A 57,671-nucleotide genomic window follows, 5' to 3' on the forward strand; every position below is an offset into this window, starting at 1 on the left:
GCGTGTACAGCGCACGTTTCTTGCCTGCCGCGGTGTCGTAATCGATCGCGAACAGACCGTTGGCCTGGGTGCCGATCTTGCCCGCATAGGTCATGGCCAGCTGATACGGGCCCGGTGGCAAGACATGGTCGAACGTGAAAGTGGCGGTTTGAGCCTTGTCATCAACCGATACCTTGGGTGCGCTAAAGGACATGCGGTTTTTCAGCGACGTCAGGCTGACCTTCGAGAAGGTCATGTCGATTGCATTCAGCGTGATGCTCTTGGTCGGCTTCGCGACATCCAGGCTCACCGTGACTTTGCCATCGAAATTCATGGCTGCCGCGTGCGGCGTGATCGACACTTCGTAGTGACTTGGCATTACACCGCGGGGAAGCTGGGTGGTGGCAAGCTCGGTCGTGTTGATCACTACCGGCGCGGTCGCCAGTGCGGTCAGGGAGGCGCCAGCGAGCGCCAGCGCAATTGCGGAAACCAGATATCGACGCATGACCTTCCTTTATTTGCATGTGGGTCTGGCGCGCAACAGGCACGCCATGGGGATCGGACCGAACGGGCGACAGAATGCACCCTCGACACCTCACCCGCCCATGGTGACGCGCGCCGATTCACCCGGACATGGCCGGAAGTCATGCATGTCGATTCTGGACGCGCCGCACCCGTACGTCTGGGTCGGGATGCGCGATCGATATCCCCACATGGAAAAGCCCCGCGAAGCGGGGCCTTTCCTGCAATCACAAACATGTGTTGATCAGGCGAACGGATCGTCCAGGCTGATGGTATCGTCGCGGTCGGCTCCGGTGGCCACGAGGGCCAGTTTGCAGCCAGACAGCTCTTCCACGGCACGCAGGTAGGCGCGGGCGGCGGGCGGCAGCTTGTTCCAGTCGCGGATGCCGGCGGTGGATTCTTCCCAGCCGGGGAATTCCAGGTAGACCGGCTTGCACTCGTCCCAGCCGTCGGCATCCAGCGGTGCCAGTTCGCGGCGCTTGCCGCGGTATTCGTAGGCGATGCAGACCTTGATGGTGGGCAGGCCGTCGAGCACGTCGAGCTTGGTGATGGCCAGGCCGTTGATGCCGTTGATCTGGGTGGCGCGCTTGAGCGCGACCAGATCGATCCAGCCGCACCGGCGCGGCCGGCCGGTGCTGGCACCGAACTCGTTGCCCTTCTTGCGCAGCAACTCGCCCATCTCGTCGTTGAGCTCGGTCGGGAACGGGCCGCTGCCCACGCGCGTTGCATACGCCTTGCAGATGCCCAGCACGTAGTCGATGTCCTGCGCGCCCACGCCGGTGCCGGCCAAGGCACCGCCCACCGTGGTGTTGCTGGAGGTGACGTAGGGATAGGTGCCGTGATCGATGTCGAGCAGTGCGCCCTGTGCACCCTCGTACAGGATGTTGCCGCCTTCCTTGCGCACGTCGTGCAGGATGGTGGCGACGTCGTCGACCAGCGGGCGGATGTATTCGCCCCAGGCCAGCGCGTCCTTCAGCACGGTGTCGTAGTCGACCGGCTCGGCCTTCAGCCACTGGGTGAGGATGAAGTTGTGGTAGTCGACGGCGGTCTTCAGCAGCGCCGGCAGTTCGTGCGGGTACATCAGGTCGGCCACGCGGATCGAGCGACGGGCGACCTTGTCTTCATAAGCCGGGCCGATGCCGCGGCCGGTGGTGCCGATGGCCTTGCCGCCGGCGGCGATTTCGCGCGCCTTATCCACCGCAATGTGGTACGGCATGATCAGCGGCGTGGCGGGGCTGATCTTCAGGCGCGAGCGGACTTCAACGCCATTGGCCTCGAGCTCGGCGATTTCCTGGATCAGCGCTTCGGGCGACAACACCACGCCGTTGCCGATCAGGCACAGCGCGTCGTCGCGCAGGATGCCCGAGGGGATCAGATGCAGCACGGTCTTCTTGCCCTTGATCACCAGGGTATGACCGGCATTGTGGCCCCCCTGGAAACGCGCCACCGCGCTGACGCGCTCGGTCAGCAGGTCGACGATCTTGCCCTTGCCTTCGTCGCCCCACTGGGCTCCAAGAATGACTACTGACTTGCCCATGTTGCATTGCTCCGGGATGTTTCGATCAGGTTTGCAGGGCCCCATGGGGCCCGCGTATCAATGGAAAACTTGCAAAAGAACCAGTCCTGCCACCATCGCGCCAGCACCGAACAGACGCAAGGTGCGCGGCGGCAGCTTCAACGCTTCGCGCACCATCGCCTGCCAGCCCCGGGGCGCCACGAACAGCAGCAGGCCTTCAATCACCAGCATCAGGCACAACGCTGCGGTCAGCTGGCGCATCGGCTTCGACTCAGCGCTTCTGGCTGGACTGTTCGAAGTAGCGCAGGAACTCGTCGTCAGGTTTCAGGATCATCACGCCCTTGCCGTCTTCGAAGGAATTCCGATACGCCGCCAGACTGCGGTAGAAGCTGAAGAACTCGGGATCCTGACTGTACGCCTGTGCATAGATGGTGGCTGCCTGGGCGTCGCCTTCGCCGCGGATCTTGGCGGCATCACGCTGGGCATCGGCGCGCAGCACCTGGCCCTGGCGATCGGCGTCGGCCTGGATCGTTTCGGCCGACTCCTGGCCGGTGAAGCGCAACTCGTTGGCCAGTTGCAGGCGCTCGGCGCGCATGCGCTTGTAGACCGACTCGCTGACCTCATTGGGCAGATCGATGCGCTTGATCCGCACGTCGACCACGGCGATGCCGAGGTTCTTGCGCGCGGAGGCGTCGGTCTGCGCGCGCACCCGCTCGGTGATGTCCTTGCGGCCACCGGAGATCAGGTCGGGCAAGGTGCGTGCGTTGAACTCGAAGCGCAACGCATCCTTGACGATCGGGGTCAGCCGCTGCGCCGCCTGCAGCTGGTCGCCGCCGGTGGCACGGTAATAGGCGGCATTGTCGGCCACGCGCCACTTCACGTAGAAGTCGACGTTGACGCTCTTTTTCTCGGAGGTGAAATAGCGTTCCGGCGCCGCATCCAGTGACAGGATGCGCTTGTCGAAATTCATCACCTGCTGGATCACCGGCAGCTTGAAATGCAGGCCTGGCTGGTAATCCGTGCGGACGATGCGACCGAACTGCAGCAGCAAGGCGCTATGCCCTTCGCTGACCACGAACATGCTGTTGATGCCCAGCAGGAAAATCAGGATCGCGAGAACAATGGAGCCGATCTTGATCATGGCTGCGCTCCCTTGCTGCTCGCAGCGCCTGTGGCTGGCGCCACCACGGCACCGACCGTACCTGCCTCGGGCGAGGGCTGGGTCGAGCCGCCCTGCAGCGCCGGCAGGTTGATGATGTTGCGGCCACCGGAGCCGTCGATCACCTTCGGGTTCTTTGCCATGACCTGTTCCATCGTTTCCAGCCACAACCGCTTGCGGGTGACTTCAGGAGCTGCCTTGTACTGGGTCAGCAGCAGATCGAAGCGCGCGGTGTCGCCCTGCGCGCGGGCAATGCGCTCGGCCTTGTAGCCGGCGGCTTCGGCCGCAATGCGCGCAGCCTCACCACGGGCCACCGGCACCACCTTGCTGGCGTAGGCCAGGGCGCCGTTCTCGATGCTCTGCTTGTCTTCGCGAGCGTTGTTGACGTCGTCGAAGGCGTCCTTCACTTCGTTCGGAGGTGCCACATTCTGGAAACTGACTTCGGTGACGCGCAAACCGGAATCATAGGTGTCCAGCGTTTGCTGCAGCGCCGCCTGGGCCTGGGCAACCAAACTGGCGCCGGCAGCGGAGAGGATCTGGTCCATGTCGCTGCCACCGATCACCGAACGCACCGCAGCTTCGGCCGCGGCACCAATGGTGCCGTCGGGGTCATTCAGGGAGAACAGGTACTTGCGCGAATCGTCCACCTGATACTGCACGGTAAAATCGATCGTGATGATGTTCTCGTCCTTGGTCAGCATGGCCACCTTGTCGGTGACCGAGCGAATCCGGGTTGCCTCGACTTTGTTGACCGATTCGATCGGCTGCGGCAGCTTCAGATGGAAGCCCGGCGCCAGCGTGCGCGAATACTGGCCAAAGCGCAGCACCACGCCCTGCTGGCGGGCGCCGATGATCGTGTAGCTGCTGAACAACAAGCCGATGACCAGCAAGACCAGCACGCCGGTGAGGAGGCTGCCGGGACCTTGGCCCATCTTGCCGACGCGGTTCCTGGCCTTGTTCAGCAGATCTTCCACAGGCGACTTGCCGCCCTGGCGATTCCTGTTCCACGGATCTTTTTGCCCGTTGTTACCGGGTTCATTCCATGCCACGAGTCAGTCTCCCTTGGGGACGTTCGGAGGCCGGCAACCACGGCCGGAATACGCGTTGCATCGGGTTACACATGAGATTCAGCCGAGGCTGCCGAAGGTGCCGCGCAAGCCATCTTTCACGGCAGCACAAACACCGGACATTCTATCAGAGCAGGACTGCTGTCGCGCGTCGCGCGCAGTGTCATTCCGCCACAGTCAGCAGTTCCCGCAGAAGTCTGGCCTCGTCAGGATCACCCCCGCTGAGCGGCGCGATGACACTGCGCGGCGCGTCAATGGTCAGCTGCCAGCCGTGTTCGTCGATGGTCTCGCCGCTGATCGCACCGGCGGCCTTCAGCCGCGCGTGCAGGCGTCCGGCAGACAAAGGAAGATGCAGCGGCGACTGCACCCGCTCGCCGCCCAGCAACTCGCCCAGCGCCTGACGCAACAGATCCAGCCCCTCGCCGGTGGCGGCCGACAGCCAGACGCGCACGGGTTTGCCGGTGCCATCGCGTTCGATCCGCGGTTCGGTGCCGGCCAGGTCGATCTTGTTCATCACGTGCAGTTGCGGCACCTCGCCGGCCTCGATCTCTTCGAGGACCTTGTCGACCACGCGATGCAGCCGCTCACGCTCCTCGTCGGCCGCATCACTGACATGCAACAGGAGATCGGCGTCGCGCGCCTCGGCCAGGGTGGCGCGAAACGCGGCGACCAGGTCATGCGGCAGTTCGCGGATGAAGCCCACGGTGTCGGCAATGACCGCAGGACCACAACTGAGATCCTCCAGTTTGCGCACGGTGGGATCCAACGTGGCAAACAGCTGGTCGGCAGCGTAGACATCGCCCGTGGTCAGCGCATTGAACAAGGTCGATTTGCCGGCGTTGGTGTATCCGACCAGGGCAACCCGGGGCACCGTATTGCGCAGTCGTGAACGACGCTGCTGGCCACGCTGGACCTGGACTTTCTCCAGGCGCTTGGTCAGTTGCTTGACCCGCTCGCCAAGCAGGCGGCGGTCGGTTTCCAGCTGGGTTTCGCCCGGACCGCGGTTGCCGATCGCACCGCCGCGCTGGGCGTCCAGATGGGTCCAGCCGCGCACCAGGCGCGTGGCCAGGTGCTTGAGCTGGGCCAGCTCCACTTCCAGCTTGCCCTCGTGCGAACGCGCACGCTGGGCGAAAATGTCGAGAATCAGCCCGGCGCGGTCGACCACCCGCACGCCCAGATGCTTTTCGAGGTTGCGTTCCTGCACCGGGGTAAGCAGATGGTCGACCAGCACCACGTCGGCCTCCAGCGCACGCGCCGCCTCGGCAACCTCGTTGGCCTTGCCGGTACCGATGTAGTAACGCGGGTTGGGGTCCTCGACGCGGGCATTGACCACACCGAGCACGTCGGCTCCGGCGGACTTCACCAGTTCGACGAACTCTTCCGCGCGGCGCACCGAATCGCCCTCGCCACGCGAATGTGGGAGGACGAGGACGGCACGGTCACCTTTCTTTTGACGGTCAAACACGAGTAGGCATGATCCTTCGGGAGCAGACCTGTTTCATGCGGGCTGACCGCCCATGTATCAAGCGTCGGCGTCTGCTGTCGTGGTTGCGTCGGCGGGGTGGTCGTGGCCCTCGTGACCGTCATGACCATTGCCAATGCGCACATTGCGACTCGGCACCACCGTGGAAATGGCGTGCTTGTAGACCATCTGGCTGACCTGATTGCGCAGCAACACCACAAACTGATCGAAGGACTCGACCGTCCCCTGCAGCTTGATGCCATTGACCAGATAGATGGCCACCGGCACCCGCTCGCGCCTCAATGCATTCAAAAATGGATCCTGCAACGATTGCCCCTTGGACATTTCTTCTTCTCCCCATGCAGCGAACGGGCCGGAGAAAAAACGCCACTGGCGCCCCGGCCCAACATGACTGGATGTTAACTGCTTTCAAATGCTTGATGAAAGAAGATTTTTGCATCCTGCGCGGTAATCGGTCACCGTGGCCGCGATGCCCGTCCCGGCGCATCGAGAAACAACCGCAGCGCACCAGCCGCCCGGTCCGCCATCCCAGGCTGATCGGGCTCGAGCACACGGGCCCCGTGGTCGCTGCGCAGCCAGGTGATCTGGCGCTTGGCCAGTTGGCGGGTGGCAAAGATGCTGCGGTCACGAAACTCGGCCGCGCTGGTCAACCCCTCGAGATGCTCCCACGCCTGCCGGTAGCCCACGGCGCGGATCGCGGGCAGGTCCGCATCGAGGTCGCCGCGCGCGCGCAGCGAACGCACTTCGTCGAGAAAGCCCTGCTCCAGCATGATGTCGAACCGCTGCGCAATGCGCTCATGCAGCCGTTGCCGCTCGGAGGGAAGCAATGCCAGCTTGAGCACCCGCCAAGGGAACGGCGCTCCCGTTCCGCCCCGCTGCAACTCTGACAGAGGCCGACGGGTCAGCTCGAAAACCTCCAGAGCGCGTTGCAAACGCTGAATGTCGCTGCTGTCGATGCGGTTGGCGGCCACCGGATCGATCTCTGCCAGTCGCGCGTGCATCGCGGACCACCCGCAGCGCCCTGCTTCGTCAGCCAGGCGCGCGCGCGTCGCCGGATCGGCCGCAGGCAGATCCGACAGGCCCGACTGCAACGCCCGAAAATACAAACCGGTACCACCGACCAGCAAGGGAATCCGCCCCTGCGCGGTGATTCGGGTCATTGCCGGCAGGGCGTCGGCACAAAAGTCCGCTGCCGAGTAAGGCTGCGAAGGGTCGCGAATATCGACCAGATCGTGGGGATACCGGGCAAGCGTCGCCCGGTCGGGTTTGGCGGTCCCGATATTCATGCCACGGTAGACCAGCGCCGAATCCACACTGACCAGTTCGAGCGGGAAATGCTCGCTCAGCTCGCAAGCCAACGCGGTCTTGCCCGAGGCGGTGGGGCCCATCAGGAAGATGGCGAGGGGGCGGTGATCGACGGACATGGGTCCATTGTAAGTGGCAAGCCCCACTGATACAGAGGGTGTTTCACGCTTGCTACAGGTGCGATCCCCCGCTGCCGCACGCCGGCCCTCCAACCCCTTCATTCTGCACAAAGCTGCCGTGTTCCACCGGTTTGGCACGGGGCGTGCTGCGTCTCCCATTCAGACCATGCGGAGAGACAGGCCATGCATTTGCCGATCTGGCACAAGGATCATGCGGAATTCTGGTATGCCGTGTGCATCGTGATCAGCGTGGCGTTTGCGCTGATCTATCGCTCACTGCGGGAGCACATCCTCTGAACGGCGGAAACGCCAAGGCCCGCGCCAAAGACGCGGGCCTTCGCTTGCGCAAACGTGCCGCCTACTTCGCCGGCACGCCCATTTCCTTGAGCAGGTTGTCGGCGTGATCAAGGTGATGCATCACCCAGAGCATGTAGCGCACATCAACCTGGATCGAGCGGTTCAACTCGGGGTTGAACAACCAGTCGCCACTGACCGACTCCCAGTTGCCGTCAAACGCGAGACCGACCAGTTGGCCATTCGCATCCATCGCCGGTGAACCGGAGTTGCCGCCGGTGATGTCCAGGTCGGCCAGGAAGTTGACCGGCAGCGTGCCCAGCTTCGGCGAAGCATAACCGTCGAATGCCTTGGCCTTGATCGCGGCGATCTCGGCCTTCGGCGCATTGAACGGTTCCACGCCGGTGTCCTTCTCGACGATGCCCTGCGCGGTGGTGAACGGTGCATAGCTGACGCCATCACGCGGCGCCACGCCCTGCACGTTGCCGAAGGTGACGCGCAGTGAGCTGTTGGCATCCGGGTAGACCGGCAGCTTCTGCGAATCCTTCCAGGCGATCATCGCCTGCATGTAGCGCGGGCGCAGCTTGATCATTTCGCCGTCGCGGGCATCGGCAACATCTTCCATCTTCTTCAGTTCAGGCTGCACCGCACGAGCCAGCTTGATCATGCTGTCGTTGCTGGCGTCGATGGCCTTGCTGTCGGCGTCGAACCACTTCATGCGCTGATCGACGTTGCCCAGCTTGCTGCCGGCATACAGCGCGGCGACCTTGGCGGTCAGCTGTGCCTGCGTCTTGGCACCACCGAGCCATGCGTCCAGCGCCGGCAGGCGCTGCGCCTGCGGCAGAGCCACGTAGCGAGTGAGACCGTAAACCATCATCTGCTGGTCGACCTTCGGATCGAAGCGTCGATCCAGCTGCTTCAGGCCACCTTCGATGCGCACCCAGTCACGCTCCTGATAACCCGAATCACGCTCGAGATCCGCTTTCGGGCGCTCCTTGGCCAGGTGGGTCAGGCGTACCGCCGTGCTGAACAGCGAAGCGCGTGTGACCAGACCGATCGCCAGATCACGATCGCGAGTGGCCTGGTTTTCGGCAATCTGCTGACGCAGCCTGGTGATGTCGGCGGACAGCGCGGCATTCTCGGCCCCGCCCTGCTGCTTCAACCACGACTCCAACTGGGCTTCCTGCGCACGCTTCACTTCGACCGCATCGGCGCGATGCAGACCTTCGAGCTGGCCGCCGAAGTTCTTCAGGTAGTTGTTGAGACCGGCGACCATGCTGGCGTACTTCACCGCCACGTCAGGATCGGCCTTGCCGGCAGTGTTGATGATGTTCAGCGTGTCTTCGTAGATCTTGATCTGGGTCGGATAGGTCCAGTCGATCGCGCTCTGCGCCTCCTCGGCCAGGCGGTAGCGGTTGGTGCGGCCCGGATAGCCGACAACCATCACGTAGTCGCCCTGCTCCACGCCCATCGGATTGACCTTGAGCACGTGCTTGGGGTGGTACGGCACGTTGTCCTTCGAGAACGCCGCGGACTTGCCGTCCCTGGAGACGTAAGCACGGTAGTAACCGAAGTCGCCGGTATGGCGCGGCCACATCCAGTTGTCGACGTCGCCGCCAAACTTGCCGATGGAATCCGGCGGCGCGTAGACCAGCCGCACGTCCTTGATTTCCAGCTGCTTGATCAACTGATAGCTGTAGCCACCGTGGAAGCTGTAGACGTCACAGCGATAGCCGTCGCTCTCGCAGCCCTTGACCTGCTCCTTGATCGCCAGCTCGATCGCCTTGTAACGATCCGCGCCGCTCATCGTGTCATTGAGCTTGGCGTTGATCTCCTTGGTGACGTCGCGGATTTCCTCGGTGACATAGATCCGCTGGGACGGACCGGCCGACAGCTCGTCCGCCATGGTCTTGGCCAGGAAGCCCTTCTCGATCAGATTGTTTTCCGGGGTGGAATTCAGCTGCAGTGCGCCGTAGACGCAGTGATGATTGCTGACCACCAGGCCTTCGGGCGAGACGAACGACGCGGTGCAACCACCGAGGCTGACGATCGCGCCCATCGGATAGGCGGTGAGGTCGGTCAGCGTCTTCGGGTCCAGCTTCAAGCCGTGCTGCTGCAACGTGGCGGCGATGGTCGGCAACTGGGCGGGCTGCCACATGCCTTCGACGGCATGGGCGGATGAGATGAGGCCGACGCATACGGCGGCAGCAAGCAATAGACGACGCAAAGCAATCTCCTGGTGAAAGCCCGGCGTGGGAACGGCGGACAAAATGAAACGCAATAACTTGCGAGTTATGCCCGATGTGAAGCACAGCGGCATATGCCGCAAGTCATGATTGCGCCGGTCAGTCCCTCGAAAAACCCAGCTCTTTCAACAAGCTGGGTGCCGGATAGACCTTGTCCATTAACCATCGCATGTAGCGCATGTCGACATGGATTGCCCGCTTATAGCGCGGGTCGAACATCCAGCTGGCGCTGACCGCTTCCCAGTTGCTGTCGAAATTGAGGCCCACCAGTTCGCCCCTGGCGTTGAGTACCGGCGAGCCGGAATTGCCGCCGGTGGTATCCAGATTGCTGAGGAAGTTCACCGGCATGGTGCCGGACTTCGGATCCAGGTAGCCGGTGTAGTCACCCTTGGCGATCGCATCGAGCAGGGGCTTGGGCGCATCGAACGGCGCCACGCCGGTGTTCTTCTCGACGATGCCGGCCGTGCTGGTCAGCGGCTCGTAGCCCACCGCGTCGCGCGCCTTCAGCGCCGTGACCTTGCCGTAGCTCACGCGCAAGGTGGAGTTCGCATCCGGATAGACCGCCCGGCCCTGCTGCTCGCGGTAGCCGATCAGCGCCTGCATGTAGGCCGGACGCAGCCGCAGCAGGTCGCCCTGCCTCGTCTTGCCCTCGTCATCGATGCGCAACAGCACCGGCTGCAGCTTGGCAGCCAGCTGCAACAGACTGTCGTCCGTGCTGGTCAGCGCCGCTGCGTCCGCATTCATCCAGCGCAGGCGCTGTGCCTCGTCGCCGAGTTTCGTGCTGGCGTAGACGCGGTCCAGCGTGGCGTTCAATTCGGCCGGCGTGCGGCCGAAGGCGTCATCAAACTCGGCCACGTGCTGCGCAGTGGGCAATTGCTGGTAACGGATCAGCAAGGCGGTCAGCAGGCTTTTCTCGACCGCCGGATCGTAGCGCCGCTGCACCTGGCGCAAGGTGCTGGCGATCAATGCCTCGTCGCGCTGCTGATAGCCATTCTCGCGCTGAGCATCGGGTTTGGAGCGCTCATGGGCCAACCGCTGCAGACGCAACGCCGAGTTCATCAACTGGGTCCGCGACTGGATCAAACCGAACAGCAGGTCACGCTCACGCGTGGCGCTGTCGGCGGCGATCAGGTTCATCACCGCGTCGATCTGCGGGCGCAAGGTCCGGGCCGTGGTTTGTCGATCCAGCCACGCCAGCATTGCCGCCTCATATTTCTGGCGTACGCTGACTGCGTCGCTGCGCTGCAAACCTTCCAGCTCGCCGCTGTAGCGCTTGATGCTGTTTTTCAATGATTGCAGCTGCGACGCGTAATGGATCTGCGCCTGCGCATCCGCCGCACCGGCCTGCTCGATCACATCCTGCAACTGCTTCATCACCGCCACCGTCGCCGGCAGGCGCCAGTGCACCTGGTTGGCGAACTCGGCCGCCGTGCGATGACGATAGGTAGTGCCCGGATAGCCGGCCAGCATCACGTAATCACCTTCATTGACGCCCTCGCGGGCGATTTGCAGATGCGCTGGCGGGGTGTACGGCCGATTGTCCTTCGCAAAGTCCGCCGGCTTGCCGTCGGGTCCCACGTAGGCACGCAACACGGTGAAATCGCCGCTGTGGCGGGGCCACATGAAGTTGTCCACCTCGTCACCGTAGTTGCCGATCGAGCGCGGCGGCGCGTAGACCAAGCGCACGTCACGCAACTCCAGCTGTTTCACCAGATAGAAGTCGCGACCGTAGAACATGTTGGCGATGCTGCAATGGATGCCGGGTTCACTCTCGCATTCGGCGACCAGGGACTTGCTCGCCGCGTCCACGGCATCGTAATAGGCGCGCCCGGTCTTGCCGCGGGCGCCTGCCAGCACCTTGTCGGTCACCGGGTCAAAGCCGATCGTGACGCGTAAGCGGAAGTCGGGGTTCGCCGGCAACTCTTCGCTGCGGTTGGCGGCAACGTAGCCTTCCTCGATCAAGTTGTGCTGCGCGTTGCTGTTGTACTGGATCACCCCGAAAGCAACGTGATGGTTGGTCAATACCAGCCCCTGGTCGCTGACAAAGGCACCTGTGGCACCGCCAACCTTGACCACGGCACTGAGCGGCGGCCGGGTCAGATCGGCGAGTGCCGCGGGAATACCCTGATAGCCGGCGCCGCTGAGCTGCCGGCCGATCGACGGCAGCTGCGACGGCATCCACATCCCCTCGTCCGCCTGCGCGAGCGGGCTCAATGACATCGCTACCGCCGTGGACCACAGCATCGTCTTCAACCGCATGGCATCTTCCCCGCGAGCAATCGCATAAACTTGCGACCATAGATTGCCGGGGCAGACCCGGCAAGCTGTCCGCACAAAAGCCGCCAGCGGTGGCCGCGTTCTATAATTGTCGTTTCCCCGCCCGTCCCACGGGCCAAATGATGGATTCCCATGTCGCAGACGATGAAAGCCTTGGTCAAGCGCAAGCCCGAACAGGGCATCTGGATGGAAGAGGTGCCGATGCCCGTGGTCGGCCCCAATGAAGTGCTGATCAAGATCGAGAAGACCGCGATCTGCGGCACCGACCTGCACATCTACAAGTGGGACGAATGGAGCCAGCGCACGATCAAGCCGGGTCTGACCATCGGCCACGAATTCGTCGGCCGCATCGTCGAGATCGGCCCGGGCGTGACCGGCTACAACGTCGGTGACCGCGTTTCAGCCGAAGGCCACATCGTTTGCGGCCATTGCCGCAACTGCCGCGGCGGTCGCCAGCACCTGTGCCCGAACACCATCGGCATCGGCGTGAACCGCAACGGCGCGTTCGCCGAATACATGAGCATGCCCGCGTCGAACCTGTGGCCGATCCCCGACCAGATTCCCTCCGAGCTGGCGGCGTTCTTCGACCCCTACGGCAACGCCGCGCATTGCGCGCTGGAATTCAACGTCATCGGCGAGGACGTGCTGATCACCGGCGCCGGCCCGATCGGCATCATTGCCGCCGGCATCTGCAAGCACATCGGCGCGCGCAACGTGGTGGTCACCGACGTCAATGATTTCCGCCTGAAACTGGCCGCCGACATGGGCGCCACCCGCGTGGTCAACGTCACCAATCAGTCGCTGAAGGACGTGATGAAGGACCTGCACATGGAAGGCTTCGACGTGGGCCTGGAGATGAGCGGCAACCCGCGCGCCTTCGGCGACATGCTCGACTGCATGTACCACGGCGGCAAGGTCGCCATGCTCGGCATCATGCCGCGCGGCGCCGGCATCGACTGGGACAAGGTGATCTTCAAGGGCCTCACCCTGCAGGGCATCTACGGACGCAAGATGTACGAGACCTGGTACAAGATGACGCAGATGGTGCTGACCGGCTTTCCGCTGCAGAAAGTGCTGACCCACCAGATCCACATCGATGATTTCCAGAAGGGTTTCGACCTGATGGATGCCGGCGTCTGCGGCAAAGTCGTCTGCTCCTGGAATTGACATGACCTATACCGCCAAAGACCGCTACACCGCCGAGCTGGCATCGATCCGCGAACAGGGTCTGTTCAAGGCCGAACGCATCATCGTCTCGCCGCAGTCCGCCGAGATCGAGCTGGAAGGCGGCCGCAAGGTGCTGAACTTCTGCGCCAACAACTACCTCGGACTGGCTGATCATCCGGACGTGATCGCCGCCGCCAAGGACGCTCTCGATACGCATGGTTTCGGCATGGCCAGCGTGCGCTTCATCTGCGGCACGCAGGATCTGCACAAGCAGTTGGAGGCGAAGATCGCCGAGTTCTTCGGCACCGAGGACACCATCCTTTACGCCGCCTGCTTCGACGCCAACGGCGGCCTGTTCGAGCCGCTGCTGGGCGAAGAAGACGCCGTGATTTCCGATGCGTTGAACCACGCCTCGATCATCGACGGCATCCGCCTGTGCAAGGCCAGGCGCTTCCGTTATGCCAACAGCGACATGGCCGACCTGGAGAAACAGCTGCAGGCGGCTGATGCGGCCGGTGCACGGACCAAGCTGATCACCACCGACGGCTCGTTCTCGATGGACGGCTTCATCGCCAAGCTCGATGAAATCACCGCCTTGGCAGCGAAATACGGCGCCATGGTGCACATCGACGAATGCCATTGCACCGGGTTCCTTGGCGACACTGGTCGCGGTGCGGCCGAGGTCAACGGCGTGATGGACAAGATCGACATCTTCACCGGCACCCTGGGCAAGGCGCTCGGTGGCGCACTGGGTGGTTTCACCACCGGTCGCAAGGAGGTGATCGAACTGCTGCGCCAGCGTTCGCGCCCTTACCTGTTCTCCAACTCGCTGCCGCCGCACGTGGTCGCGGCCGCGATCAAGGTGTTCGACATGCTGGCCAGCGCCGGCGACCTGCGCGACAAGCTCAAGGAGAACACCCGCTACTTCCGCGAGCAAATGACCGCCGCCGGCTTCGACATCAAGCCCGGCGTGCATCCGATCGTGCCGGTGATGATCTACGACGCACCCAAGGCCCAGGCCATGGCGACGGCCTTGCTGGAAGAAGGCATCTACGTCACCGGCTTCTTCTATCCGGTGGTACCGCAGGGCCAGGCACGCATCCGCACCCAGATGAGCGCGGCACATACCCGCGAGCATCTCGACCGGGCGATTGCCGCATTTGCCAAGGTGGCGCGAAAACTTGGCGTGATTGGCGGCTGAAGACCGCAGCGGATGCAGGGCGGGCACTGCCCGACCCTGCTACCCGGTTGTGCCTGGACATCAAAGCAGAAGCATCACCCGCTGGCGGGCTTCTACGAGCGGGACAGAGAAGTGAGGGATCGCACTTCGTCCTGATCCAGCCGCCGCCACTGGCCTTTTGCCAAGTCGCCCAGAGCCAATGGACCGATCGCCACGCGGATCAGGCGCAATACGTCAAAGCCCAGCGCCGCCAGCAACCGGCGGATATGCCGGTTGCGCCCCTCGTCCAGCACCACTTCCAGCCAGGCATTCTTTTCGCCCGCACGCAACAGTGTCGCGCGCCGCGCCTTCAGGTGATCGTCGGCATCCTCGATGCCGGTCAGCATGGCCGCCAGCGCGGCTGCATCCGGCTGGCCCGCCACTTGCACGTGATAGGTCTTTTCCAGATGGCTGACCGGATCAGTGATGCCGGCGGCCCAGACGGTGTCATTGCTCAGCAGCAACAAGCCCTCGCTGGCCTTGTCCAGACGACCGACCGGTCCCAGCCAAGGCAAACCGGCAGCCGCCAGCGCGGTATAAACCGTGGCTCGCCCGTGCTCGTCGGCCGCGCTGACCACGATGCCGCGCGGCTTGTTGAACGCCACATGGAAACTTTCCGCACGCTTCACCAACTCGCCATCGACGGCGACCTGCTGCCGCTCGATCACGGTCGGATGATACGGATCACGGACGACGCGCCCGTCCAGGCTGACCCGGCCGGCGCGAACCCATTGTTCAGCCTGACTGCGCGAGCACACGCCCAGTTTGGACAACACCCGAGCCAATCCGTGCCGCGGCGATTGCGCGACGAGGGCAGGACGTGTGCGAGGGGAAGAAGGCGGACGAGGCATCACGCTAGGGTATAGGGCCACGCCATATGGCCACAACCGATGCGTGGATGAAACGGCTTCTGACGCGCAAAAAAAAAACCCGGCCGAAGCCGGGTTTTTTCATTACTTCGTTACTGCGGTTCTATTACTGCTGAACCTGCAGTTCGGTACGACGGTTCTGCGCACGACCCGAATCGGTGGCGTTGTCGCCAATCGGGTTGTTCTCGCCGTGGCCGATCGGACCTTCCAGACGGCTGGCATCGATGCCATGGCTGGTCAGGTAGTTGTAGACGATCGAGGCGCGACGCTCAGACAGGCTCTGGTTGTAAGCATCAGTGCCCTTCGAGTCGGTGTAACCGGCAACCGTCACCTTCACCTGCGGATAGCGCTGCAGGGTATCGATAGCCTGGTTCAGCACGGCGATCGAATCGGAGCTCGGCTCGGCCAGCGACTTCGAGATGTCGGTCTCACCCTTCTTCGGGCGGTCGAACTTGAAGTTCACGCCGCGCAGGTCGATCACAACCTTCTGCGGGCAACCATCCGGACCGACGATCGTGCCAGCCGGGGTGGCCGGGCACTTGTCTTCGCAATCGTTCACGCCGTCGCCGTCGCTGTCCATCGTCGAGCAGTCAGCCGGCGGCGGGGTGGCAACCACCGGAGCCGGGGCGGCAGCAGGAGCGCCGAAGCGCGAAACGATGCTGAAGCCGAGGAACCAGTCACCGTAGCCATCCATGTTCGGCTGGCTGTCGTTGTCGAAGTCATAACGGTAGCCGGCTTCGACGCGGAAGTCGGAGCTGTCGTCGATGGTCTTGGACAGACCGCCACCCAGTTCAGCCGCGGGAGCCCAGCCATTGCCGTGGATGCCATGATGGTTGCTGCCCATCACGCCAGCCAGCAGGTACGGACGCCATGCGTTCCAGGCACCGGCATAGAAGCGTGCGGCGATGCCGACGCTGTTGCTGGACCAGGTGCCGCCACCGTCCGCGTCACGGCTGGTGCGGTCAACGAAGAGGTCCAGCGAGGTGTTGGACGAGATGAAACGACCGACGCCCAGACCGTAATAGATCTGACGGCTGTTGGTGTTGCGATCGGTGTCGTTGTAGTAGCCGCCGACAGTGGGGGCGATGTACCAGCGACCGTCATAGGACGGCGTGGTCATCGAGCTGTTGGTGTCGACGTCGGCCGGAGCGGCTGCGTCCTGCGCATGAACGGCACCTACGCCGCCCAGGGCCAGCGCGATCAGAAAATACAAGCCCGTACGTTTCATCAGGTGTCTCCTCAATTATTAGATTTTCGCGTCCGTTCAATCTGACCGAATGTGGGAGTGTCAGAACTGAACCACGTCATTCAGAGCTCTTTAAGCCCCTGCTTGGCGTTTATGCGACAAGCGCGGTGATTGTAGCAAAAGTGTTAAGCCGTGATCGAATTAACACTAATTCAAAGAACTTCCGGTGAGGTTTCGTTCAGGAACGCCGTTGTTTCGAAATTGGAACCGTGAGCTTCAATGGTCGAGCCTGGGATCGACAGGGATGAAAATTGTCTTTCGCAGTGCCCGACCCGTTGTTAATTTTCCACTCACATCGTCTTTACAACGTGAAGAGACCCAGGAAGTGGTGCAAAGGCATCGCATCCAGCTGCGCGGGGTCCTTGGTAGCAGCCATGATGGCCTTGACCTTGTGAGCCGGCAGATGCCCCTGCATGGCGGCCTCGAACTTCTGCAGAAGTACCGGAATACCCTCGTCGCGACGCTTGCGGTGACCGATGGGATAATCGATGGAAACCTTTTCGGTGCTGCTGCCGTCCTTGAAAAACACCTGGATCGAATTGCCGATATAGCGCTTGGCCGGGTCGAAGTAGTCCCGGGTGAACGCCGGATTTTCAGACACGCTCATCTTTTCGCGCAACGCATCGATCCGCGGGTCGGCGGCCACGTCGTCGTTGTAATCGCTGGCCACCAGCCGGCCGAAGAGCAGCGGCACCGCCACCATGTACTGAATGCAATGATCGCGATCGGCGTAATTGGCCAAAGGACCGGTCTTGTCGATGATCCGACATCCCGCCTCCTGGGTTTCGATGGCGATTTTTTCGATCTGGTCGATTTTTCCGACGACCTGGGCATGCAGCTGCATGGCGCATTCCACCGCGGTCTGCGCATGGAATTCGGCGGGGTAGCTGATCTTGAACAGCACGTTTTCCATCACGTAGCTGCCGAACGGCCGCTCGAATTCAAATGGCTTGCCGCCGAATGCAACGTCGTAGAAGCCCCAGGTCTTCGCCGACAGCGCCGACGGGTAGCCCACGACGCCACGATAGACCGCGTTGATCGCATGCGTCACGGCACGGCGGCAGGCGTCGCCGGCAGCCCAGCTCTTGCGCGGCCCGGTGTTCGGCGCATGGCGATAGGTCCGCAGCGCTCCATTGTCGATCCAGCTGTGCGAGACGGCAGTGGTGATCTGCTCCTTGTCGCCACCGAGCATCGCGGTCGCCACGGCCGTAGAGGCCAGGCGCACCAGGATCACGTGGTCCTGGCCCACCCGGTTGAAGCTGTTCAACAAGGCATAACACCCCTGGATCTCGTGAGCCTTGATCGCGTAACCAAGGACATCACGAACGGTCAGTGGCTGGCCGCCCTCGCGCTCGGCCTTGCGGCTCAGATAATCACCGACCGCCAGGATGCTGCCCAGATTGTCCGACGGATGACCCCATTCGGCCGCCAGCCAGGTGTCGTTGAAGTCGAGCCAGCGCACCTGGGTGCCAATGGCGAACGCCGCCTGCACCGGATCCAGCTCGTGGCTGGTGCCCGGCACGCGCGCCCCGCCCGGCAAGGTCGCGCCCGGGACGATCGGACCGAGATGCTTGACGCATTCGGGGAATTTCATCGCCAGCATGGACGTACCGAGGGAATCCAGCAGCATGTAGCGCGCGGTGTCGTAGGCCTCCTTCGAGTCGATCGTGTAATCGACCACGTAATCGGCGATGTCGACCAGCGGCTGGTCGGGATCGGGACGGACGGCAGAACGAATATCGTGCGCACTCATGTTGAATCTCGCGGCAGGGAAAACCGCCATTTTAGCCGACTCGCGAGGCAAGCGCCGCTTGACCGCGATCAACCATCCGCCAGACAATCGGGCTTCACCCAAAAGGGAGTAGTTCCCGCGGCAGGCCAACCTGCCCCGGTGTGACGATCGTCAACACGAGCGAGACCTCGCTCCGGTCGTCCGGCAGTCATCCTGCGAACAAGACTTTTGCGGTAGTTGCGGGCCGCGCGCGTCCGTGGCTGCTGCATTGTCCGACGCGCATGGAAAACCCCATGGATTTCACTGCTCCCGATTTTCTCTCCGGCCTGCTGGCCATCATTCTGCTTGACCTCGTGCTCGCCGGCGACAACGCCATCGTCATTGCGATGGCCGCCAGCCGGCTGCCGAAGGACCTGCAGAAAAAGGCCATCTTCTGGGGCACCTTTGGTGCCGTGGCGATTCGCTTTGCGCTGACCGCCGTGGTCGTCTACCTGCTGAAACTTCCCGGGCTCATGCTCGCTGGCGGTGTGCTTCTGCTGCCGATCGCCTGGAAGCTCTTGAGCCACGGTGATGAGCAAGACCCCGACATCAAGGCCGGCACCACATTCTGGAGTGCATTGCGCACGATCATTGTGGCCGACGCCCTGATGGGTCTGGACAACGTACTGGCGATTGCCGGGGCGTCCAAGGGGCATCTGCTGCTGGTCATTCTGGGGCTGCTGATCAGCGTGCCGCTGGTGGTATGGGGGTCAACGCTTATTCTGAAACTGATTACCCGCTACCCGATCATCATGTACATCGGCGCCGCAGCCATCGCGATCACCGCCGGACGCATGATCGCCCACGATCAGTTGTTGAACGCCTGGTTCGATGCCCATGCATGGGCGAAGTACGGCCTGGACGCATTGGCCGTGCTCGGCATCTGCGGTGGCGGATGGCTGATGCAGCGACGGCGGCAACGTCTGAAGTCGTCCAGTCGCTGAGCACATTCGGCAGCTTCCTGGACCGCGAAGACGCACGACTCTGGTGATCCTCCGAGGCAGGCGTCGACTCGTGGACGGGCACCACGAACGCCGGGTCAGTACATCGTCGGCACCCGGACCGTCACCGTGACATCCGGGGTGTCGCGTGTCGCGCCGACACCCAGCGCGAAATTCAGCGTGCGCTTCTCGTTGAGACGGTACGAGCCACCGATCAGCAACGTACCCAGCACCGACTTGGCCGATCCTGCGACAGTCTTGTTGTTCTGTTTGGTAATGCCGACGAAACTCTGGTCGTAACCCAAGCTGATGGACGCCTTGTCGTTGAGCGCGAAGCCCATGCCGAGGCTGACATCGACGACATCGCCGACCGACACCTTGCCCAGATACTCCTTGCCTGCCAGCAAGACATTCCGGCTCACTCCGCGGCGGGGGAAGTTGTGCAGGTAACTGATGTTGCCGAAGAAGACCACCGGGTCAGACGGATACAGCCAGGTCAATCCCGGCTGCAATGAGTAGAAGCCCGATCCGGTCGGGACCTCCAGCGGCAGGCCGGTGCCGGTCGCATTCTGCACGCAGCGCGTGACGCAGTCCGTCACCACCTCGAACGGGTCGGTGCCGGTGCGTGATTTGAAGCGCAGCCAGCCGATGTAGTACGGCTTGTCGGCACCACCGTCATTGATCTGGTAGCGCGCCGTAGCCTCCACATCACCCAGGCCATGCCCGCTGTTGGTGAATACCTTGTCCTGCGCGCTGCCGGTGAATATTTCGCGACTGACCGTGTCGGTGTGGTTGTACAGATACGGTACGCGCAACTCCAGTTCCAGCCGATTGCTCAGGCCGTAGCGCACTGCCAGCGCACCAGTCTGCGTGGTGGTTTTCACCTGGCGTGCATCGATCAGGCCGATCAGGATCGCGGGAATGACCGTGTATCCGATCAGGTCCACACGATCGGCCGATGAATAGCCGAACTGGTAGGACGGTTCCACCACAAGCTTGCCCCGTGGCGTCAGAACACCGGGCTGTTCGAAGATGGGCGCCACCGCTGGCGGGCCCGAATCACGCTCCGGCGCCTGGCCCACCGGCTGTTCAGGCGCCTGGTCTGCGGATTGCGGCGCGACGCCGGGCATGGGCAAGGCGCTGGCCGTGGCATTGCCAGCCTTTATGTTGCCCGCACGTTGTCGGTCGAGCACGTCGAAACCGACCGCATGGCGCAACGCCCGATAGTCCGCCTCCTGCTCCGCAAGTGCGTGTTTCAACGCCTCGATCTGCGCGGACTGGACATCAATCTGGCTGCGCATCGCCTCGATGCGCTCGCCCTGCTCGGTCAGACTTTTCCTTATCGTGGTGGAAAGTGTCTCCGGTTTGCCCACCGACGGATTGGCGGGTGCCGCGTCCTGGGCGCTGGCCATGCCGCCGAGTAGCAGCAACCCGGCACACCCGGCTGAACAACTCCTTCGCCATGATTTCCTGGCCATCACATTTCCTGGTGAAGTAAACATGGCTCAGACGCTGCCAATCACGACGGCGTGCGTCGCCCTCAGTGACCCAAAGAGTTGATCAACGCGGCCTGGAGACTGCGCTGCAGGTTGAGGCTGCCGTATGTGCCCAGATCATTCACTGCGGCATTGATCGTGGTCAGGCTGCGGATGTCCTGATTGTCGAGACTGTTCTGAATCACCGTCGCCGCGGCGGCATGGCTGAACGTGGCGGGATCAAACGTGTTTCCCGGGCCGTTCTGGATGATATTGACGGTGGTCGTGGTTGCCGCCAACGCCGAGGCCTGGTCGGCGGTCATCTTTGCCACATCGGGAATGTTCACGTTCGTCCTGGAAACCAGGTTGCCATTCAGGTAGACCGCGCGCTCGATCCCGAACGAAACCACCAGGCCATTGCCGCCATCGAAGCCGCCGCGAATCGCATCCAGTCGGTTGTCACTGACTGCCTGCCAAACTTTGGCCGAGGGCACGGCCGGACCCTGCACGGGGCTCTGCGCACACGCCATGCTCCATGCCATCGACAAACACGCCAGCATGCAGACCCGCGACAATGGAATACAGGGATGGATCATGGCGACGTCAGATGTCTCCCGGACCGCGCTTGGGCAGCGTGATGTTGCCCAGGCCGGTGCGATCAATGGCCGAACCCAGGGGCGCCATCGGCGCCGCACGCCAATCGTCGCGGCTGTTGAAAACAGCGAGCGCGCGTCGGTTGTGAATCACGAAGACCAGATGGTTTTTCCAGGCCGCATCGAATTGCGCCAGTGGCATCGAGCGGGTGCCGCGCGCGGGATCACCCACCAGCACGCGGCCGTTGCGCAAACCCTTGATCACCACAAAATGTTGGTAACCCTTCTCGTTGATCAGCACGATGGCGGGCAGGCTTTCCTGATTGAGTTTTTCCAGTGGCACCTGGAAACCGTCGGCATCGAAACCGTTGAGCTCAAGGAAGTGCTTGATGTCGAGCAGCGAAAAACCCTCCTTGTTGATCTTCGCCTGGTCGCCGTGGGCGTACATCTCCTCGAACGCGGTCTCCTCGTCCACCGGATAGCCGTATTGGTACGTCAGCAAGGTGGCCACCGCCGCCGAGCCACAGCTGAAATCATATTTCTGTCGGATCGTGTTCCTGAAGCGGGCTTCCTTGAGGCTGGTGAGATGGAAGCGATAACTGTTGCCCTGCCCTCCCGGCACCGCCACGGTCGCCGCAGCCAGCGACCCTGCCGGCAGACCCACGGCAAACGCAGCCAGCAGGAGCCATCCACATTTCATGGCTGGAGCTGCACGTTGACGATGGTGGCGTTCTGGATCAGAACGTTGTTGCCGGTGTTCTGGATGATCATCGGCAAACCGGCGGCGCCATTGAATGAGCCGCTGTTGATCGCATTGGAGCCGGTCGTCACGTGATCGGCGCTGTTGTCGGTCACGCTGCCGTTGAGCGTCATCCGTTCGCTGATGTCGGTGCCGCCGCTCAACTTGGCCAACGCGGCCGAACCCACGCTTTCGCCCATGCCCGCGACATGCCGGGGGGCCGACGGATTGACGCCCGCATCATGGGCAGGAGTTGGAGTTGGAGTTGGCGCCGGCACCGCTGCGTAAGCATTCCACGTCATCACGCCGAGCAGCAGGGTGGCGGTCCAGCAAAAGGGTCCGACAGTACGCATGAGCATTTCTCCACGACGACCGCCTGCGTAGAGCATCAATGCCAGCTCGGTGCGCCACGAGCGCTGGCACCATGCGGTCAGAAAGCATCGGGGAGCACAAGGCTCCCCGATGCGGGTGTCGCTCAGTGACCTACATTCAGATTGGCCTGAACGTTCACGCTTTGCTGGATCAACGATCCGATGCCGCTGTTCTGCGCCATCACCGTCACTCCCGCGGCCGCCGCTGCCGCGCCCGACATGTTGTTGGACATGTCGAACGTGCCGGCATTCACCGTGTTCGATCCACCGGCGCCGCCAGCGCCGCCGGTACCGGCCGTCGCATTGCCGCCTGTACCGGACGCGCCGCCACCGCCTGCGCCACCCATGCCACCGGTGCCATCGGCTGCGCCGCTGTTGCCGCCGGTGGCGGTGCCGCTTCCGCTATCCGCCGTCGACGCGCCACCCGTGCCGGCACCGCCAGCCCAGCTACCCGCGCCACCCGTGGACGTCGACGTGCTCGATCGGCGCGCACGCGCATCCGCGCTGCCGTTGTCGCCATTGCTGTTGCCACCGGAAGCGGCACTGAGCGCTCCGGCATCACCACTGTGCGCCGACCCGGCGCCAGCCGCGCCACTGCGCCCGTGAGCATTCCCGCCGTCTCCTCCGGATCCACCATTGCCGCCGCGACCATCGCCTCCCATCGCGTCACCACTGGCTCCGCCCCTGCCACCATTCGCGTTGCCCATGTTGGTGGCCATGTTGCCAATTCCGTGAACACGGATGTCCGAAACCGCGCCATCCAGCCGGCTTGTAGCTACCGCCTTGCTGGTGTTGAAGGCGTCGCTGACCGACGCGGTCGCGGTGGCGCCGTTGTTGGCGGCGGCGGTACCCAGTCCATTGGAGTTGACCGCACCACTGTTGTTGCGGTCATCGCCACTGTTGGTCTTGGTAACGGTCTTGGTGTGCTGGCTGGAGTTGGTGTTGGTGTGCTGACTGGAATCGGTGTTGCCGTTGTTGAAGTTGCGATCCGCCATGGCCGGGAGAGCGAGTCCCAGGCCGAGCACCACTGCTGTTGCGAGAAGAGTCTTGCGCATGTTTGTTCTCCTGGAACGACTTGAACGACGCGGGACCCCCTGTTTGCCTTGCTTTTGCAGCAAGCGGATGAAGCAACATCTACGCCACGCTGGCGGATACTCGAGAAAAACTTGTTTTTATTAATAAAATCACTATGTTGAGACAGTTTTTACCAGTGCAAGATTGGGCGCTCTTTTTGCATCGGACCAGGCACCTGGATCATCCACGTTACAAGCGCAGCCCCCTGAATGGCCGTCCGAACCCGCATGACGCCGGCGGTTGACGCAACTCGGCGGCCCTCCGCACGTGCTTGCACGGTGTAACAGGTTCGATACAGCGAAAGGACAATTGGCCCCCAACCGTTGCATCCGGCGCATAAAAAAACAGGAAGCCTCGCGGCTCCCTGTCTTGATGTGGCAAATGGCGATCAGCGTTTGTCGATCGGCACGTAGGTCTGGTCTTCCGGCCCGGTGTAGTTGGCGCTGGGGCGGATGATCTTGCCGTCCTCGCGCTGCTCGATCACGTGCGCGCTCCAGCCGGAGGTGCGGGCGATCACGAACAGCGGCGTGAACATCGCGGTGGGCACGCCCATCATGTGATACGCGCTGGCGGAGAACCAGTCGAGGTTGGGGAACATCTTCTTGACCTCGGCCATCACCTTCTCGATCCGCTCGGAGACGTCGAACAGGGTCGGGTTGCCGCCATCGGTGCACAGCTTGCGCGAGACTTCCTTGATGATCTCGTTGCGCGGATCGGACACGGTGTAGACCGGATGGCCGAAGCCGATGATGATTTCCTTGCGCTCGACACGGGCACGGATATCCGCCTCGGCATCGTCGGCATTGCGGTAGCGCGCGATGATCTCCATCGCCACTTCGTTCGCGCCACCATGCTTCGGGCCACGCAAGGCGCCGATCGCGCCGGTGATCGCCGAATACATGTCCGAGCCGGTGCCGGCAATCACGCGAGCGGCAAAGGTGGACGCGTTGAACTCATGCTCGGCGTACAGCACCAGCGACTTGTCCAGCGCCTGCGCGTGCAACTCACTGGGCTTCTTGCCATGCAGCAGGTGCAGGAAATGCGCGGCGATCGAGTCGTCATCGGTCTCCGTTTCGATGCGCTTGCCGTTGTGGCTGAAGTGGTACCAGTACAGCAGCATTGAACCGAAGCTGGCCATCAGCCGATCGGCGATCTCGCGCGCGCCGGTGACGTTGTGGTCTTCCTTTTCCGGCAACACGGTGCCCAGCACCGAGCAGCCGGTGCGCAGCACGTCCATCGGGTGCGTGGCGGCGGGAAGCAGCTCCATCGCGGCCTTGACCGGCGCAGGAAGGCCGCGCAGGCGCTGCAGCCTGGCCTTGTAGTTCTGCAGTTCGGTCCAGGTCGGCAGCACGCCGTGCACCAGCAGATAGGCGACTTCCTCGAAGCAGCCCTTGGCCGCCAGGTCGTGGATGTCGTAACCGCGGTAATGCAGGTCATTGCCACTGCGGCCGACCGTGCACAGCGCGGTGTTGCCCGCGGCCACGCCGGACAGGGCGACGGACTTCTTGGCCTTGGGAAGGACTTGCTCGCTCATCGGAAATCTCCAGGGTGCGGAATGGTTTTCTGTATCTGGGGTAGGAGCCCGCTCGCGGGCGATGCTTTTACTTCGGCTGCTTCGACTTGCATCAGGGCAAGAGCATCGCCCGCGAGCGGGCTCCTGCGATGTGGATCAAGGGTGAGTGGTCAGCCTTTGTGCGAGAACAAAGCGTCGAGCTTGTCTTCGTAGGCGTGGTAGCCGAGGAAGTCGTACAACTGTTCACGCGTCTGCAAGGTGTCGATGATGTTTTTCTGGGTGCCTTCGCGGCGCACCGTTTCGTAGAAATGGAGCGCGGCCTTGTTCATGGCGCGATAGGCACCGCAGCAGTACAGCGCGATATCCACGCCCGCTTCGCGCAATTCGTCGGTGGTGAAGAACGGCGTGGAACCGAACTCGGTCAGGTTGGCCAGGATCGGCACCTTCACCGCCGCCTTGAACTTGCGGTAGTCCGCCAGCGTTTTCATCGCCTCGGGGAAGATCATGTCTGCGCCCGCCTCGACATAGGCGCAAGCGCGGTCGATCGCCGCGTCGATGCCTTCGACTGCGGCCGCGTCGGTGCGCGCCATGATCACGAAGGCCGGGTCGGTACGGGCATCGACTGCAGCCTTGACCCGGTCAACCATCTCGTCCTTCGGCACCACTTCCTTGCCCGGGCGATGGCCGCAGCGCTTCTGGCCGACCTGGTCTTCCACATGGACCGCGGCCACGCCGACGCGCTCGAACGAACGGATCGTGCGGGCGATGTTGAACGCCCCGCCCCAGCCGGTATCGATGTCGACCAGCAACGGCAAACCCGTCGCATCGACGATGCGACGCGCGTCGGTGAGCACGTCTTCCATGGTGCTGATGCCCAGATCCGGCATGCCCAGCGAGTTCGCGGCCACACCACCACCGGAAAGGTACAGCGCCTTGTAGCCCACGCGGCGCGCCATCAGGCCAGCATAGGCGGTGATCGCGCCCATGACCTGCAACGGCTGCTCGACGTCGAGTGCGGCGCGGAAACGTGCGCCCGGGGATGCTGGCTGTGTCATGTCGCCTCCGTCAAAGCGTTCATTTTAGCCCAGCCCAGGGCATTGTCGGGACCGGACCTTCGGTCATACGTGCCGATGCAGGTCATCTCCGGCCGGATCGACCTTGGCGGAAACGCAATTTCTTGCGTGACGAACACGGCCCGGCCCCGTACATTCATCCGGATGAGCACATCCACTCCTCTCGCAAAACGCATCCTCTGGGGCCTGGTGATCGGCGTGGTCGCCGCCGTGGCCACCCTGGGCATCGGCCAACTGCACCCGCCCACGCTGGCGTTGATGCAGAACATCTCCGCCGCAGTGTTCGACCCGTTCGGACAGATCTTCCTGCGCATGCTGTTTTTCGTGGTGATCCCGCTGGTGTTCACTTCGCTGGCCTCCGGCGTGGCCCAACTGGGCCGGCTGGATCGTCTCGGCCCGCTGGCCGGACGCACCTTCCTTCTGTTCTTCGCGAACATGCTGATCGCGGTGACGATCGGCCTGGTGATGATGAACACCGTGCAGCCAGGCCATCACCTCAGCGAACAGGCACGCGGCCAGTTGATGCAGGAATACGGCAACACCGCGCAGCAATCGATCGACACCAAGGCCGCCCAGCCCAAGATGAGCTTCGGCACCGTGGTCGAGATGTTCATGCCACGCAATTTGCTCGGCGCGGTGGCCGGCCCCAGCCGCAATGCGCTGGGTGATGTGCTGCCGTTGATCCTGTTCGCGATTCTGGTCGGTGCTGCCGCCACTCAATTGCGCGAAAAGGAACGCAAACGGGTGCAGGTGGCGCTGGACACGATCACCGACCTGATGACCAGGATCGTCGGATTCGCCTTGCAACTGGCGCCCTACGCGGTGCCGGCGATGATCTACAGCGTGATCGTCAAGGTGGGCGTGGACGTGCTGCTGGCGCTATCAGTGTTCGTGGTCGGCTGCACCGTGGCGCTGGCCCTGCATCTGTTCGGCACACTGTCGTTGTGGCTGCGCTTTCTGGCCAAGCGTTCGCCGCTGCCCTACTTCCGGCAAATCCGGCCGCTGCTGATTACCGCGTTCTCGACCAGCTCCAGCAGCGCCTGCCTGCCGGCCTCGCTGGCCGTGGCCCACGACGAGCTGAAACTCGCCCCCAGCACGGCCGGCTTCGTGTTGCCGCTGGGCGCCACCATGAACATGAGCGGCACCGCGCTGTTCGAAGGCTGCGTGGTGCTGTTCGTGGCGCAGGCATTCGGGGTGGAGCTGAGCCTGAGCCATCAGGCGATCCTTATGCTGCTGTCGGTACTCAGCGCGGTGGCGGTAGCCGGCATCCCGGGCGGTTCGCTGCCCATGATCGCCGGGCTGCTGGCAACCTTCGGCATCCCGCCGGAGGGTATCGGCATCATCATCGGCGTGGACCGCATCCTCGACATGATGCGCACCACGGTCAATGTGGGCAGCGACATTGTCACGGCCACCGTGGTAGACCAGCAGCTGCGCGGACGACTGGCCGCGTCTTGAGTATCCTCTGTGGGCTGCGGCACGGGCTTGAAGCAGCCGTTCGCGGCCGCAGATCTGATCAAGATGACTGATAGCCAAGATCAATCAGTGCGATGCCAACAATCAATTAGATTTATCGCACCATGGCCCGTAGCATCGTCTCCACTCTTCAACCACCACGGGAAAAACCAAGATGTCCCTGATCAATACCGAAGTGAAACCGTTCAAGGCCCAGGCCCTCAAGGCCGGCAAGTTCATCGAAGTTTCCGATGCTGACCTGAAGGGCAAGTGGTCCGTCGTGTTCTTCTACCCGGCCGACTTCACCTTCGTCTGCCCGACCGAACTGGAAGACCTGGCCGACAACTACGCCGAATTCCAGAAGCTGGGCGTCGAGATCTACTCGGTGTCCACCGACACGCATTTCGCCCACAAGGCCTGGCACGACACCTCCGACGCGGTGAAGAAGATCAACTACACCATGGTCGGCGACCCGACCGGTGCGATCTGCCGCAACTTCGGCGTGATGATCGAGGAAGCAGGCCTGGCTGATCGCGGCACCTTCGTGATCGATCCGGCCGGCAAGATCCAGATCGTCGAAGTCAACGCCGGCGGCATCGGCCGCGATGCTTCCGAACTGCTGCGCAAGGTCAAGGCTGCCCAGTACGTCGCCGCCCATCCGAACGAGGTCTGCCCGGCCAAGTGGAAGGAAGGCGAGAAGACCCTGGCTCCGTCGCTGGACCTGGTCGGCAAGATCTGATTCATCGCTGTATCGGAACCGGGTGCTGAAGCGCCCGGTTCCTCCCCACCCTGGATGCTTCTGTCAGCGGCCTGCGCCCGGCAATGCTCCCCGCTTGTCGCCCTCCCCTCCGGCGCCGGCTGCTGTCACAAGCGTCTTTTCCTTCAAGCATCTTTCCCCTTACGTTTTCCACGCATCCATCACTGGAGTGGTAGCCATGCTCGACGAAACCCTCAAGACCCAGTTGCAGGCCTATCTGGAAAAGCTGGTGCAGCCGATCGAGCTGGTCGCCGCGCTGGATGACAGCGCCAAGTCGCGGGAACTGGACGAGCTGCTGCAGCAGATCGCCGCGCTGTCCGACAAGATCAGCCTGCGCCGCGACGACAGCGAAGCGCGCAAGCCTTCGTTCGCGATCAACCGTATCGGCACCGACATTGGCGTGCGCTTCGCCGGACTGCCGATGGGTCACGAGTTCACCTCGCTGGTGCTGGCCCTGCTGCAGGTAGGCGGCCATCCGTCCAAGGCAGCGGCCGACACGATCGAGCAGATCCGCAACCTTGATGGCGACTTCAAGTTTGAAACCTATTTCTCGTTGTCCTGCCAGAACTGCCCCGATGTGGTGCAGGCGCTGAACCTGATGAGCGTGCTCAACCCGCGCATCCAGCATGTGGCGATCGACGGCGCGCTGTATCAGGACGAAGTGGATGCACGCCAGGTGATGTCGGTGCCCACCGTCTACTTGAACGGCGAGGTGTTCGACCAGGGCCGCATGAGCCTGGAACAGATCGTGGCCAAGCTCGACACCGGCGCCAGTGCGCGCGAGGCCGAGAAGATCAAGGCCAAGGAGGCGTTCGACGTGCTAGTGGTCGGCGGCGGCCCGGCCGGCGCCTCGGCAGCTGTCTACGCCGCACGCAAGGGCATCCGCACCGGCGTCGCCGCCGAACGTTTCGGTGGCCAGGTACTGGACACCATGGGTATCGAGAACTTCATCTCGACCACGTACACCGAAGGCCCGAAGCTCGCCGCCGCGCTGGAGCAGCACGTGCACGAGTACGACGTGGACGTGATGAACCTGCAACGCGCCGAGAGACTGGTGCCAGCCAGCGATGCCACCAACGGCCTGGTCGAAATCCAGCTGGCCAACGGCGCCACGCTGAAATCGAAGACGGTGATTCTTTCCACCGGCGCACGCTGGCGGCAGATGGGTGTGCCCGGCGAAAACGAATACCGCAACAAGGGTGTGGCCTATTGCCCGCATTGCGACGGCCCGCTATTCAAGGGCAAGCGCGTGGCGGTGATCGGTGGCGGCAACTCGGGCGTCGAAGCAGCCATCGACCTGGCCGGCATCGTTGCCCACGTCACCCTGATCGAGTTCGACGGCAAGCTGCGCGCCGACGAAGTCCTGCAGCGCAAGCTGCGCAGCCTGCCCAACGTCGACATCATCGTCAGCGCGCTGAGCACCGAGGTGCTGGGCGATGGCCAGCGGGTCAGCGCACTGGTCTACCGTGACCGTGTCAGCGAACAGATGCACACGCTGGAACTGGAAGGCATCTTCGTGCAGATCGGCCTGCTGCCGAACACCGAATGGCTGAAGGGCACCCTGGAACTGTCGCCACGCGGCGAGATCGTGATCGACGAGCGCGGCCAGACCTCGCTGCCAGGCGTGTTCGCCGCCGGCGATGCCACCACCGTGCCGTACAAACAGATCGTGATCGCGATGGGCGCCGGTTCCACTGCCGCGCTGAGCGCCTTCGACCATCTGATTCGCAGCCCGGTCGTGGCCGCGAAGAAGGAAGAAGCCGTCGCCGCCTGATCCGTTGCCACAGCGACCCTTCGACTTCGCTGCGCTACGCTCAGGGTGAACGGAATGAACAGTAGCCGACCCGAATGGCACTCATCTAAGCGCCGTCATCCCCGCGAAAGCGGGAATGGCGGGAAGTGAGGGCTTCGCGCTTCAGTAACTGCCGGCCATTACCCACCCCGTTCATCCTGAGCGTAGCGCAGCGAAGTCGAAGGGCCAGCGCGCCGCCAGCTCAGCCATCTTGATCCGGCCCGCGCTTCAGCGCTCGACGAATTTCATCCAACGCTGCGGGATCATCCAGCGTCGACAAATCGCCCGGGTCCCGCTGTTCCGCCAGCGCCTGCAGCGAGCGGCGCAGCAGCTTGCCGGAGCGGGTCTTGGGCAAGGCATTCACCACGTAGATACGCGACGGCTTCGCCACCCCGCCAAGCTGGTCGACCACGCGTTGCTGCATCCCCTGCGCCACGGCACCGACACCATCGCCGGCATCCTGCTTCAGCGTGGCGAACACGATCGGCACCTGCCCCTTCAGCTCGTCGTTGACGCCGATCACCGCGGCCTCGGCCACCGCCGGATGGCTGGCCACCGCCTCCTCGATCTCGCGCGTGCCCAGTCGATGACCGGACACATTGATCACGTCGTCGGTGCGACCCAGCACGTAGGTATAACCGTCGTCGTCCCGCACCGCCCAATCGAGCGAGCTGTACAGCAATTCGCGAAAGTGGCTGAAATAGCTGAACACATAGCGGTCGTCGTCGCGCCAGATCGTGCTGAGACAGCCCGGCGGCAACGGCGGCTGCAGCACCAGCACGCCCTTGGTGCCGTTGGGTACTTCCTTGCCGGTGTTTTCGTCGATCACCTTCATCCGATAGCCCGGCGCCGGCAGGCCGGGCGAGCCGAACTTCACCGGTTTCAGATCCAGTCCCGGCATCAAGGTGATCGCCGGCCAACCGGTCTCGGTCTGCCAGTAGTTGTCGATCACCGGCACGCCCAGCGCCGCGGTGATCCACTGCGCGGTCGGCTGATCGAGTGGTTCGCCGGCGAGAAACAGCCACTTCAGATGTGACAGGTCATATTTTTTCAGCCAGCTCTCGTCCTGCTTCTTCAACACGCGGATCGCGGTGGGCGAGGAAAACATTGTGCGCACGCCGTACCGCTCGCACAGCTGCCACCAGATGCCCGCGTCGGGTCGCGTCGGCAGGCCCTCGTACATCAAGGTGGTGGCACCGCCGATCAGCGGGCCGTAGACGTTGTAGGAATGCCCCACTGCCCAGCCGACGTCCGACGTGGAGAACATCACCTGCCCCGGCGCGATGTCGAAGATGGTGCGGATCGACAAGGCCATCGCCACGGCGTACCCACCGACGTCACGCTGCACGCCCTTCGGCTTGCCGGTGGTGCCGGAGGTGTAGAGCAGGTAGCTCGGCTCGTTCGATTCCAGCCAGGTGACCGGCACTTCGGCATCCTCGTGGGCACGGCGCAGTTCGGTGTAATCCTGGTCGCGCCCGGCGATACGAGTCATCTGCGGATCGAGTCCGCGATCGATGATCAACACTTTGGGGGGTGGCGCGGACGCCTCGTTCAACGCCGCGTCGACCAGCGGCTTGTACGGAATCACCTTGCCGGCCCGCATGCCGGCATCGGCAGCGACAAGAAGTTTCGGCTGCGCATCGTCGATGCGCAGCGCGAGGTTGTGCGCGGCGAATCCGCCGAATACCACGGAGTGGATCGCGCCGATGCGCGCGCAGGCCAGCATCGCGAACACCGCCTCGGCCACGTTCGGAAGGTAGATCACCACGCGATCCCCCTTGCCCACGTCCAGCGACTGCAACACCGCGGCAAACACGTTCACCTCGCGATGCAGCTGGCGGTAGGTGAACTCGCGGGTGCTGTCGGTCTCGCTGGAAATTGCCACCAGCGCCAACTGTTCCGGCCGTTCAGCCAGATGCCGGTCGACCGCGTTGTGGCAAAGGTTGGTGGTGCCGCCAACGAACCAGCGCCGGAAAGGCGGATTCGACTGATCGAGAATCTGTTGCGGCGGCGTGTCCCAATGAATCAACCGCGCCTGCTCGGCCCAGAACTGCTCCGGCTCTTCCATCGACTGCCGGTAGAACTCCTCGTAACGCATGGCCAGCTCCCGGGTTTCGTTGGGGCCAGCCTAGAACAGCCCACCCGCCGCATCATCGCGACAATGGTCGTAGTCGAAAGGCGCCTTTCGTCGCGCTTGACCCTCACGTAACGTGAGGCCCCAGAGTCCACCCACGCACCGAAGGAGAAGACTGACCATGTTGTTGACCGTGGGTGAACTCGCCAGCCGCTGTGGACTGACCGTCCGCACGTTGCACCACTACGACGCCATCGGGCTGTTGATACCTTCACTGCGTTCCGCTGCCGGCTATCGACACTACGATCGGGCGAATATCGAACGCCTGCACCGTATCCAGGCCCTGCGTCAGCTGGGCCTGTCGCTGGCCGACATCGGCAAAGCCCTGTCCGGGCCGCTGCGGCCACTGGCCGAAGTGGTCGATCAGCAAATCGCCCGGATCGACCGTGATCTCGCCGAAGGCGCCCGCCTGCGCGAGCGACTGGCACATCTGCGCCAACAACTGACGGACGGACAGTCCCCTGACCTGGCCGACTGGCTGGACACGCTGGAGCTGATGACAATGTACGAGAAATATTTTTCACCGGACGAACTGAAGACCTTGCCACTGCATACCGATCCCGACGTGCTCGTCGACTGGAGTGCCCTGGTCGGCGCCGTGCAGGCGGCGATGGATCGCGGCACCACACCGGATGATCCGGAGGCGCACGCGCTGGCGCAGCGCTGGATGACGATGGTCGAACGCGGCACCGGCAACAATCCTGCCTTCCTGATGCGTCTGCACGCGATGAACGAGAGCGAGCCGGGCCTGCGCGAACGCAGCGGGATCACCCGAGAACTTGAGCAATTCGTTGAACAGGCGATGATCGCCGGTCGGCTGGCGATTTTCGAACGCTATCTCGAGCCGCACGAGATGCAGCGGATGCGCGCCCACTACGGCAAGCAGATGCATGCGTGGCCGGCACTGATCGCGGAACTGCGCCAGGCGATTGCTGAAAACACCCCGCCCGACGATCCCCACGCGCAGCAGCTGGCGGCACGCTGGATGGAACTGTTCCGCGCCTACGCCGGCGACGAGCCGCAGACGCATGCACGCATCCGTGAAGCGTATGCACGGGAACCTGAGTTGCGCAGTGGCAGCGCGGTGGACGACACCTTGCTGGGCTACATCCGGCAAGCCATCGGGAGCATGAAGTCGGCGACACCCTGACGGGCCGCCCAAAAAAAAGGGCGACCCTCGGGCCGCCCTTTTTCTCACCATGGAGAAACCGGCTTACTTCTTCGCGAACAGATGTTCGACGCCGGCGCGCTCTTCGCGCAATTCCTTTTCGGTGGCGGCCATGCGCTCACGCGAGAAGTCACTGACCGGCAGGTCCTGCACGATGGTGTACTTGCCGTCCTTCACGGTGACCGGGTAGCCGTAGATCACGCCCGGCGCGATGCCGTAAGAACCATCCGACGGAATGCCCATCGAGACCCAGTCACCTTCGGCCGTGCCCAGCGCCCACGTACGCATGTGGTCGATCGCCGCCGAGGCGGCGGAGGCGGCGGAAGAAGCACCACGCGCCTTGATGATCGCCGCGCCACGCTGCTGCACGGTGGGGATGAAGTCGCTCTCGTACCAGGCCTGGTCGATCAGGCTCAGTGCCGGCTTGCCGTCGACCGTGGTCTGCGACAGGTCCGGATACTGGGTGGAGCTGTGGTTGCCCCAGATCGTCATCTTCTTGATGTCGGTGTTGTGCTTGCCGGTCTTCTCGGCCAGCTGGCTGAGGGCACGGTTGTGGTCCAGGCGCACCATCGCGGTGAAGCACTTCGGATCCAGGTCCGGAGCGTTCTGCTGGGCGATCAGCGCGTTGGTATTGGCCGGGTTGCCGACCACCAGCACCTTGACGTCGCGCTTGGCGTGGTCGTTGATCGCCTTGCCCTGCGGGCCGAAGATCGCGCCGTTGGCTTCGAGCAGATCCTTGCGCTCCATGCCCGGGCCGCGCGGACGTGCGCCGACCAGCAGCGCGTAATCGACGTCCTTGAACGCGACGTTCGCGTCGTCGGTGGCCACCACGCCAGCCAGGGTCGGGAACGCGCAGTCATTCAATTCCATCACCACGCCCTGCAGCGACGGCAGCGCCGGGGTGATTTCCAGCAGGTGCAGGATCACCGGCTGATCCGGACCCAGCATGTCGCCGGCGGCAATGCGGAACAACAAGGCATAGCCGATCTGGCCGGCAGCGCCGGTAACGGCAACTCGAACGGGGGCTTTCATCGTGGCAACTCCTTCGGGGGAATGTTCAGTATTTCGTGGGAGTGCACCCTGTGCGCAAGCTCTTCGTTACGTGACGAAAAGCTTCGCGCACAGGGTGCGCTCCTACGGGTTCGTAGTCATTTCAGTTCGCCGAAGAATTCGGCGACGCGGGCAAGTCCGGGAGCCAACTGCGCTTCGGGACAGGTGTACGAAATGCGCAATGCACGCGGCTCGCCAAATGCCGAACCCGGCACGCAGGCGACGCCCTTGGCTTCCAGCAGCGCCGCACAGAGTTCGACGTCGTTGTTGATCACGACGTCGTTGTGGCTTTTGCCGAACGCCACGGAAATATCCGGAAACGCGTAGAACGCGCCCTGCGGCCGCGGGCAGACCACTCCGGGAATGGCGCTGAGCGCAGCGAACACGGTGTCGCGCCGCGCGGCGAATTCACGGCACTTCTGCTGCGGCACATCCTGCGGACCGGACAATGCCGCCACCGCCGCCGCCGTGATCACTTCCGGCAGGCTGGTGATGTGATTGGAGTTGAGCGTGGAGATCGCCTTGGCCACGATCTCCGGCCCGGCCAGCAATCCGACGCGCCAGCCCGGCATGCCGTAGGTCTTGGACACCGAGTCGACGAAGATGACCCGCTCGCGCAACTCGGGCCTGGCGAACACGAAGTTGTGGTAACCCAGGCCGTCGAACACCGTCGAGTTGTAGATGTCGTCGGTGATCACCCAGGTATCGGGATGCTTCACGAGCACCTCGGCCAGCGCGGCGATTTCCTCGCCGGTGTAGACCATGCCGGTCGGGTTGGACGGGTTGTTGAACAGGAAGACCTTGGGCTTGCGCGCCAGTGCGGTATCCAGCTGATCAGGGGTGAGCTTGTAGTTCTGCTCCGACCTGCAGTGCATCACGTTGACCTTGGCACCCATGATGTCGGCGATGTCGCGGTACGTGGTCCAGTACGGCGCGGCGAAGCAGATCTCGTCGCCATCGTTCAGCAATGCCTCGGCCAGGTTGTACAAGACCTGCTTGGCGCCGATGCCGATCGACACGTTGGCGCGCGTGTAGCCGCTGAAACCGAGCGCCTCGATATGCTTCAGGAACGCATCCTGCAGCGCATCGGCACCACGATTGCTGCCGTACTGGCCAGTGTCGTGCGACAACGACTCGCGTGCGGCGGCATACACGTGCTCGCCTGGCAGGAAGTTCGGGACACCGATCGAAAAGCTGATGATGTCGCGGCCGGCAGCCTTGAGCTGTTTCGCCTTTTCGGCAATCACCATGATCGCGCTGGGTTTGGCGCGGCCGACACGCTGGGCGAGCTGGGGCATGGGTATCTCACACACAGGGGAGGAAGCAAAGGCGGGCATTTTATCACGCCGCCGACACCCGGCGCTGACCGCTTGCCCTGCGCGCAATGAAGCGCCGATCAGGGCATGATGAACGCCGCCCGCCACGCCGGCGGCGTTGAACTCACCAGCAAGGGAGATCCATATGCATTGGCTTTGGGTATTCGTGATCGGACTGATTATCGGCCTGGTGGCCAAACTGCTGATGCCGGGCAAGGACCCGGGCGGCTTCATCATTACCGCGATCATCGGCATTGCCGGTTCGCTGCTGGCGACCTGGGTGGGTCAGAACGTGTTCGGCTGGTACCAGGAGGGCCAGTCCGCCGGCTTCATCGCCTCGGTGATCGGCGCGATCGTGCTGTTGCTGATTTATCACCTGCTCAAGCGCAAATCGGCTTGAAGGTCATCACGGCGGGGCGATCGCTCCGCCGTGATGCGGGTTTCAGCCCAGCAGCTTGCCGGCCAGGCCTTCGAGCATGCCGATATTGAAACCGCCAGCCTGTTCCTGTCCCGGGGCAGGTATCTGGCCATCCGGCGTCATGTGATCAACCGCGTGGGGGAGCACGTGCGCCAGGCCACCCAACAGTACGCTGGGATCCACGCCGAGCTTGCCCGCCGCTTCCTGCACCAGCGAACCCATGCCGCCATTCTGCAATGCCTGACCCAGCTGATCGCTGGAAACCGGCTCGTTGGTACCCGTGCCGACCCACGATTGCACCGCGCCGCCGAGGCCATGTTGCTGCAACATGTTGACCAGTCCCTGCACGCCGCCGGCCTTTTCGATCAGCTGCCCTGCGACGGCAATCAGCGAACCGGCCCCCGCCTGACTCGCGCCCGTCTGTTGTCCTTGACCCCCAAGCAAATCATTGAGGAATGACATGGTCGTTCTCCCTGGATAAGTGGATACGCGTGTAACCCACCGAGCATAGGGGTGAGAATGCTTGTTGTCATGCGGGATAGCGCACAGAAAATCGCCGGCTGGAAGCCGGCGATTTCTTGCGAATTGGCGCAGGAAAAATCAGCCGCGCTGATCGAGCACCGCGTTCCATTCCTTCACGCGATCGGACTGCGCTGCCAGCAGCGCGTCGACGTCGCCATCCACGGTGACTTTCTCGATCGTGTCGCCCTGCTGAATCGTGTTGACCACGTTCATGTCGGCCGCGTCGACCACTTCGCCGAACACGCTGTGCTTGCCATCCAGCCACGGCGTGGGGCCATGGGTGATGAAGAATTGGCTGCCATTGGTGCGCGGACCGGCATTGGCCATCGACAGCACGCCCGGCTTGTCATGGCGCAGCGAGGCGTTGAACTCGTCCTCGAACTTGTAGCCCGGGCCACCACGGCCGCTGCCTTCCGGGCAACCGCCCTGGACCATGAAGTCGGCGATCACGCGGTGAAACGACAGGCCGTCGTAATAGCCACGCTTCGCCAGGTTGACGAAGTTGGCCACGGTGACCGGTGCCTTGTCTTCGTGCAGGCGCAGGTGGATCGGGCCGCGGTTGGTGGTGAAGGTGACGTTGATGGTCATCGCAAATCCTTGGGTTCGAAAGCGGCAACGCGCCACGGTTCGTGGCGCGAGGGTTGTCAAGAATAACCCACCATCAGCATACGAGCGCACCCCGTGCTCGATGCTCTTTGTTGCGGCATCGGCGCAAGGCGTCGCGCACAGTGTGCTTCCTTACAGATTCAGCCCCAGCATGGCTGGCTGAAGTGGCCCCGTTCCGCGTGGACGGGCTGCCGGCGTGGGAACCTCGTCCGGCCACGCAGCCCCCTCGTACAGATGGTCCCACAGGCGATTCAGTGCCGCATAACCGTATGGCAGCAGCGGCACATGCTGATCGCCGAAACCGGGCAAGGCCAGGAACGCGTCGAAGTGCTGGGCATGCGGCACTTTCCAGTAGATCGGCCGACGCCCTTCGTCACGCAGCCATGCCACATAGGGTTCGGAGCTGAACGCGGTGGGCAGCAGGCCGTCGCTGGCTCCGTGTATCACCCATAGCGGCAGATCGCCACGAGGCAACTTCGCCGCGGTCGCGGCAACGGACGCATGCAGGGCCTGCGCTTCATGGTCATCGCCGGTCCACAGTGCCCGCAGGCATTCGCTGCCGACCAGGGTGGGGTCGGTGGAGACATTCATGCCGCCGAACAAGCCGATGCCATTGCCGGGCGGGATACCCGAACCATCCGCCCACCAGCTCGCCCGGGTCAGCGGATCCGCCATGCCGGGCACACCACCCGCGCCGATCGCCGCGTAATGGAAACCGCATGGCATGTCGGTCGCCCCGCGGCGCATGTACGACGAGGCGTAGCCCGCGGTGATCACCCGCCACAGATCAAACGCGGTGGTGCTGGCGGCCGTGCTCATGGCCTCGTCGGTCCAGCCCCGTGCATGCAGGTATTGCCGCGCTTCTTCCGCCTGGTCGACCACCGTGTTGCCGCGGAGCTTTCCCTGCGCGCGCAGACTGGCACAACGGATCGACCATGCCGGCACGAGCATGCCGCGTGGCCCTCGCGCCAGTGGCACTTGGGCGAAAGATTCGGCGTTCAACGCACACGGCAACCAGACGGCCGCTTCGGTGGCGTAGTCGTACAAGGCACGGCCGCGATCGCGCACATGCACGTTGGGTTCCAGCGCCACCACGCCGGCGAAAAAGCCGTCATGGTCGAGTCCGGCCGCCTGCAACACCGCGCCTCCGCCATTGGAAATGCCGGTGGCGATGATCTTCGTGTTCCGGGGCGTGAACGGGGCCTCATCCGGATACGCGCGATCCAGCATCGCCAGTCCGAAAAGCGCCGCCTGCATCACATGCCCGCCCCAGTCCGCCTCCGGGTTGTCACCCGAATGCATCTGCTTTACCGCGATGCCCGAGCTCGGCGCTGCCGGCGGCGGCTGGAACTCCAGCGTTGCCTCGCCGCGTTTCGCGCGGCGGCCGTCCAACGCCACGCCACTGTCATCGGCGTAGTCGAAATAGCCGGCACCGGTGCCCTTGTCGGTGTAGGCGACCGCGCAACCGCGCGGCAGCCCCCATGCGCCAGCCAGCGCAATCGCGCCGTAGATGCCACGCGAACCGGACGAGGCGGTCACCACCAGGCAACGTTTCTGCCGATCGAAATGATCCGGCAACTGCAGCAGCACGCGATGCGGCGAGCGCGCACCGGGAATACGCGCGAATGCCTGGTATTCCCGCCCGGGCACGTTCGGCACACCACCATAGATCGTGCCGTAACCGCCCAGCGGACCAAGATCGGCCAGGCCTTTCCAACTCGTCTGGATCGCACGTCGACGCAATTCCGTGGCGTCGGGATCGAGCGGATGGGCGAACGACGACGGGATGCCAACAAGACCGGGCAGGCCCAGCCCCGCACTCAACAGATCATCGTGACCGCGATGCTCGGACACCCGCACTGTTCCGTAGTCGACCTCTTGCATGGCAGATTCCCTCCCGGTTTCATGGCTGGCGCACGCGTTCAGCATGACGGATGCAGGTACCAGGCAGAACAACAGCAAGCGGTGGACGGTGTGCTTCATTCATCCACCATAGCAAGCGCCCGCCGATCCACCATCGTACGAAAGTCCAGCGCCGCCACAACCGTGAACTCGACGCAGCCACGACAGCCGGCTAACTTCTCGGTATGACCCACTTGCTGATCGCCGACGACCACCCCTTGTTTCGTGCCGCATTGCGCCTGGCCGCTCGCGACAGCCTGCCCGACTGCGAGATCACGGAGGCCGCTGACCTGGCCGAGGTCTTCCAGCTGCTGCAGGCCACCCCCGATACGGACCTGATCCTGCTCGACCTGCACATGCCCGGCAGCCACGGACTGTCCGGACTCGCCGCCTTGCGCGGACAACACCCGGGGTTGGCGGTGCTGGTGGTCTCCGCCCACGACGAACCGCGCATCGTGCGCCGCGTACTCGATCATGGTGCGGCAGGTTTCATCCCAAAGAGTGCCAGTCCCTCCGAGATCGGTGCCGCAATCCGCCGTGTGCTCGACTGCGGCACCTGGCTGCCACCCGCACTGGCCGACGCGGTTGCCGCCCTGCCCGCCGACCCGGCCGATACCGACCTGGCCAGTCGGCTCGCCCGCCTCACCGAACAGCAATCACGCGTGCTCGCCCTGCTCGCCGAAGGCCTGCTCAACAAGCAGATCGCCGATCGGCTGGCGATCCAGGAGCGCACGGTGAAGGCGCACGTCACCGCGATTTTCGAGAAGCTCAAGGTACGCAATCGGACCCAGGCGGGGATGTTGTTGCGTTCGCTGGATTTGGGAGAACCGAGCCGGGTGGGATGAAACGGGCGCGTGCGCTCGTCACGACCGCATTGCCCCTGTAGCGACCCGGTGCAATATCTGTCGCAACGCCAACGGCTTCAGTGGCTTGTACAACACGCCCACCCCTGCGTCGAGCAATCGCTGGCGCAATTCCCCGTCACGATCCGCCGTGAGCATCACGGTCGGCACATCGGCATGGAGTTCGCGCAGCTGATGCCACACACCGAAACCGGTGTCGCCACCGTCAAGATGAAAATCGAGGATATGCAGGTCAGGCCGCCACGATACCGCCAGCGCCTGCTCGGCATTGCGCGCGGCATGCACCTTCCAGCCCCAGCTGGTCAGCAGGCTGCAGAGCGCGGCGAGTGCCGCCGGCTCGTTGTCCAGCACCAGCGCACGACCGGCTGGAAGTGACTGCCGTGCATCGGTGACAGGCGGCAACCGTATCGCCGCTCGCGCCCTCGGCACGCCAAGGTCGAACACGCTGCCATGGCCCAGCCATGAGCGCAGACCGAGCGGATGACCGAGCAGTCCGGCCATGCGTTGCGCGATCGACAGGCCAAGTCCGAGGCCCTGTCCGCCTGCCGTGCTGCCGCGACGGAATTCCTGGAAGATCAGTTGCTGTTCGTCAGGCGCGATGCCGGGGCCGGTGTCCCACACTTCCAGGCGCAACTGCTGGCCGGCACGGCGCACACCCAGCAGGACGCGCCCGTGTTCCGCATACCGCAACGCGTTCGACAGGAAGTTCTGCAGCACGCGGCGCAGCAGTTGCGGATCCGAACGCACCCAGGCGCGCGTGCCGACCATGTCGAAGCGCACGCCGCGGTCGAGTGCGATGGCGCGGAATTCGGCGGCCAGCGGGTCGAGCACGTCGGCCAGCGGAAACGCGCGCGGTTGCGGATGCAGACGGCCGCCCTCGAGGCGGGCCACGTCGAGCAGACCGGTGAGCAGGCCTTCGGTGGCCGCGAGCGCGCCGTTGAGGTGTTGCGCGGTGGCGGCATCCCCGTCGCGCTCGGTCAGCGCATGGGCGAACAGTTGGGCGGCATGCAAGGGCTGCATCAGGTCATGCGTGACCGCGGCGAGGAAACGACTCTTCGCGTCGTTCGCGGCCTGCGCCTCGGCCGACGCGGCAGCCAGGGCGCGGGTGCGTTCTTCCACCCGCAACTCCAGCGTTTCGTTGACGCGCTTCAGAGCGACTTCGGCTTGGCGGAAGGCGGTGACGTCGGTGAAGGTGGCCACGAAGCCGCCGCCGGGCATCGGGTTGCCACGGATCTCGACGATGGTGCCGTCGGGGAAGCGCCGCTCGGACAGGTGTCGCGTGCCGCTGCGCATGTGCGCAAGCCGGCGTTGCACGCGCTGCTCCACTTCGCCGGGGCCGAGCATGCCGGCATCGATATTGTGGCGGGTCAGCTCGGCGACCGGACGACCCACCTGCAACAACTCGGGCGGGTAATCGAACAGGCGCGCGTACGGTGTGTTCCAGGCCACCAGTTGCAGTTCGGCATCGACCACGCAGATGCCCTGGCTCATGTTTTCCAGCGCCGCCTCCAGCACCCGCTGGTTGAATCGCAAATCCTGCGCCGCCTCGCCGACGATGGCGACGACGGTATCCAGGTCGTCGCGTCCCTGGCGATGCACGACTTCCAGCAGCAGTCGCGCGGAGGCGGCCCCGATCACCGCAGCCAGTTCATGCTCCACCTGCGCGACGCGCACGCTGCCCGCGGCTCCACTCGCCGGCGCGCGATCGAACAGATGATCAACCCGCTCGGACGGCAGGAAGCGCGCGGCGAGCGCGCGCAGTTCGGTCACGCCGACATCGCCCACGCTGACCACGCGCGCAGCACGGCCGAAACGCGAGCCGGCCACAGCCATCATCACCGCCGCGTTGGCCGCCAGGCTCACCACCACCGCACGCCCCAACCGGTTCCAGTCGCCCAGACCCAGCAGATCGTCCGGTGCCAGCCAGCGCAGACCGAACGGGCCGCCTGCCAGCCATGCAGGCGCCGCCGGCAGCAAGGCCGGCACCACCGCGTACAGCCACACCAGCGTGCCGAGGGCCAGCCCGGCCATCACCGCGCGGGATCCCAACTGCGGCCGATAGACCGCGGCCAGCAGGGCTGGCGTCAATCCCGCCAGCGCGGAAAACGAGATCGCGCCGATATCGGCCAGCGCCTCGTTGCGCGCCAGCGCGCGGCTGTACGCCCATGCCAGCAGGATCACCACCAGGATCGCCACGCGGCGGTGGTTCAGCAATTCGCCGCGCAGGTCGCCATGTTCGTCACGACCCCAGCCCGAGCGCACGCGCAACGGGGCGATGAAATGATTGACCACCATCAGGCTCAGCGTGAGGGTGGCAATCACCACCATGCTGGTCGCCGCGCTCAGGCCGCCGAGGAAGGCGATCAAGGCCAGGCCATGGTCGCCACGCGCCAAAGGCAGCGCCAGCACATACATGTCCGAGGACACGCCACTGGCACCCAGCCACGCATCGCCCAGCCGCGCCAGCGGCAGGATCGGCAGCGAGATCAGCAGCAGATACAAGGGAAACAGCCATCGCGCGGTGCGCAGTTGTCCATCATCGCGGCACTCGACGATCCCCGCGTAGAACTGGTGAGGCATGGTGAACATCGCCAGCGCACCGAGCAGGATCAAGGCCGGAAACCCGCCACTGTCCGGCGGCGACGGCAACCTGGCCGGCAAGCCCGCCGGCAATGCGGTGAACAGCAACGTGCCGAGAGCCAGCATCGCACCCAGCTTGAACAGCGACTCGAACGCCATCGCCAGCACCAGGCCGCGGTTGTGCGCCATCGTCGACGCACGTCGCGTGCCGAACAGCATCGCGAACAACGCCATCAGCAAGGCCACGTACAGCGCGCTGTCCTGCCACGGCTCGGATTCGGCCAATTGACCGTGGCTGAGGATGCCGTAGCTCATCGCCACCGCCTTCAACTGCAGCGCGATGTACGGCACGATCCCGATCACCACCACAAAGGTGACCAGCGCCGCGAGTCCCGAATGCCGACCCAGCCGTACCGCGATCAGATCGGCCAGCGAACCGGCGTTGTACTCGCGCACCAACTGCACCATCCGGCCGAGGAATTTCAGCGCGAACAGATACATCAGGATCGCGCCCACGAACGTCGGCGGCAACCACCAACCCGAGCGACTGGCCTGAGTCACCGTGCCGTAGAAGGTCCACGAGGTGCAGTGGATCGCCAGCGACAGCGCGTACACGATCGCCCAGCGCTTTTCGAAGATCTGCGGGCGACGCTCGCCCAGCAGCGCCACGCCGAAGAGGAGGCCGAGCCAGCACAGGGCCGCGAAGGCGATGAGGCTGGTGCTCAGCATGGTATGAGCACCTGTGGGAGCGATTTCAATCGCGACGCTTCTGTCGCCTTATTAGTAGCCCAGAGCGAAAAGCTTTCGCCCTCCGAAGGAGGACGAAAGCTCTTTGCTCTAAAGATCTTGCCTCTGCAAAATGTGGATGAAGCAAGAACATCGCGCACAGGGTGCGCTCCTACAGTGGTGCACTCGACGGGACGATGGCGAACCGCCATCAATGCCCCGCTGGCAGCCCCAGCGCCCGCACCGCGCTCACCAGCCAGCGCAACTGCACGCCATGGCGTGTGTCGTAGTCGGCTCCCGAATAACCCCACCAGTCCCAGCATGCCTGCGGATTCAAAGGCGCGAAACTTGCGCGGGTCTGAGGATATAGCACCGCCACGTCGTACACGTCGGCCCAGCGATTGAAGCCGGCGTCCTTGACGAAGGCCTCGCCCACCGCATCGGCATTCTGCTTGCAACCGTGGAACGCCACCATCACCCCGCACGGCTTGCCCGCCAGGCAGGCCGGAGGCAGGTAGACGTAACCGGTGCTGGCCATGAACGCGTCGGCGCCATCCGGGCGCAATGCATCCTGATCGAAGGTGCGCAGCTCGCCTTGCGCCGGCATCGCCGCATGAGCCGGCTTGCCGAACATCTGCGCAAAGATTTCGCCGGCAGCGTCGAAGCCGCAGTGACCCAGATACGGCGCCACCGACTTGTCGCAATCGTCACCATCGCCGGCTACCGGCAGGTTGTGGGCAAACGCTCGCTGGCCGTCGTCATGGACCTGCATGCCTTTCAGGCCGGGCGTGCTGTCGCGCAATTGCTCATAGAAATGGGCGCCGGCCTCCGCCACCACCGGTGCCACCAGAGCGTCGTCCTTGCCGTGCAACAGATAGACATGAGCGTGGGCAAGATCCTTCAATGCGCCGATGTCGCCGGCCGCGGAGCGTTTTGTGGCGCTGGCGACCAGCGCGGTGACATCCGGCGCGGGTTCGCCTTTCATGCAACTGCCCAGTGCCACCGTCAGTTGCCCTCCGGCACAGCCGTACGGGCCGCCCGCGACCATGGCTGCGTTCGGAAACAGTTCCGGATAAGCCAACTGCGTCTGAGTCGCCATGTAGGCACCCGACGAAAGGCCGATCACAGCGGTGCGCGCGGGGTCGATCTTGAGCTTGGGCAGGCCGGTATCCGCCTCTTTGGCGCAGGCGCTGCCGGCGCTGGTCAGCAAGGTCAGCCACAAGACGCGGGTCACCCAGCGGGTTTTCATCAATCTGCTCCTTATGATCGGCTCAACATGGACGCCACGTAGGGCGAGCAGTGCCCGCCCTGCAAAGCTGTCTTTCAGAAGTTGTAGCGCAGGTTGGCATACCAGTTGCGCGGCATGCCGTAGTACGCCGTGCGGATATTGCCCACGCTGGAGAACTCCTGGCCGTCCGTCTTGTAAACCTTGTCGCCGAGGTTGCGCACGCCGGTGCGGAACTGCCAATGGCCATCGGCGGAGTCATAGATGCCGAACAGGCCGGTCACGGAATACGCCTTCTGGCTCAACGCGTCGTAGTTGTCCACGCTCAACCAGGTCTCGCTGCGGTAGGACCAGTCGGCGCCAATGGTGATCGCGCTGCCGTTCCCCAGGTTGAAGGCATGGGTGGCCGCAACCCGCGAAGTCCAGCTGGGCGAGAACGGCACGTGATCGTGCAGGCTCGGGTTGTACAGCGGATCGCTGGGGTCGAGTCGATGGTCGACGAATTTCGCGTAGCGGGCATCCAGATAACCGACCTGCGCCGACAGGCGGGTACCATCATCGAACACGGCGGCGCCTTCAAACTCGACGCCATCCATCTTCAACTTGGCCGCGTTGATCACAGGGAAGGCGAACGTCGGGGTGATCGAGCCGGGGTTCTGCACTTCGGAAACGCGCGCCTGGAAATCCGTGTAGTCGCTGTGGAACGCCGCGATATTCGCCTGCAGCTTGTTGTCTGTCGAACGCCACTTGAGTCCGAGCTCGTAGGTCCACACGTATTCGGGGTTGTACTCGGCGGTGCGCGTTTCAGCCGCGGAGTTCGCTCGGCCGTTGAAGCCGCCCGACTTGAAGCCGCGGCTGGCCGACACGTAACCCATGGTCTGCGGGTCGAACTGCTTCTGCAGGCTGAGCGTGGGCGTCCACGCGTTCCAGCGCTTGTTGCCGGTGAAGGCAACCGTTTCGTTGATGGCGGTGAAGGGCTGGCCCCAGAACGTGCTGGTAGTGCGGTCATAGTCCTTGTGATCACTGCTGTAACGCACACCGGCGGCCAGCGTCCAGCTGGGCACGAACTCCCAATTCACGTGACCGAAGCCGGCATACGTGGTGGTGGTGAGATCGTCGTCGATGGTACGCAAAAAGGTGATCGGCGTGCCGGCCAGGGCGAACAGGTCATCGGCATAGGCTTCCTGATGCGACGGTACGGTTTCGCGCAGGTAGTACAGGCCATAGACCGCCTGCAGGTTGCTGCCGTTGTCGTATTGCAGCTGCAGCTCCTGGCTGGCCTGCTTTTGATGGAAGTTGACCATCACGTCGCCCAGCTGGAACTGCGAAGCATCGATATCGATATAGGAGTCGCTGTCGAGCTTGCGGAACGCACTGATGCTCTTGAGATTCCACTGCTCGGACAACTTCCAGTTGAGATTCAGTGCCGCACCGCCGTGCTTCAGGTGCTGACCCTTGTCCCGACTGAATGAGGTACGTGACTTGAAGTCGTACTTCTCATCCGGATCAGGCTTGAGCAACACAACCGTGCCGAAGGCCAGATCAGTCCGGGTCAGTGAGGAAACCGGCTGTCCCAAGGTCAACGCGGTGTCCATCTTGGTGTAATCGAGACTGAGCACCGCGTCGAAATTCTCCGACGGGTGATAGCGCAGTTTGCCGCGCACCGCCTTGGTGTCCTCGTCGTTGTATTTGTGGCCGGTGGACGGATCAGTGACATAGCCGTCGGTCTGGGTCACCGCGCCGGCGATCGACGCTGACCAGGCGCCCGCCAGCGGACCGCCAAGATAGAACTTGCCCTCACGCCGACCGAAATTGCCGAAGCCGGCCTCAACCGAAGCCTCGGTCGCTTCAGGCGGGTTTTTGGTGACCACCTTCACCGCACCGCCGGTGGAATTCTTGCCGTACAGCGTGCCCTGCGGTCCGCGCAGTACTTCAACGCGCTCCACGTCGAACAGGCTGATCAACGCACCCTGGATACGCGAGTAGTAAACGTCATCGACATACATGCCGACGCCGGGATCGAACGTCTGCAGGGCATCAGGCTGACCGATGCCTCGAATGAAGATGTTCACTGCGGAAGACGAGCCACGGCCCTGCACGATATTCATGTTCGGCACCGCCCCTTGCAAGCCGTCGATGCTGTTGGCCTGCAGATCCTTCATGTCCTCCCCGCTGAAGGCAGTGATCGCCACCGGCACCTTTTCCAACGATTCGTCGCGGCGACGTGCGCTGACGGTGACTTCCTCAAGCTGCTTGGCTTCGGCCTGCTTCGCAGCCGTCGGCTTGCCGACAGTGCTGTCGTTCGTCGTCTGCTGCGCCTGCAGTGGCGTGATGAAGGCAAGCCCCAGAACCAGACCGATAGCCGAACTCAGATGCGTGCGTTTCATGACGTCCCCTTGCTTGTGAATGCATCGCTCGCGCGAATGCTGATGAGGGGAGCTTAGGTGGCCCTTGCCGCAGCGACACTTGTACCTTCGTACAGTGCCTGCGCACGCGAGCCTCCGGGATACTCGACGCCTGTCGTTACTGCTGAAACGGGGAGATTCACGGATGGCGTTCCTGATCGTGCTGGCCGCACTCTGCTTTCTGATGTTCGCGGCGTATCGCGGCTACAGCGTCATCCTGTTCGCCCCGATCGCCGCATTGGGCGCGGTGCTGCTGACCGATCCTTCACTGGTCGCGCCGATGTTCACCGGCTTGTTCATGGACAAGATGGTCGGCTTCCTCAAGCTGTATTTCCCGGTGTTCATGCTGGGCGCGGTATTCGGCAAGCTGATCGAGCTGTCCGGCTTTTCCAAGTCCATCGTCGCGGCGACCATCGGCCTGGTCGGTCGCAGCCGGGCGATCCTGTCGATCGTGCTGGTCTGCGCCCTGTTGACCTACGGCGGCGTGTCGCTGTTCGTGGTGGTGTTCGCCGTGTACCCGTTTGCCGCGGAACTGTTCCGCCAGTCGGACATCCCGAAACGTCTGATCCCCGGCACCATCGCGCTGGGCGCATTCACCTTCACCATGGACTCGTTGCCGGGTACGCCGCAGATCCAGAACATCATTCCCACCGCATTTTTCGGCACCAATACCTGGGCCGCGCCGTGGCTGGGCACGATCGGCGCCGTCTTCATCCTGATCGTCGGCCTGACCTACCTGGACTGGCGCCGGCGCAAGGCAGCGGCGGCTGGCGAAGGCTATGGCGACAAGCTGGTCAACGAACCGGCACCGTTCGAGGCCGCCAAACTGCCGCACCCGCTGATCGCGCTGCTGCCGCTGATCCTCGTCGGCGTGTGCAACAAGGTGTTCACCGACCTGATCCCGCGGCTGTACGGGCATAGCCAGTCCTTCCTGCCCAGCGTGGTCGGCAACGCGCCACCGGTGGTTCAGGAAGTCTCCAAGGTCGCCGCGATCTGGGCGGTCGAAGGAGCCTTGCTGGTCGGCATTCTTTGCGTGCTGGTGTTCGCCTGGCGCGCGGTGACCCGGCATCTGGCCGCCGGCAGCCAGGCCGCTGTTGGCGGCGCGTTGCTCGCCTCGATGAATACCGCCTCGGAATACGGCTTTGGCGCGGTGATCGCTGCCCTGCCCGGCTTCAAGCTGGTCGCCGACGCGCTCCACACGATCCCCAACCCGCTGGTCAACGAAGCCGTCACGGTAACCGCACTGGCCGGCATCACCGGTTCAGCCTCCGGCGGAATGAGCATCGCGCTGGGGGCGATGGCCGAGACCTTCATCGCCAATGCCAACGCTGCCGGCATCCCGATGGAGGTGTTGCACCGGGTCGCCGCCATGGCGTCCGGCGGCATGGATACACTGCCGCACAATGGTGCGGTGATCACCCTGCTGGCAGTCACCGGGCTGACTCACCGGCAGGCCTACAAAGACATCTTCGCGATCACCGTGATCAAGACGCTGGCCGTGCTGGTGGTTATCGCCGCCTACTACCTCACCGGCGTAGTCTGAGTCGACCGCCCCCCAGGCAGGGTGACAAACGGTTCGGAAACATGGATTTCCACCGGTTTGCCCGTGCCTCGCGGGCCAGATGAACGGGCCACCGAAAAATGACGGGCAAGTTTTCACATAAATCCGTATAATCGGTTAATTCGCCCTTCAAAAACCTGCGTGACGGCCTGTGCGCCGCCCGAGTCGATCCCATGTCTATTGAAAACCTGCGCAATATCGCCATCGTCGCCCACGTCGATCACGGCAAGACCACCCTCGTCGACTGCCTGCTGAAGCAGTCCGGCACGCTCGCCGAGCGAACGGTCCTGGCCGAGCGAGTCATGGACTCCAATGATCAGGAAAAGGAACGTGGCATCACGATCCTGGCCAAGAACACCGCGATCACCTGGAAAGGCAATCGCATCAACATCGTCGACACCCCGGGACATGCCGATTTCGGCGGCGAAGTCGAGCGCGTGCTGTCGATGGTCGACTCGGTGCTGATCCTGGTCGACGCGATGGACGGCCCGATGCCGCAGACCCGCTTCGTGACGCAGAAGGCGTTCGCGATGGGCTTCAAGCCGATCGTGGTGATCAACAAGGTCGACCGCCCCGGCGCGCGTCCCGAGTGGGTCGTCGAGCAGGTCTGGGATCTGTTCGACCGCCTGGGCGCCACGCCGGAGCAGATGGATTTCCCGATCGTCTACGCCTCGGCGCTGAACGGCTACGCCGGCCTCAACGACGACGTCCGCGAAGGCGACATGACTCCGCTGTACGAAGCGATCATGCAGCACGTCAGCAAACCGGACGTGGATCCGGACGGCCCGTTCCAGATGCGCATCAGCCAGCTGGACTACAACAGCTTCGTCGGCGTTATCGGCATCGGCCGCATCCAGCGCGGCGCCTTGAAGAAGGGCATGCCGGTCGCCGTGATCGATCGCCACGGCAAGAAGCGCCAGGGCAAGGTGATGCAGGTGCTGGGCTTCCTCGGCCTGGAGCGGATCGAGCAGGACACCGCCGAGGCTGGCGACATCGTCGCCATTTCCGGCATCGCCGACCTGACCATCTCCGACACCATCTGCGCGCTCGATACACCGGAAGCGTTGCCGGCACTGACCGTCGACGAGCCGACCATCTCGATGACCTTCCAGGTCAACAACTCGCCGTTCGCCGGCAACAAGGACATGAGCGGCGGCAAATTCCTGACCAGCCGCCAGCTGCGTGAGCGCCTGGATCGCGAGCAGGTGCACAACGTGGCATTGAAGGTCGAGGAAGGTTCCGATGCGGACAAGTTCCTGGTCTCCGGCCGCGGCGAGCTGCATCTGTCGGTGCTGATCGAGAACATGCGCCGCGAAGGCTACGAGCTGGCCGTGTCCCGCCCGGAAGTGATCATCAAGGAAATCGACGGCCAGAAAATGGAGCCGATCGAGCAGTTGGTGGTCGACGTGGAAGAAGTCCACCAAGGTGCGGTGATGGAACGTCTCGGCGTGCGCAAGGGCCAGCTGAAGAACATGGAGCCGGACGGCAAGGGTCGCGTACGTCTGGATTACGAGATTCCGGCGCGTGGCCTGATCGGCTTCCAGAACCAGTTCAAGACCCTGACCCAGGGTTCGGGCCTGCTGTTCCACGTGTTCGACCATTATGGTCCGAAGGAAGACGGCCAGATCGCCAAGCGCCTCAATGGCGTGATGATCGCGAATGCCGGCGGCAGCACCCCGGCCTACTCGCTCGGGCCGCTGCAGGAACGTGGCAAGCTGTTCGCGGCCGAAGGTGACAATGTGTATGAAGGCCAGCTGGTCGGCATCCACGCCAAGGACAATGACCTCACCGTCAACGTGATCAAGCCCAAGCCGCTGACCAACATGCGCGCTTCCGGCAAGGACGATGCAATCCAGCTGACCCCGGCGATCAAGTTCACCCTGGAACAGGCCCTGGACTTCATCGACGACGACGAGCTGGTCGAGATCACCCCGAAGGAAATCCGCCTGCGCAAGAAGCACCTCACCGAGAACGACCGCAAGCGCGCTTCGCGTAGCTGAGTCTTCGTTCCAGGTGATTCAACAGAAGGCCGCCGCAAGGCGGCCTTCTGCATTTCATCCCTTCTATTCCCGTAGGAGCCCACTTGGGATGCTCTGATCTATTCCCCGTCTGAGGCATCATAGCGACGAGCCCCAGGAAGCATATCCCCGATGAAGCAACGCTCGTTCGCCTCGCTCAGTTTCGACGCCAAGAAGAAGCCGACCCGTCGGGAGAAATTCCTTGGCGAGATGGACAAGGTGGTGCCGTGGGAGGCGCTGCTGGCGCTGATTGAACCCAGCTATCCGACGTCCGGCCGCCGCGGTCGACCGCCGATGCCCGCCTCGACGATGCTGCGCATCCACTTCATGCAGCAGTGGTACGCATTGAGCGACCCGGCGATGGAGGATGCCTTGTACGAGATCGAGTCGATGCGCCGGTTCGCGGGGCTGGAGTTGAACGAGGACGCCATTCCCGACGAGACGACGATCCTGAAGTTCCGCCGCTTCCTGGAACAGCACGGCCTGGCCGCGAAAATGCTCGAAACGGTCAACGCGCACCTGAGCGGCAAGGGCTTGCTCTTGCGCCAGGGCACGATTGTGGATGCCACCATCATCCAGGCGCCGTCGTCGACAAAGAACAAAGACAAGCAACGCGACCCGGAGATGCACCAGACCAAGAAGGGCCAGCAGTGGTATTTCGGCATGAAGGCCCACATCGGCGTGGACGTGGAGTCGGGCCTGGTGCACACCGTGACCACGACGCCGGCGAACGTAGGCGACGTGACGGAAGTGGACAAGCTGCTGCACGGCAAGGAGAAAACCGTCTACGCCGACGCTGGCTATCAAGGGGCGGAAAAGCGCGCGCCCAAGCGCGGTCGCAGGTGGCACATCGCGGCCAAGCGCGGCAGCGTCAAGGCGATGCCCGAGGGTGAACTGAAGGATGCCGTGAAGCACACGGAGCACATGAAAGCGGCGGTACGGTCGAAGGTGGAGCACCCGTTTCGCGTGGTGAAGCGGCAGTTCGGCTACCAGAAGGTGCGCTTCAGGGGACTGGCCAAAAACACAGCCCAGATACTGACGCTATTTGCGTTGTCGAATCTGTGGATGACGCGACGAACGTTGCTGGCGCCCGCAGGGGAGGTGCGCCTGTGAGCCGGGGAAACGGGGCAATTCGAGGTAAATTGACGCTGCGAAGGCGACGGGTCACTCTAAAAATCACCCTTTCATCGTAGCGATCTGCACTTTCTTACATGGCCGTCTGGACGGCCATTCCGAGCCAAATAGATCAGAGCATTCCTTGTGGGCGATGCCCTTCACGACAGCCATCGGGCATGGCGGAAAAGCATCGCCCACAAGTGGGCTCCTACGGAGTTTTGGTGCCTCTTACGCGCAGGCCGGCCCGCTGTCGCGCCAGCTTGCGCAAAAGTTCGGCAAACGCCTGCAGGTCGTCATGCCACGGGGAAGCATCGCGCCAGTACAGCGCGATCTCGCGACCTGACGCTGAACCGGTCAATTTGGCCAGCGCAATGTTCGGCATCGAGGCCAGCCGCTCGTGGGCCAGCGCGGGTACCAGGGCGTAGCCGCCGCGCAGACTCACCAGCGCAGCCAGGCTTTCCAGGCTGACATCCTGTACATGGCCGTGTTCGCTGCCTTCGCACTGCAGTCCATCAGCGTGACTCTCCGCCATCAGCGTGGCCTCGGCCGGATCGAGCTGATCCATGGCGATTTGCTGTTGCCCGGCCAGCGGATGATCCGCACGCAACATCAACTCCCACGGTTCGAAGAACAGCGAACGCGAAGCGATGCCGCTGAGTATCGGCGTCGGCGGTGCCAGCACGGCGTCCAGCTCACCCTCGCTCAATCGCCGCAACAGGCCACGCGGCTTGCCCTCGGAAATACCCAGGCGAGCACCCGGGAAATGCTGTGGAAACGGCGCGATCAAATGCGGTAGCAGATACGGCCCCAGCGACGCCGGCACGCCCAGGCGCAGTTCGCCGCCAAAGGCGACTTCGCCAGCTCGGGCCACCTGTTGCAGGTGCTCGGCCGCCGCCAGCACAGCGTCGATCTGCTGCAGCAACCGCTGGCCGCCAGCGGTGGGCACGATCTTCCGACCGCCGCGTTCGAACAACGGCGCACCCAGCGCCTGTTCCACTTTCTGCACCTGGTGCGACAGCCCGGAGGGACTGATGTGCATCGCTCGTGCCGCACTGTTGAAACTGCCCTGGCGATGCACCGCCTGCACCAACGCGAGGTCGCGTAGCGAGACGGCGGCAAGGCCCATCGAAATCATCGAATGCTGCATGTCATCAAAGGCGTTTGCTTGCGCAGATCATCGAAGCCATCCTGTGCGGTGTAGTCGGCCACAAGCCGTTCGCGCAGTGTACCCGCCGACGTCGTCCGAATGGCGCCGAGGGGCCGCGCAGCCCCGATCAGGTGACCATTTCGTTCGCGGACTTGCGGGGTTTGCGCGATAATTGCGTTTTTACCGGACTGGTGGACCCCGCACGCCGTCCGGCGTCGTCGTTCAGTCATCCCAGCCGCAGGATTCAGCCAGGAGCACGTCCCCATGAAAGACACCTTTTCCTCACGCGATACCCTTGAGGTCAACGGCAAGCAGTATGCCTTTGCCAGCCTCGCCAAGCTCGGCGAGCGCTTCGACCTGAAGCGGCTGCCGTTCTCGATGAAGATCCTGCTGGAAAACCTGCTGCGCCACGAAGATGGCGTCGACGTGACCTCGAAGGAAATCGAAGCCGTCGCCAACTGGGACGCGAAGAAGGAGCCGGACACCGAAATTTCCTTCATGCCGGCGCGCGTGCTGCTGCAGGATTTCACCGGCGTGCCGTGCGTGGTCGACCTGGCCGCCATGCGCGACGCGATGAAGGCACTGGGCGGTGATCCGACCCTGATCAATCCGCTGTCGCCGGCCGAGCTGGTCATCGACCACTCGGTGCAGGTCGACGTGTTCGGCAGCGAAGATGCGCTGGAAAAGAACGTCGCGATCGAGTTCGAGCGCAACCAGGCCCGTTACAGCTTCCTGCGCTGGGGCCAGAAAGCCCTGGCCGACTTCAAGGTCGTGCCGCCGCGCACCGGCATCGTGCATCAGGTCAACCTGGAGCACCTGGCCCGCGTGGTGATGGCCAATGAAGTCGACGGCCAGCAGTGGGCCTATCCGGACACCGTGTTCGGCACCGACTCGCACACCACCATGGTCAACGGCCTGGGCGTGCTGGGCTGGGGCGTGGGCGGCATCGAGGCCGAGGCGGCCATGCTGGGCCAGCCCTCCTCCATGCTGATTCCGCAGGTGGTCGGCTTCAAGCTCTCCGGCAAGCTGCCCGAGGGTGCCACCGCCACCGACCTAGTGCTGACCGTGACGCAGATGCTGCGCAAGCAGGGCGTGGTCGGAAAGTTCGTGGAGTTCTTCGGTCCGGGCCTGCAGCACTTGGCACTGGCCGATCGCGCCACCATCGGCAACATGGCACCGGAATATGGCGCGACCTGCGGCATCTTCCCGGTCGACGCCGAGTCGCTGAAGTACCTGCGCCTGTCCGGCCGCAGCGACGAACAGGTCGCGCTGGTCGAGGCTTATGCCAAGGCCCAAGGCCTGTGGCACGACGAGAACAGCCCGCACGCCGAATTCACCACCACGCTGGAACTGGACCTGGCCGAGGTCAAGCCGTCGATGGCCGGCCCGAAGCGTCCACAGGATCGTGTGCTGCTGACCGACGTCAAGCAGAACTACAACGACAATCTCGGCGCCACCACCGCCAAGCGCAACGGTGCCGAAGCGCGCTTTGCCAATGAAGGCGGCGACACTGCCGTCGGTCACGACCAGAGCGAGAGCGCGCCGGGCCAGCACGTGTCGATGCATGGCCAGGACTTCCGCGTCGGTGACGGCTCGGTGGTCATCGCAGCAATCACCTCCTGCACCAACACCTCCAACCCGGCGGTGATGCTGGCCGCCGGCCTGGTCGCCAAGAAGGCCGCCGCCAAGGGCTTGAAAGCCAAGCCGTGGGTGAAGACCTCGCTGGCACCGGGCTCCAAGGTCGTCACCGACTACCTGGAAAAGACCGGCCTGCTGACCGAACTGGAAAAGACCGGCTTCTACCTGGTCGGCTACGGCTGCACCACCTGCATCGGCAACTCCGGTCCGCTGCCGCAGGAAATCAGCCAGGCGATCAGCGCCGGTGACCTCACCGTGGGCGCCGTGATCTCCGGCAACCGCAACTTCGAAGGCCGCGTCCACGCCGAAGTGAAGATGAACTACCTGGCCTCGCCGCCGCTGGTGGTCGCCTACGCCCTCGCCGGCTCGCTCGACATGAACCTCACCACCGAACCGCTGGGCAAGGGTTCGGACGGCAAGGACGTGTTCCTCAAGGACGTCTGGCCGACCAATCAGGAAATCAGCGACCTGATGGCCAGCGCGGTCACCTCGGACATGTTCAGGAAGAACTACGCCGACGTCTTCAAGGGCGACGAGCGCTGGAACGCGATCGCCTCGCCGGATGGCGCGCTGTACGCCTGGGACGAAGCCTCCACCTACATCAAGAATCCGCCCTACTTCGACGGCATGACGATGGAAGTGGGCAAGGTCGAGGACATCCACGCCGCCCGCTGCCTCGGCCTGTTCGGCGACTCGATCACCACCGACCACATCTCGCCGGCCGGTTCGATCAAGAAGGATTCACCGGCCGGTCGCTTCCTGATCTCGCGCGGCGTGCAGCCGATCGACTTCAACTCGTACGGCTCGCGTCGCGGCAACGATGACGTGATGGTGCGCGGCACGTTCGCCAACATCCGCATCAAGAACCAGATGCTGGACGGCGTCGAAGGCGGCTTCACCCGCCACATCCCCAGCGGCGAACAGCTGGCGATCTACGACGCGGCGATAAAGTACAAGGACGCGGGCACCCCGCTGGTGGTCATTGCCGGCAAGGAATACGGCACCGGCTCCTCGCGTGACTGGGCGGCCAAGGGCACCCTGCTGCTGGGCGTCAAGGCCGTGATCACCGAAAGCTTCGAGCGCATCCACCGTTCCAACCTGGTCGGCATGGGCGTGCTTCCGCTGCAGTTCAAGGCAGGCGACAGCGCCAAGTCGCTGGGCCTGACCGGCAGCGAAAGCTTCGACATTGTCGGCCTGGACAACGGCAACGCGAAGGAAGCCACGGTCACCGCGACCGCTGCCGATGGCAGCAAGAAGCAGTTCACCGTGCACGTGATGCTGCTGACCCCGAAGGAGCGCGACTTCTTCCGCCACGGCGGCATCCTGCAGTACGTGCTGCGTCAGCTGGCGGGCAAAAAGGCTGCCTGAGTTTCAATGTGACCTGAAGCAAAAAAAAAACCGCCCCGGCATCCGGGGCGGTTTTTTCTTGCCCGCAACCCCATACAGCCGCAGGAGCCCACTCGTGGGCGATGCTCCTGCCTTGATGCCTGAACGCAAAAAGCCCGAGCAACACCACCACCCGCAAGCGCCCTTACATCGACCGCGACCAGCTCGCCGTGTAACAACGCCACTTGCCATCCTCCTTGCGCCACGCCGACTCGACCCGATAGAGGCCCAATTGATCAGGCAGCAAACGCCCGCCACCACGGGTCAACGTCACGGTGAATGTGGCGAGCATGCGCTCGCCGCGGTGTTCGATCGACACCGGCCCCATCGTCACGCCGATGTGCTCGCCGCGCAGCGACAGCAGCCTCACCATGCTGGTCAGTTCGCGTCGATCCAGGCTGCCCGCGTTGCCATCGAATTCTTCGCTGAGCGGCGCACCGACAGCGCTGGCCGAGCCCGCTTCGGCCGCTTTTGCCACTGCGGCAATCGCCTCGCGCACTTGCGCTTCATCCGGCGTGCGTCGACAAGCCGAAAGACACGTCGACAGCAACGCCAGCGCCATCAGCAGGCAGACGGTTTTATTCACTCGTGGCATGGGCGGAACTCACTGCAGTGCGGCTTGCCGCTGTACGCGGGCGTATGCTCCAATGATCCGGCGCGTGATCCATGATGGCAACTGCAACACCGCTTCAGCCATCATCGACTCGTGGTCATCGACAACACAGGGAACCCAAGCATGAGCAATGAACGTCCGTGGCTGGATCACTATCCATCCGGCGTGCCCGAGCAGATTGACGTCAATCAATACGCATCGGTGCCTGCCGTACTGGAGGAAGCCTTCGAAAGCTTCCGCGAGCGCCCGGCGTTTTCCAACTTTGGCCGCCAGCTCAGCTATGGCCAGATCGACGAGATGAGCCGTCAGTTCGCCGGCTACCTCACCGGCGTGCTCAAGCTTGGCAAGGGCGACCGCATCGCGCTCATGATGCCGAACCTGTTGCAGTATCCGATCGCTCTTTTCGGCGCGATGCGTGCCGGCCTGGTGGTAGTCAACACCAACCCGATGTACACCGCACGCGAGTTGAAACATCAACTGGAGGACTCCGGCGCCAAGGCTATCGTGGTGTTGGACAACTTCGCCGCCACCCTGCAACAGGTGGTAGCCGAAACTCATGTCCAGCACATCATCACCACCGGCATCGGCGACCTGCTCGGATTTCCGAAGGGCGCGCTGATCAACTTCGCGCTCAAGCACGTCAAGAAGATGGTGCCGGCGTTCAACCTGCCGCAGGCCGTCCGATTCCGCGATGCGCTGGCGCGCGGCGCGACACACCCGTTGCCCGCAGTCACGCTGACCCACGACGACGTGGCGTTTCTGCAATACACCGGCGGCACCACCGGCGTGGCCAAGGGCGCCATGCTCACCCACGGCAACATGATCGCCAACATGCTGCAGGCCAGCGCATGGATCGGTGCCAAGCTGGTCAAGCCGGGCGAAGAGGTGATCATCACGGCGCTGCCGCTGTATCACATCTTTTCACTGACCGCGAACGGGCTGGTATTCGCCCGGCTCGGCGGCCTGAACTGGCTGATCACCAACCCGCGCGACATGCCGGGCTTCGTCAAGGAACTGAAGAAATCCGGATTCACCGCGATCACCGGCGTCAACACGCTGTTCAATGGCCTGCTCAATACGCCGGGCTTTGCCGAGCTCGATTTCTCGCGACTGCACCTGACCCTGGGCGGTGGCATGGCAGTGCAGCGCGCCGTCGCCGAGCGCTGGAAGAAGATCACCGGCTGCACTCTGGCCGAAGCTTATGGCCTCACCGAAACGTCGCCGGCGGTTTGCATCAATCCGCTGGACCTGAAGG

General features: G+C 63.6%; 45 protein-coding genes (2 of these 45 only partly in view). 14 read left to right on the forward strand and 31 right to left on the reverse strand.

Annotation, left to right across the window (positions count from 1 at the left end; translation table 11 throughout):
- The 10 genes from ACVWWQ_RS02380 to ACVWWQ_RS02425 all read right to left on the reverse strand — a co-directional run.
- Positions 1-484, reverse strand: the 5' end (the start) of a protein-coding gene (locus ACVWWQ_RS02380) for a M1 family metallopeptidase (protein WP_133950250.1). Its footprint begins 2,171 nt before the window's first position; the window shows 484 of its 2,655 coding nt (coding positions 1-484); it begins with the start codon at positions 482-484; the stop codon falls past the left edge of the window.
- Positions 485-745: 261 nt separating this feature from the next.
- Positions 746-2,038 carry an adenylosuccinate synthase gene (locus tag ACVWWQ_RS02385; RefSeq protein WP_099652078.1) on the reverse strand — a complete coding sequence of 431 codons (1,293 nt, stop codon included), beginning with the start codon at positions 2,036-2,038 and terminating at the stop codon, positions 746-748.
- A gap of 57 nt (positions 2,039-2,095) precedes the next feature.
- Positions 2,096-2,278 carry a DUF2065 domain-containing protein gene (locus ACVWWQ_RS02390; RefSeq protein WP_099652077.1) on the reverse strand — a complete coding sequence of 61 codons (183 nt, stop codon included), beginning with the start codon at positions 2,276-2,278 and terminating at the stop codon, positions 2,096-2,098.
- Between the two features lie 10 nt (positions 2,279-2,288).
- Complete coding sequence (gene hflC, locus ACVWWQ_RS02395; protein WP_099652076.1) at positions 2,289-3,158, reverse strand: protease modulator HflC; 870 nt, start codon at positions 3,156-3,158, stop codon at positions 2,289-2,291.
- Positions 3,155-4,225 carry an FtsH protease activity modulator HflK gene (gene hflK / locus ACVWWQ_RS02400; RefSeq protein ID WP_099652075.1) on the reverse strand — a complete coding sequence of 357 codons (1,071 nt, stop codon included), beginning with the start codon at positions 4,223-4,225 and terminating at the stop codon, positions 3,155-3,157. The genes hflC and hflK overlap by 4 nt, the downstream gene beginning before the upstream one ends.
- Before the next feature lie 181 nt (positions 4,226-4,406).
- Positions 4,407-5,708 carry a ribosome rescue GTPase HflX gene (gene hflX / locus ACVWWQ_RS02405; protein WP_133950248.1) on the reverse strand — a complete coding sequence of 434 codons (1,302 nt, stop codon included), beginning with the start codon at positions 5,706-5,708 and terminating at the stop codon, positions 4,407-4,409.
- A gap of 57 nt (positions 5,709-5,765) precedes the next feature.
- Positions 5,766-6,050, reverse strand: a complete 285-nt coding sequence (gene hfq, locus ACVWWQ_RS02410; RefSeq protein ID WP_099652073.1) for an RNA chaperone Hfq — start codon at positions 6,048-6,050, stop codon at positions 5,766-5,768.
- Positions 6,051-6,181: 131 nt separating this feature from the next.
- Entirely contained in the window at positions 6,182-7,150 is a 969-nt protein-coding gene (miaA, locus tag ACVWWQ_RS02415) for a tRNA (adenosine(37)-N6)-dimethylallyltransferase MiaA (protein ID WP_133950246.1), read from the reverse strand.
- Between the two features lie 358 nt (positions 7,151-7,508).
- Positions 7,509-9,671: a S46 family peptidase gene (locus tag ACVWWQ_RS02420; RefSeq protein ID WP_133950244.1), complete on the reverse strand. Its 2,163-nt coding sequence runs from the start codon at positions 9,669-9,671 to the stop codon at positions 7,509-7,511.
- A 118-nt stretch (positions 9,672-9,789) separates the two neighbouring features.
- On the reverse strand, positions 9,790-11,949 hold the full coding sequence (locus ACVWWQ_RS02425) for a S46 family peptidase (RefSeq protein ID WP_133950242.1): 2,160 nt from the start codon (positions 11,947-11,949) through the stop codon (positions 9,790-9,792).
- A gap of 150 nt (positions 11,950-12,099) precedes the next feature.
- Between ACVWWQ_RS02425 and tdh the strand changes: the two genes are divergently transcribed.
- Complete coding sequence (gene tdh, locus ACVWWQ_RS02430) at positions 12,100-13,134, forward strand: L-threonine 3-dehydrogenase (protein WP_199107220.1); 1,035 nt, start codon at positions 12,100-12,102, stop codon at positions 13,132-13,134.
- Between the two features lies 1 nt (position 13,135).
- A complete protein-coding gene (kbl, locus tag ACVWWQ_RS02435) occupies positions 13,136-14,335 on the forward strand; it encodes a glycine C-acetyltransferase (protein ID WP_133950240.1) in 1,200 nt (399 codons plus the stop codon).
- Positions 14,336-14,427: 92 nt separating this feature from the next.
- On the opposite strand, the gene ACVWWQ_RS02440 is transcribed toward kbl, so the two are convergent.
- The 3 genes from ACVWWQ_RS02440 to ACVWWQ_RS02450 all read right to left on the reverse strand — a co-directional run bounded on the left by ACVWWQ_RS02440 (position 14,428) and on the right by ACVWWQ_RS02450 (position 18,221).
- A complete protein-coding gene (locus ACVWWQ_RS02440) occupies positions 14,428-15,204 on the reverse strand; it encodes a pseudouridine synthase (RefSeq protein ID WP_133950237.1) in 777 nt (258 codons plus the stop codon).
- Between the two features lie 124 nt (positions 15,205-15,328).
- Positions 15,329-16,450, reverse strand: a complete 1,122-nt coding sequence (locus ACVWWQ_RS02445; RefSeq protein WP_099652068.1) for an OmpA family protein — start codon at positions 16,448-16,450, stop codon at positions 15,329-15,331.
- Between the two features lie 319 nt (positions 16,451-16,769).
- Positions 16,770-18,221, reverse strand: coding sequence for a bifunctional 2-methylcitrate dehydratase/aconitate hydratase (locus tag ACVWWQ_RS02450; RefSeq protein ID WP_133950235.1), 1,452 nt, complete (start codon positions 18,219-18,221; stop codon positions 16,770-16,772).
- A gap of 272 nt (positions 18,222-18,493) precedes the next feature.
- On the opposite strand from ACVWWQ_RS02450, the gene ACVWWQ_RS02455 reads away from it, so the two are divergent.
- Positions 18,494-19,183 carry a TerC family protein gene (locus ACVWWQ_RS02455; protein WP_133950233.1) on the forward strand — a complete coding sequence of 230 codons (690 nt, stop codon included), beginning with the start codon at positions 18,494-18,496 and terminating at the stop codon, positions 19,181-19,183.
- A gap of 95 nt (positions 19,184-19,278) precedes the next feature.
- Here ACVWWQ_RS02455 and ACVWWQ_RS02460 read toward each other — a convergent pair whose 3' ends face one another.
- The 7 genes from ACVWWQ_RS02460 to prpB all read right to left on the reverse strand — a co-directional run bounded on the left by ACVWWQ_RS02460 (position 19,279) and on the right by prpB (position 26,000).
- The gene (locus ACVWWQ_RS02460) at positions 19,279-20,610 is read right to left on the reverse strand and encodes an acetate kinase (RefSeq protein ID WP_457383289.1); all 1,332 of its coding nucleotides are present in this window, start codon (positions 20,608-20,610) and stop codon (positions 19,279-19,281) included.
- Positions 20,611-20,720: 110 nt separating this feature from the next.
- Positions 20,721-21,317 carry a hypothetical protein gene (locus tag ACVWWQ_RS02465; protein ID WP_457383338.1) on the reverse strand — a complete coding sequence of 199 codons (597 nt, stop codon included), beginning with the start codon at positions 21,315-21,317 and terminating at the stop codon, positions 20,721-20,723.
- On the reverse strand, positions 21,259-21,948 hold the full coding sequence (locus tag ACVWWQ_RS02470; RefSeq protein WP_133950227.1) for a C39 family peptidase: 690 nt from the start codon (positions 21,946-21,948) through the stop codon (positions 21,259-21,261). The genes ACVWWQ_RS02465 and ACVWWQ_RS02470 overlap by 59 nt, the downstream gene beginning before the upstream one ends.
- Positions 21,945-22,340 (reverse strand): hypothetical protein, encoded by a 396-nt coding sequence (locus ACVWWQ_RS02475; RefSeq protein ID WP_457383290.1) that lies wholly within the window; start codon positions 22,338-22,340, stop codon positions 21,945-21,947. Before ACVWWQ_RS02475 ends, ACVWWQ_RS02470 begins: the two co-directional genes overlap by 4 nt.
- A 122-nt stretch (positions 22,341-22,462) precedes the next feature.
- Complete coding sequence (locus ACVWWQ_RS02480; protein ID WP_133950225.1) at positions 22,463-23,413, reverse strand: hypothetical protein; 951 nt, start codon at positions 23,411-23,413, stop codon at positions 22,463-22,465.
- Positions 23,414-23,820: 407 nt separating this feature from the next.
- The gene (gene prpC / locus ACVWWQ_RS02485) at positions 23,821-24,966 is read right to left on the reverse strand and encodes a bifunctional 2-methylcitrate synthase/citrate synthase (protein WP_133950223.1); all 1,146 of its coding nucleotides are present in this window, start codon (positions 24,964-24,966) and stop codon (positions 23,821-23,823) included.
- A gap of 149 nt (positions 24,967-25,115) precedes the next feature.
- Positions 25,116-26,000 (reverse strand): methylisocitrate lyase, encoded by an 885-nt coding sequence (gene prpB, locus ACVWWQ_RS02490; protein WP_133950221.1) that lies wholly within the window; start codon positions 25,998-26,000, stop codon positions 25,116-25,118.
- Between the two features lie 162 nt (positions 26,001-26,162).
- Between prpB and ACVWWQ_RS02495 the strand changes: the two genes are divergently transcribed.
- The 3 genes from ACVWWQ_RS02495 (at position 26,163) to ahpF (ending at position 30,004) form a co-directional block, all read left to right on the forward strand.
- Positions 26,163-27,476 (forward strand): dicarboxylate/amino acid:cation symporter, encoded by a 1,314-nt coding sequence (locus ACVWWQ_RS02495; protein WP_133950219.1) that lies wholly within the window; start codon positions 26,163-26,165, stop codon positions 27,474-27,476.
- A gap of 172 nt (positions 27,477-27,648) precedes the next feature.
- Positions 27,649-28,212 carry an alkyl hydroperoxide reductase subunit C gene (gene ahpC / locus ACVWWQ_RS02500; protein WP_099652058.1) on the forward strand — a complete coding sequence of 188 codons (564 nt, stop codon included), beginning with the start codon at positions 27,649-27,651 and terminating at the stop codon, positions 28,210-28,212.
- Between the two features lie 196 nt (positions 28,213-28,408).
- A complete protein-coding gene (ahpF, locus tag ACVWWQ_RS02505) occupies positions 28,409-30,004 on the forward strand; it encodes an alkyl hydroperoxide reductase subunit F (protein WP_133950217.1) in 1,596 nt (531 codons plus the stop codon).
- 220 nt (positions 30,005-30,224) lie between these two features.
- Here ahpF and prpE read toward each other — a convergent pair whose 3' ends face one another.
- Complete coding sequence (gene prpE / locus ACVWWQ_RS02510; RefSeq protein ID WP_133950215.1) at positions 30,225-32,120, reverse strand: propionate--CoA ligase; 1,896 nt, start codon at positions 32,118-32,120, stop codon at positions 30,225-30,227.
- Positions 32,121-32,277: 157 nt separating this feature from the next.
- Between prpE and ACVWWQ_RS02515 the strand changes: the two genes are divergently transcribed.
- On the forward strand, positions 32,278-33,306 hold the full coding sequence (locus tag ACVWWQ_RS02515; RefSeq protein ID WP_133950213.1) for a MerR family transcriptional regulator: 1,029 nt from the start codon (positions 32,278-32,280) through the stop codon (positions 33,304-33,306).
- 63 nt (positions 33,307-33,369) lie between these two features.
- Here the strand turns inward: ACVWWQ_RS02515 and ACVWWQ_RS02520 are convergent, their stop codons facing one another.
- Together ACVWWQ_RS02520 and ACVWWQ_RS02525 are read right to left on the reverse strand one after the other, a co-directional pair.
- Positions 33,370-34,356, reverse strand: a complete 987-nt coding sequence (locus tag ACVWWQ_RS02520) for a malate dehydrogenase (RefSeq protein ID WP_133950211.1) — start codon at positions 34,354-34,356, stop codon at positions 33,370-33,372.
- Positions 34,357-34,472: 116 nt separating this feature from the next.
- On the reverse strand, positions 34,473-35,672 hold the full coding sequence (locus ACVWWQ_RS02525) for a pyridoxal phosphate-dependent aminotransferase (protein ID WP_133950209.1): 1,200 nt from the start codon (positions 35,670-35,672) through the stop codon (positions 34,473-34,475).
- 163 nt (positions 35,673-35,835) lie between these two features.
- Between ACVWWQ_RS02525 and ACVWWQ_RS02530 the strand changes: the two genes are divergently transcribed.
- Complete coding sequence (locus ACVWWQ_RS02530) at positions 35,836-36,090, forward strand: GlsB/YeaQ/YmgE family stress response membrane protein (RefSeq protein WP_133950207.1); 255 nt, start codon at positions 35,836-35,838, stop codon at positions 36,088-36,090.
- 42 nt (positions 36,091-36,132) lie between these two features.
- Here the strand turns inward: ACVWWQ_RS02530 and ACVWWQ_RS02535 are convergent, their stop codons facing one another.
- The 3 genes from ACVWWQ_RS02535 to ACVWWQ_RS02545 form a co-directional block, all read right to left on the reverse strand.
- Positions 36,133-36,570 carry a YidB family protein gene (locus tag ACVWWQ_RS02535; protein ID WP_099652051.1) on the reverse strand — a complete coding sequence of 146 codons (438 nt, stop codon included), beginning with the start codon at positions 36,568-36,570 and terminating at the stop codon, positions 36,133-36,135.
- A gap of 138 nt (positions 36,571-36,708) precedes the next feature.
- Positions 36,709-37,218 carry a peptidylprolyl isomerase gene (locus ACVWWQ_RS02540; protein ID WP_099652050.1) on the reverse strand — a complete coding sequence of 170 codons (510 nt, stop codon included), beginning with the start codon at positions 37,216-37,218 and terminating at the stop codon, positions 36,709-36,711.
- Positions 37,219-37,368: 150 nt separating this feature from the next.
- Positions 37,369-39,219, reverse strand: coding sequence for a 3-hydroxybutyrate oligomer hydrolase family protein (locus ACVWWQ_RS02545; RefSeq protein ID WP_208321611.1), 1,851 nt, complete (start codon positions 39,217-39,219; stop codon positions 37,369-37,371).
- 104 nt (positions 39,220-39,323) lie between these two features.
- Between ACVWWQ_RS02545 and ACVWWQ_RS02550 the strand changes: the two genes are divergently transcribed.
- Positions 39,324-39,983: a response regulator transcription factor gene (locus tag ACVWWQ_RS02550; RefSeq protein ID WP_133950205.1), complete on the forward strand. Its 660-nt coding sequence runs from the start codon at positions 39,324-39,326 to the stop codon at positions 39,981-39,983.
- An 18-nt stretch (positions 39,984-40,001) separates the two neighbouring features.
- Here ACVWWQ_RS02550 and ACVWWQ_RS02555 read toward each other — a convergent pair whose 3' ends face one another.
- The 3 genes from ACVWWQ_RS02555 to ACVWWQ_RS02565 form a co-directional block, all read right to left on the reverse strand.
- Positions 40,002-43,310, reverse strand: a complete 3,309-nt coding sequence (locus tag ACVWWQ_RS02555) for a hybrid sensor histidine kinase/response regulator (RefSeq protein WP_133950202.1) — start codon at positions 43,308-43,310, stop codon at positions 40,002-40,004.
- A 208-nt stretch (positions 43,311-43,518) separates the two neighbouring features.
- Positions 43,519-44,556: an extracellular catalytic domain type 2 short-chain-length polyhydroxyalkanoate depolymerase gene (locus ACVWWQ_RS02560; protein WP_133950200.1), complete on the reverse strand. Its 1,038-nt coding sequence runs from the start codon at positions 44,554-44,556 to the stop codon at positions 43,519-43,521.
- Between the two features lie 74 nt (positions 44,557-44,630).
- Positions 44,631-46,919, reverse strand: coding sequence for a TonB-dependent receptor (locus ACVWWQ_RS02565; protein ID WP_133950198.1), 2,289 nt, complete (start codon positions 46,917-46,919; stop codon positions 44,631-44,633).
- A 163-nt stretch (positions 46,920-47,082) separates the two neighbouring features.
- Between ACVWWQ_RS02565 and ACVWWQ_RS02570 the strand changes: the two genes are divergently transcribed.
- From ACVWWQ_RS02570 to ACVWWQ_RS02580, 3 genes are all read left to right on the forward strand, one after another.
- Entirely contained in the window at positions 47,083-48,480 is a 1,398-nt protein-coding gene (locus ACVWWQ_RS02570; protein WP_099652045.1) for a GntP family permease, read from the forward strand.
- Positions 48,481-48,671: 191 nt separating this feature from the next.
- Positions 48,672-50,498 carry a translational GTPase TypA gene (gene typA / locus ACVWWQ_RS02575; protein WP_099652044.1) on the forward strand — a complete coding sequence of 609 codons (1,827 nt, stop codon included), beginning with the start codon at positions 48,672-48,674 and terminating at the stop codon, positions 50,496-50,498.
- A gap of 150 nt (positions 50,499-50,648) precedes the next feature.
- Entirely contained in the window at positions 50,649-51,629 is a 981-nt protein-coding gene (locus tag ACVWWQ_RS02580) for an IS5 family transposase (protein ID WP_133950196.1), read from the forward strand.
- Between the two features lie 211 nt (positions 51,630-51,840).
- Here ACVWWQ_RS02580 and ACVWWQ_RS02585 read toward each other — a convergent pair whose 3' ends face one another.
- On the reverse strand, positions 51,841-52,779 hold the full coding sequence (locus ACVWWQ_RS02585; RefSeq protein WP_133950194.1) for a LysR family transcriptional regulator: 939 nt from the start codon (positions 52,777-52,779) through the stop codon (positions 51,841-51,843).
- Positions 52,780-53,043: 264 nt separating this feature from the next.
- On the opposite strand from ACVWWQ_RS02585, the gene acnA reads away from it, so the two are divergent.
- Positions 53,044-55,785 (forward strand): aconitate hydratase AcnA, encoded by a 2,742-nt coding sequence (acnA, locus tag ACVWWQ_RS02590; RefSeq protein ID WP_133950192.1) that lies wholly within the window; start codon positions 53,044-53,046, stop codon positions 55,783-55,785.
- Positions 55,786-55,948: 163 nt separating this feature from the next.
- On the opposite strand, the gene ACVWWQ_RS02595 is transcribed toward acnA, so the two are convergent.
- The gene (locus ACVWWQ_RS02595) at positions 55,949-56,398 is read right to left on the reverse strand and encodes a hypothetical protein (RefSeq protein WP_133950190.1); all 450 of its coding nucleotides are present in this window, start codon (positions 56,396-56,398) and stop codon (positions 55,949-55,951) included.
- Between the two features lie 141 nt (positions 56,399-56,539).
- On the opposite strand from ACVWWQ_RS02595, the gene ACVWWQ_RS02600 reads away from it, so the two are divergent.
- Positions 56,540-57,671 carry the 5' portion of an AMP-binding protein gene (locus ACVWWQ_RS02600; RefSeq protein ID WP_133950188.1) on the forward strand. It continues 554 nt past the right edge of the window, so 1,132 of the gene's 1,686 nt are visible here — the first part of the coding sequence; it begins with the start codon at positions 56,540-56,542; its stop codon lies off the right edge, out of view.

Source organism: Rhodanobacter sp. TND4EL1, assembly GCF_054061035.1.

Excerpts from the sequence above, each read along its gene's own strand:
- ACVWWQ_RS02385 (WP_099652078.1), bottom strand. The coding sequence starts at position 2,038 with ATGGGCAAGTCAGTAGTCATTCTTGGAGCCCAGTGGGGCGACGAAGGC.
- ACVWWQ_RS02390 (WP_099652077.1), bottom strand. The coding sequence starts at position 2,278 with ATGCGCCAGCTGACCGCAGCGTTGTGCCTGATGCTGGTGATTGAAGGC.
- hflC (WP_099652076.1), bottom strand. The coding sequence starts at position 3,158 with ATGATCAAGATCGGCTCCATTGTTCTCGCGATCCTGATTTTCCTGCTG.
- hfq (WP_099652073.1), bottom strand. The coding sequence starts at position 6,050 with ATGTCCAAGGGGCAATCGTTGCAGGATCCATTTTTGAATGCATTGAGG.
- miaA (WP_133950246.1), bottom strand. The coding sequence starts at position 7,150 with ATGTCCGTCGATCACCGCCCCCTCGCCATCTTCCTGATGGGCCCCACC.
- ACVWWQ_RS02425 (WP_133950242.1), bottom strand. The coding sequence starts at position 11,949 with ATGCGGTTGAAGACGATGCTGTGGTCCACGGCGGTAGCGATGTCATTG.
- tdh (WP_199107220.1), top strand. The coding sequence starts at position 12,100 with ATGTCGCAGACGATGAAAGCCTTGGTCAAGCGCAAGCCCGAACAGGGC.
- kbl (WP_133950240.1), top strand. The coding sequence starts at position 13,136 with ATGACCTATACCGCCAAAGACCGCTACACCGCCGAGCTGGCATCGATC.
- ACVWWQ_RS02440 (WP_133950237.1), bottom strand. The coding sequence starts at position 15,204 with ATGCCTCGTCCGCCTTCTTCCCCTCGCACACGTCCTGCCCTCGTCGCG.
- ACVWWQ_RS02445 (WP_099652068.1), bottom strand. The coding sequence starts at position 16,450 with ATGAAACGTACGGGCTTGTATTTTCTGATCGCGCTGGCCCTGGGCGGC.
- ACVWWQ_RS02450 (WP_133950235.1), bottom strand. The coding sequence starts at position 18,221 with ATGAGTGCGCACGATATTCGTTCTGCCGTCCGTCCCGATCCCGACCAG.
- ACVWWQ_RS02455 (WP_133950233.1), top strand. The coding sequence starts at position 18,494 with ATGGATTTCACTGCTCCCGATTTTCTCTCCGGCCTGCTGGCCATCATT.
- ACVWWQ_RS02470 (WP_133950227.1), bottom strand. The coding sequence starts at position 21,948 with ATGAAATGTGGATGGCTCCTGCTGGCTGCGTTTGCCGTGGGTCTGCCG.
- ACVWWQ_RS02475 (WP_457383290.1), bottom strand. The coding sequence starts at position 22,340 with ATGCGTACTGTCGGACCCTTTTGCTGGACCGCCACCCTGCTGCTCGGC.
- ACVWWQ_RS02480 (WP_133950225.1), bottom strand. The coding sequence starts at position 23,413 with ATGCGCAAGACTCTTCTCGCAACAGCAGTGGTGCTCGGCCTGGGACTC.
- prpC (WP_133950223.1), bottom strand. The coding sequence starts at position 24,966 with ATGAGCGAGCAAGTCCTTCCCAAGGCCAAGAAGTCCGTCGCCCTGTCC.
- prpB (WP_133950221.1), bottom strand. The coding sequence starts at position 26,000 with ATGACACAGCCAGCATCCCCGGGCGCACGTTTCCGCGCCGCACTCGAC.
- ACVWWQ_RS02495 (WP_133950219.1), top strand. The coding sequence starts at position 26,163 with ATGAGCACATCCACTCCTCTCGCAAAACGCATCCTCTGGGGCCTGGTG.
- ahpC (WP_099652058.1), top strand. The coding sequence starts at position 27,649 with ATGTCCCTGATCAATACCGAAGTGAAACCGTTCAAGGCCCAGGCCCTC.
- ahpF (WP_133950217.1), top strand. The coding sequence starts at position 28,409 with ATGCTCGACGAAACCCTCAAGACCCAGTTGCAGGCCTATCTGGAAAAG.
- prpE (WP_133950215.1), bottom strand. The coding sequence starts at position 32,120 with ATGCGTTACGAGGAGTTCTACCGGCAGTCGATGGAAGAGCCGGAGCAG.
- ACVWWQ_RS02515 (WP_133950213.1), top strand. The coding sequence starts at position 32,278 with ATGTTGTTGACCGTGGGTGAACTCGCCAGCCGCTGTGGACTGACCGTC.
- ACVWWQ_RS02520 (WP_133950211.1), bottom strand. The coding sequence starts at position 34,356 with ATGAAAGCCCCCGTTCGAGTTGCCGTTACCGGCGCTGCCGGCCAGATC.
- ACVWWQ_RS02525 (WP_133950209.1), bottom strand. The coding sequence starts at position 35,672 with ATGCCCCAGCTCGCCCAGCGTGTCGGCCGCGCCAAACCCAGCGCGATC.
- ACVWWQ_RS02530 (WP_133950207.1), top strand. The coding sequence starts at position 35,836 with ATGCATTGGCTTTGGGTATTCGTGATCGGACTGATTATCGGCCTGGTG.
- ACVWWQ_RS02535 (WP_099652051.1), bottom strand. The coding sequence starts at position 36,570 with ATGTCATTCCTCAATGATTTGCTTGGGGGTCAAGGACAACAGACGGGC.
- ACVWWQ_RS02540 (WP_099652050.1), bottom strand. The coding sequence starts at position 37,218 with ATGACCATCAACGTCACCTTCACCACCAACCGCGGCCCGATCCACCTG.
- ACVWWQ_RS02545 (WP_208321611.1), bottom strand. The coding sequence starts at position 39,219 with ATGAAGCACACCGTCCACCGCTTGCTGTTGTTCTGCCTGGTACCTGCA.
- ACVWWQ_RS02550 (WP_133950205.1), top strand. The coding sequence starts at position 39,324 with ATGACCCACTTGCTGATCGCCGACGACCACCCCTTGTTTCGTGCCGCA.
- ACVWWQ_RS02555 (WP_133950202.1), bottom strand. The coding sequence starts at position 43,310 with ATGCTGAGCACCAGCCTCATCGCCTTCGCGGCCCTGTGCTGGCTCGGC.
- ACVWWQ_RS02560 (WP_133950200.1), bottom strand. The coding sequence starts at position 44,556 with ATGAAAACCCGCTGGGTGACCCGCGTCTTGTGGCTGACCTTGCTGACC.
- ACVWWQ_RS02565 (WP_133950198.1), bottom strand. The coding sequence starts at position 46,919 with ATGAAACGCACGCATCTGAGTTCGGCTATCGGTCTGGTTCTGGGGCTT.
- ACVWWQ_RS02570 (WP_099652045.1), top strand. The coding sequence starts at position 47,083 with ATGGCGTTCCTGATCGTGCTGGCCGCACTCTGCTTTCTGATGTTCGCG.
- typA (WP_099652044.1), top strand. The coding sequence starts at position 48,672 with ATGTCTATTGAAAACCTGCGCAATATCGCCATCGTCGCCCACGTCGAT.
- ACVWWQ_RS02580 (WP_133950196.1), top strand. The coding sequence starts at position 50,649 with ATGAAGCAACGCTCGTTCGCCTCGCTCAGTTTCGACGCCAAGAAGAAG.
- ACVWWQ_RS02585 (WP_133950194.1), bottom strand. The coding sequence starts at position 52,779 with ATGCAGCATTCGATGATTTCGATGGGCCTTGCCGCCGTCTCGCTACGC.
- acnA (WP_133950192.1), top strand. The coding sequence starts at position 53,044 with ATGAAAGACACCTTTTCCTCACGCGATACCCTTGAGGTCAACGGCAAG.
- ACVWWQ_RS02595 (WP_133950190.1), bottom strand. The coding sequence starts at position 56,398 with ATGCCACGAGTGAATAAAACCGTCTGCCTGCTGATGGCGCTGGCGTTG.